Origin of the sequence: Gordonia paraffinivorans NBRC 108238, from assembly GCF_000344155.1 — a bacterium.
Taxonomy (GTDB): Bacteria; Actinomycetota; Actinomycetes; order Mycobacteriales; family Mycobacteriaceae; genus Gordonia; species Gordonia paraffinivorans.
In genome coordinates this window covers 115344-156769 of the sequence record NZ_BAOQ01000008.1, presented here as the reverse complement: position 1 = coordinate 156769, position 41426 = coordinate 115344, and the positions used below count along the sequence as shown (strand labels likewise).

The 41426-nt window shown below is 69.1% G+C and carries 47 protein-coding genes and 1 pseudogene; 11 read left to right on the top strand and 37 right to left on the bottom strand.

Going from position 1 to position 41426, the window contains the following annotated elements; genetic code table 11:
• Positions 1 to 248 precede the first annotated feature (248 nt).
• The 11 genes from rpsQ to rpsJ are packed head-to-tail and all read right to left on the bottom strand — an operon-like array spanning position 249 to position 5562.
• The gene (gene rpsQ / locus GP2_RS04940; protein WP_006899374.1) at positions 249 to 539 is read right to left on the bottom strand and encodes a 30S ribosomal protein S17; all 291 of its coding nucleotides are present in this window, start codon (positions 537 to 539) and stop codon (positions 249 to 251) included.
• Positions 536 to 769, bottom strand: a complete 234-nt coding sequence (rpmC, locus tag GP2_RS04935; RefSeq protein ID WP_006899373.1) for a 50S ribosomal protein L29 — start codon at positions 767 to 769, stop codon at positions 536 to 538. The genes rpsQ and rpmC overlap by 4 nt, the downstream gene beginning before the upstream one ends.
• Positions 769 to 1185, bottom strand: coding sequence for a 50S ribosomal protein L16 (gene rplP, locus GP2_RS04930; RefSeq protein ID WP_004020548.1), 417 nt, complete (start codon positions 1183 to 1185; stop codon positions 769 to 771). Before rplP ends, rpmC begins: the two co-directional genes overlap by 1 nt.
• A 3-nt stretch (positions 1186 to 1188) precedes the next feature.
• Complete coding sequence (rpsC, locus tag GP2_RS04925) at positions 1189 to 1995, bottom strand: 30S ribosomal protein S3 (protein WP_006899372.1); 807 nt, start codon at positions 1993 to 1995, stop codon at positions 1189 to 1191.
• 2 nt (positions 1996 to 1997) lie between these two features.
• Complete coding sequence (gene rplV / locus GP2_RS04920) at positions 1998 to 2408, bottom strand: 50S ribosomal protein L22 (protein WP_006899371.1); 411 nt, start codon at positions 2406 to 2408, stop codon at positions 1998 to 2000.
• A complete protein-coding gene (rpsS, locus tag GP2_RS04915) occupies positions 2408 to 2689 on the bottom strand; it encodes a 30S ribosomal protein S19 (RefSeq protein ID WP_006899370.1) in 282 nt (93 codons plus the stop codon). Before rpsS ends, rplV begins: the two co-directional genes overlap by 1 nt.
• Positions 2690 to 2707: 18 nt before the next feature.
• The gene (rplB, locus tag GP2_RS04910) at positions 2708 to 3544 is read right to left on the bottom strand and encodes a 50S ribosomal protein L2 (RefSeq protein WP_006899369.1); all 837 of its coding nucleotides are present in this window, start codon (positions 3542 to 3544) and stop codon (positions 2708 to 2710) included.
• 28 nt (positions 3545 to 3572) lie between these two features.
• Positions 3573 to 3878 carry a 50S ribosomal protein L23 gene (rplW, locus tag GP2_RS04905; RefSeq protein WP_006899368.1) on the bottom strand — a complete coding sequence of 102 codons (306 nt, stop codon included), beginning with the start codon at positions 3876 to 3878 and terminating at the stop codon, positions 3573 to 3575.
• A gap of 1 nt (position 3879) precedes the next feature.
• Complete coding sequence (gene rplD / locus GP2_RS04900; protein ID WP_040526433.1) at positions 3880 to 4569, bottom strand: 50S ribosomal protein L4; 690 nt, start codon at positions 4567 to 4569, stop codon at positions 3880 to 3882.
• Positions 4570 to 4577: 8 nt separating this feature from the next.
• A complete protein-coding gene (rplC, locus tag GP2_RS04895; protein ID WP_006899366.1) occupies positions 4578 to 5237 on the bottom strand; it encodes a 50S ribosomal protein L3 in 660 nt (219 codons plus the stop codon).
• Positions 5238 to 5256: 19 nt separating this feature from the next.
• On the bottom strand, positions 5257 to 5562 hold the full coding sequence (gene rpsJ / locus GP2_RS04890; RefSeq protein WP_003938093.1) for a 30S ribosomal protein S10: 306 nt from the start codon (positions 5560 to 5562) through the stop codon (positions 5257 to 5259).
• Positions 5563 to 6061: 499 nt separating this feature from the next.
• On the opposite strand from rpsJ, the gene GP2_RS04885 reads away from it, so the two are divergent.
• The gene (locus GP2_RS04885) at positions 6062 to 6538 is read left to right on the top strand and encodes a hotdog fold domain-containing protein (RefSeq protein WP_006899365.1); all 477 of its coding nucleotides are present in this window, start codon (positions 6062 to 6064) and stop codon (positions 6536 to 6538) included.
• A 104-nt stretch (positions 6539 to 6642) separates the two neighbouring features.
• Here GP2_RS04885 and GP2_RS04880 read toward each other — a convergent pair whose 3' ends face one another.
• On the bottom strand, positions 6643 to 7905 hold the full coding sequence (locus tag GP2_RS04880; protein ID WP_006899364.1) for a hypothetical protein: 1263 nt from the start codon (positions 7903 to 7905) through the stop codon (positions 6643 to 6645).
• A 265-nt stretch (positions 7906 to 8170) separates the two neighbouring features.
• On the opposite strand from GP2_RS04880, the gene GP2_RS04875 reads away from it, so the two are divergent.
• From GP2_RS04875 to GP2_RS04855, 5 genes are all read left to right on the top strand, one after another.
• Positions 8171 to 9970 (top strand): N-acetylglutaminylglutamine amidotransferase, encoded by a 1800-nt coding sequence (locus GP2_RS04875; protein ID WP_006899363.1) that lies wholly within the window; start codon positions 8171 to 8173, stop codon positions 9968 to 9970.
• Positions 9971 to 10041: 71 nt separating this feature from the next.
• Positions 10042 to 11955: an alpha/beta hydrolase family protein gene (locus GP2_RS04870; RefSeq protein WP_040526429.1), complete on the top strand. Its 1914-nt coding sequence runs from the start codon at positions 10042 to 10044 to the stop codon at positions 11953 to 11955.
• Between the two features lie 8 nt (positions 11956 to 11963).
• Positions 11964 to 12656, top strand: coding sequence for a GntR family transcriptional regulator (locus tag GP2_RS04865; protein WP_040526411.1), 693 nt, complete (start codon positions 11964 to 11966; stop codon positions 12654 to 12656).
• A 134-nt stretch (positions 12657 to 12790) separates the two neighbouring features.
• On the top strand, positions 12791 to 14419 hold the full coding sequence (locus GP2_RS04860) for an NCS1 family nucleobase:cation symporter-1 (RefSeq protein ID WP_006899360.1): 1629 nt from the start codon (positions 12791 to 12793) through the stop codon (positions 14417 to 14419).
• On the top strand, positions 14419 to 15144 hold the full coding sequence (locus GP2_RS04855; RefSeq protein WP_006899359.1) for an aspartate/glutamate racemase family protein: 726 nt from the start codon (positions 14419 to 14421) through the stop codon (positions 15142 to 15144). Before GP2_RS04860 ends, GP2_RS04855 begins: the two co-directional genes overlap by 1 nt.
• Before the next feature lie 58 nt (positions 15145 to 15202).
• Here the strand turns inward: GP2_RS04855 and GP2_RS04850 are convergent, their stop codons facing one another.
• From GP2_RS04850 to mftE, 7 genes are all read right to left on the bottom strand, one after another.
• Positions 15203 to 16066 carry an LLM class flavin-dependent oxidoreductase gene (locus GP2_RS04850; RefSeq protein WP_006899358.1) on the bottom strand — a complete coding sequence of 288 codons (864 nt, stop codon included), beginning with the start codon at positions 16064 to 16066 and terminating at the stop codon, positions 15203 to 15205.
• Entirely contained in the window at positions 16033 to 16620 is a 588-nt protein-coding gene (locus tag GP2_RS20905) for an SMP-30/gluconolactonase/LRE family protein (protein WP_157211647.1), read from the bottom strand. Before GP2_RS20905 ends, GP2_RS04850 begins: the two co-directional genes overlap by 34 nt.
• A gap of 185 nt (positions 16621 to 16805) precedes the next feature.
• Positions 16806 to 17237 carry a PPOX class F420-dependent oxidoreductase gene (locus GP2_RS04840; RefSeq protein ID WP_040526410.1) on the bottom strand — a complete coding sequence of 144 codons (432 nt, stop codon included), beginning with the start codon at positions 17235 to 17237 and terminating at the stop codon, positions 16806 to 16808.
• 28 nt (positions 17238 to 17265) lie between these two features.
• Positions 17266 to 17922, bottom strand: a complete 657-nt coding sequence (locus GP2_RS04835; protein WP_157211646.1) for an IMPACT family protein — start codon at positions 17920 to 17922, stop codon at positions 17266 to 17268.
• 8 nt (positions 17923 to 17930) lie between these two features.
• Positions 17931 to 19262 (bottom strand): mycofactocin system GMC family oxidoreductase MftG, encoded by a 1332-nt coding sequence (gene mftG, locus GP2_RS04830; RefSeq protein ID WP_006899354.1) that lies wholly within the window; start codon positions 19260 to 19262, stop codon positions 17931 to 17933.
• Positions 19259 to 20833 carry a mycofactocin biosynthesis glycosyltransferase MftF gene (gene mftF / locus GP2_RS04825; protein ID WP_006899353.1) on the bottom strand — a complete coding sequence of 525 codons (1575 nt, stop codon included), beginning with the start codon at positions 20831 to 20833 and terminating at the stop codon, positions 19259 to 19261. The genes mftG and mftF overlap by 4 nt, the downstream gene beginning before the upstream one ends.
• Positions 20830 to 21540, bottom strand: a complete 711-nt coding sequence (gene mftE, locus GP2_RS04820) for a mycofactocin biosynthesis peptidyl-dipeptidase MftE (protein ID WP_006899352.1) — start codon at positions 21538 to 21540, stop codon at positions 20830 to 20832. Before mftE ends, mftF begins: the two co-directional genes overlap by 4 nt.
• Positions 21541 to 21716: 176 nt before the next feature.
• Between mftE and GP2_RS04815 the strand changes: the two genes are divergently transcribed.
• Positions 21717 to 22829: a CaiB/BaiF CoA transferase family protein gene (locus GP2_RS04815; protein ID WP_006899351.1), complete on the top strand. Its 1113-nt coding sequence runs from the start codon at positions 21717 to 21719 to the stop codon at positions 22827 to 22829.
• A gap of 117 nt (positions 22830 to 22946) precedes the next feature.
• Here the strand turns inward: GP2_RS04815 and GP2_RS04810 are convergent, their stop codons facing one another.
• From GP2_RS04810 to mftA, 5 genes are all read right to left on the bottom strand, one after another.
• Positions 22947 to 23759, bottom strand: coding sequence for a mycofactocin-coupled SDR family oxidoreductase (locus tag GP2_RS04810; protein ID WP_006899350.1), 813 nt, complete (start codon positions 23757 to 23759; stop codon positions 22947 to 22949).
• A gap of 136 nt (positions 23760 to 23895) precedes the next feature.
• A complete protein-coding gene (gene mftD, locus GP2_RS04805) occupies positions 23896 to 25095 on the bottom strand; it encodes a pre-mycofactocin synthase MftD (RefSeq protein ID WP_006899349.1) in 1200 nt (399 codons plus the stop codon).
• A gap of 96 nt (positions 25096 to 25191) precedes the next feature.
• Positions 25192 to 26472 (bottom strand): mycofactocin radical SAM maturase, encoded by a 1281-nt coding sequence (mftC, locus tag GP2_RS04800; RefSeq protein ID WP_006899348.1) that lies wholly within the window; start codon positions 26470 to 26472, stop codon positions 25192 to 25194.
• A gap of 139 nt (positions 26473 to 26611) precedes the next feature.
• On the bottom strand, positions 26612 to 26983 hold the full coding sequence (gene mftB / locus GP2_RS04795; protein WP_006899347.1) for a mycofactocin biosynthesis chaperone MftB: 372 nt from the start codon (positions 26981 to 26983) through the stop codon (positions 26612 to 26614).
• The gene (gene mftA / locus GP2_RS21115; RefSeq protein WP_083900191.1) at positions 26983 to 27081 is read right to left on the bottom strand and encodes a mycofactocin precursor MftA; all 99 of its coding nucleotides are present in this window, start codon (positions 27079 to 27081) and stop codon (positions 26983 to 26985) included. Before mftA ends, mftB begins: the two co-directional genes overlap by 1 nt.
• 173 nt (positions 27082 to 27254) lie before the next feature.
• On the opposite strand from mftA, the gene mftR reads away from it, so the two are divergent.
• The 3 genes from mftR (at position 27255) to GP2_RS04780 (ending at position 29537) form a co-directional block, all read left to right on the top strand.
• Complete coding sequence (mftR, locus tag GP2_RS04790; protein WP_040526425.1) at positions 27255 to 27890, top strand: mycofactocin system transcriptional regulator MftR; 636 nt, start codon at positions 27255 to 27257, stop codon at positions 27888 to 27890.
• Between the two features lie 132 nt (positions 27891 to 28022).
• Entirely contained in the window at positions 28023 to 29081 is a 1059-nt protein-coding gene (locus GP2_RS04785) for a ferredoxin--NADP reductase (protein ID WP_006899345.1), read from the top strand.
• Between the two features lie 54 nt (positions 29082 to 29135).
• The gene (locus GP2_RS04780) at positions 29136 to 29537 is read left to right on the top strand and encodes a DoxX family protein (RefSeq protein ID WP_006899344.1); all 402 of its coding nucleotides are present in this window, start codon (positions 29136 to 29138) and stop codon (positions 29535 to 29537) included.
• Positions 29538 to 29555: 18 nt separating this feature from the next.
• Here the strand turns inward: GP2_RS04780 and GP2_RS04775 are convergent, their stop codons facing one another.
• From GP2_RS04775 to GP2_RS04730, 10 genes and pseudogenes are all read right to left on the bottom strand, one after another.
• Positions 29556 to 30299 (bottom strand): DNA alkylation repair protein, encoded by a 744-nt coding sequence (locus tag GP2_RS04775; protein WP_006899343.1) that lies wholly within the window; start codon positions 30297 to 30299, stop codon positions 29556 to 29558.
• A 7-nt stretch (positions 30300 to 30306) separates the two neighbouring features.
• The gene (locus GP2_RS04770) at positions 30307 to 31500 is read right to left on the bottom strand and encodes an NAD(P)/FAD-dependent oxidoreductase (protein WP_040526409.1); all 1194 of its coding nucleotides are present in this window, start codon (positions 31498 to 31500) and stop codon (positions 30307 to 30309) included.
• Between the two features lie 76 nt (positions 31501 to 31576).
• The gene (locus GP2_RS04765) at positions 31577 to 32161 is read right to left on the bottom strand and encodes a hypothetical protein (protein ID WP_006899341.1); all 585 of its coding nucleotides are present in this window, start codon (positions 32159 to 32161) and stop codon (positions 31577 to 31579) included.
• The gene (locus GP2_RS04760) at positions 32158 to 32820 is read right to left on the bottom strand and encodes a hypothetical protein (protein ID WP_006899340.1); all 663 of its coding nucleotides are present in this window, start codon (positions 32818 to 32820) and stop codon (positions 32158 to 32160) included. The genes GP2_RS04765 and GP2_RS04760 overlap by 4 nt, the downstream gene beginning before the upstream one ends.
• 5 nt (positions 32821 to 32825) lie before the next feature.
• Positions 32826 to 33332 carry a hypothetical protein gene (locus GP2_RS04755; RefSeq protein WP_006899339.1) on the bottom strand — a complete coding sequence of 169 codons (507 nt, stop codon included), beginning with the start codon at positions 33330 to 33332 and terminating at the stop codon, positions 32826 to 32828.
• A complete protein-coding gene (locus GP2_RS04750; RefSeq protein ID WP_006899337.1) occupies positions 33329 to 33940 on the bottom strand; it encodes an Rv1363c family protein in 612 nt (203 codons plus the stop codon). The genes GP2_RS04755 and GP2_RS04750 overlap by 4 nt, the downstream gene beginning before the upstream one ends.
• 2 nt (positions 33941 to 33942) lie before the next feature.
• The gene (locus tag GP2_RS04745) at positions 33943 to 34833 is read right to left on the bottom strand and encodes an SDR family oxidoreductase (RefSeq protein ID WP_006899336.1); all 891 of its coding nucleotides are present in this window, start codon (positions 34831 to 34833) and stop codon (positions 33943 to 33945) included.
• Between the two features lie 92 nt (positions 34834 to 34925).
• Positions 34926 to 35564, bottom strand: coding sequence for a TetR/AcrR family transcriptional regulator (locus GP2_RS04740; protein WP_006899335.1), 639 nt, complete (start codon positions 35562 to 35564; stop codon positions 34926 to 34928).
• A gap of 46 nt (positions 35565 to 35610) precedes the next feature.
• Positions 35611 to 36361 (bottom strand): annotated as a pseudogene (locus tag GP2_RS21110) (cytochrome P450).
• Positions 36362 to 36463: 102 nt separating this feature from the next.
• On the bottom strand, positions 36464 to 37492 hold the full coding sequence (locus tag GP2_RS04730; RefSeq protein WP_006899332.1) for an o-succinylbenzoate synthase: 1029 nt from the start codon (positions 37490 to 37492) through the stop codon (positions 36464 to 36466).
• A gap of 95 nt (positions 37493 to 37587) precedes the next feature.
• Here GP2_RS04730 and GP2_RS04725 point away from each other — a divergent pair, with 95 nt between their 5' ends.
• Positions 37588 to 38526 (top strand): oxygenase MpaB family protein, encoded by a 939-nt coding sequence (locus tag GP2_RS04725; RefSeq protein ID WP_006899331.1) that lies wholly within the window; start codon positions 37588 to 37590, stop codon positions 38524 to 38526.
• A gap of 7 nt (positions 38527 to 38533) precedes the next feature.
• On the opposite strand, the gene GP2_RS04720 is transcribed toward GP2_RS04725, so the two are convergent.
• The 3 genes from GP2_RS04720 to tuf all read right to left on the bottom strand — a co-directional run bounded on the left by GP2_RS04720 (position 38534) and on the right by tuf (position 41425).
• A complete protein-coding gene (locus GP2_RS04720) occupies positions 38534 to 39277 on the bottom strand; it encodes an alpha/beta fold hydrolase (protein ID WP_006899330.1) in 744 nt (247 codons plus the stop codon).
• Positions 39278 to 39347: 70 nt separating this feature from the next.
• The gene (locus tag GP2_RS04715; RefSeq protein ID WP_244941143.1) at positions 39348 to 40010 is read right to left on the bottom strand and encodes an SHOCT domain-containing protein; all 663 of its coding nucleotides are present in this window, start codon (positions 40008 to 40010) and stop codon (positions 39348 to 39350) included.
• Between the two features lie 224 nt (positions 40011 to 40234).
• A complete protein-coding gene (gene tuf, locus GP2_RS04710) occupies positions 40235 to 41425 on the bottom strand; it encodes an elongation factor Tu (protein ID WP_006899328.1) in 1191 nt (396 codons plus the stop codon).
• Position 41426 lies beyond the last annotated feature (1 nt).

Sequence of the window (41426 nt, the reverse complement as noted above, 5' to 3'; positions counted from 1 at the left end):
TTAGACTCTGGCGCTTTACGACCGAGGCTCACCTCGCTACCCACACGGGTGCCCAGTTCAACAGCCAGATTCTACTTGCGTGCAGAACCTCAGCTCCGAGGACTCCACCAAGAACAACCTCAACTTCCTACAAGAACGTCACCTTTGTACGGGCTCGTCGGCCGCGGGGCGCTCAAAGTAGCGCACACGCAAAGGCCCGTCCCCTCGAAAGGGAACGGGCCTTTGGAATCCTCGCGTGGAGACGAGGCCTACTTGGCCTTCTCCAGCACCTCGACGAGGCGCCAGTGCTTGGTCGCCGACAGCGGGCGGGTCTCCATGATCCGCACGCGGTCACCGACGCCGGCATCGCCGTTCTCGTCGTGTGCCTTGACCTTGCTGGTGGTCCGGATGATCTTGTTGTACAGCGCGTGGCGCTTGCGATCTTCCAGCTCGACCACGATGGTCTTCTGCATCTTGTCGCTGACCACGTAGCCGATCCGCTCCTTGCGGCGGCCGCGCTCAGCGGTCTGGTTTTCGGTCACCTTCTGGTCCTCACTCATGCGTCATCACCATCCGGTCCGGACGCCAGGCCCAGCTCGCGCTCGCGCATCACGGTGTAGATACGCGCGATCTCGCGACGCACGGTACGCAGGCGACGATTGTTGTCGAGCTGGCCGGTGGCCATCTGGAACCGAAGGTTGAACAGTTCTTCCTTCGACTCTTTCAGGCGGTCGACCAGATCAGCGTCACTGAGCTCGCGGAGCTCGGCCGCAGCAACTCCGAGTGCCATCAGAACTGCTCCTCTCTGGTCACGATCCTGGTCTTGATGGGGAGCTTGTGCTGTGCGCGGCGCAGGGCCTCGCGAGCAATCTCCTCGTTCGGGTAGGTCATCTCGAACAGCACGCGACCCGGCTTGACCGGGGCGACCCACCACTCGGGCGAACCCTTACCCGAACCCATGCGGGTTTCGGCCGGCTTCTTGGTCAGCGGACGGTCCGGGAAGATGTTGATCCAGACCTTGCCGCCACGCTTGATGTGCCGGTTGATCGCGATACGAGCGGACTCGATCTGACGGTTGGTGATGTACGCGCCCTCCAGAGCCTGGATGCCGTAATCGCCGAACGTCACCTTGGTGCCGCCCTTGGCCTGCCCCTTGAGGCTGGGGTGATGCTGCTTGCGGTGCTTGACCCGACGTGGGATCAACATGGCCTAGCCCTCCTGCTTCTCAGCCGCACCAGCGGTGGCCTCGGCGGGAGCGCTCTCGGCCGCGCGAGCGGCGTCGGTGCTCGTCGCAGTGGTGCCCGAGGCACCGCTACGCCGGGGCCGGCTGGGCCGGCGCGGACGGCGATCCTCGGCTGCCGGAGCGGCCGCGGCCAGCTCGCGACGTCCACCGACGATGTCGCCCTTGTAGATCCACACCTTCACACCGATGCGGCCGAAGGTGGTCTTGGCTTCGTAGAGTCCGTAGTCGATGTCGGCGCGCAGCGTGTGCAGCGGCACGCGTCCCTCGCGGTAGAACTCACTGCGGCTCATCTCTGCGCCGCCGAGGCGACCCGAGCACTGGACCCGGATGCCCTTCACGTTCGGCTGCCGCATCGCCGACTGGATCGCCTTGCGCATCGCGCGGCGGAAGGCCACACGGTTGCTCAGCTGCTCGGCGACGCCCTGGGCCACCAGCTGGGCCTCGGACTCGGCGTTCTTGACCTCGAGGATGTTCAGCTGGACCTGCTTACCGGTCAGCTTCTCCAGGTCGCCGCGGATGCGGTCGGCCTCGGCGCCACGGCGACCGATGACGATGCCGGGACGTGCGGTGTGGATGTCGACGCGGACCCGGTCACGGGTGCGCTCGATCTCCACCTTGGCGATGCCGGCGCGCTCGAGTCCGGTGGACAGGAGCTTGCGGATGGCGACATCTTCCTTGACGTACTCCGCGTACTGCTTGTCGGCGTACCACCGCGACTTCCAGTCGGTGGTGATGCCCAGACGGAAGCCGTGCGGGTTGATTTTCTGGCCCACTGTCAGGCTCCCTTCTTCTTCGGCTGACGCGCACGGCCACGGCCGGCACCTGCCTTCTCCGGCCGGCTCTCCACGACCACGGTGATGTGGCTGGTGCGCTTGCGGATACGGAAAGCGCGTCCCTGGGCACGGGGCTGGAAGCGCTTGAGGGTCGGGCCCTCGTCGGCGAACGCGGTGGCGACGACCAGGGTCCGGCGGTCCAGGTCCTGGTTGTTCTCGGCGTTGGCGACAGCGCTGGCCAGCACCTTGTACACGGGCTCGGACGCCGACTGCGGGGCGAACCGCAGGATGTCCAGGGCCTCGTCCACGTTCTTGCCGCGGATGAGGTCCAGCACGCGGCGGGCCTTCATCGGCGTGACGCGAACGAAGCGTGCGGTGGCCTTGGCGGTCGGATTATCGGTCTGCGTAGTCATCAGCGGCGCTTCGCTTTCCGGTCATCCTTGATGTGACCCTTGAAGGTGCGGGTGGGGGCGAACTCGCCCAGCTTGTGCCCGACCATCGACTCCGAGACGAACACCGGCACGTGCTTGCGGCCGTCGTGGACGGCGAAGGTGTGACCGATGAAGTCGGGGATGATGGTCGAACGACGGGACCAGGTCTTGATGACCTGCTTGGTGCCCTTTTCGTTCTGCGCGTCCACCTTCTTCAGGAGGTGGTCGTCGACGAACGGGCCCTTCTTGAGGCTGCGTGGCATTCTTTTACCTCCTCCTGTTTATCGCTTGTTCTTGCCGGTACGACGGCGGCGGACGATCAGCTTGTCGCTGGCCTTGTTCTTGCGGGTGCGGCCCTCGGGCTTGCCCCACGGCGAGACCGGGTGGCGACCACCGGAGGTCTTGCCCTCACCACCACCATGCGGGTGGTCGACCGGGTTCATCACGACACCGCGGACGGTCGGGCGCTTGCCCTTCCAGCGCATGCGGCCGGCCTTGCCCCAGTTGATGTTGCTCTGCTCGGCGTTGCCGACCTCGCCGACGGTGGCGCGGCAGCGCACGTCGACGCGACGGATCTCACCGGACGGCATACGCAGGGTGGCGTAGGAGCCCTCCTTGCCGAGCAGCTGGATCGACGCGCCGGCCGAGCGGGCCATCTTCGCGCCGCCGCCCGGGCGCAGCTCCACGGCGTGGATCTGCGTACCGGTCGGGATGTTGCGCAGCGGCAGGTTGTTGCCGGGCTTGATGTCGGCGGTCGGGCCGCTCTCGACGACGTCGCCCTGCTTCAGGCCCTTCGGCGCGATGATGTAGCGCTTCTCGCCGTCGACGTAGTGCAGCAGCGCGATACGCGCGGTGCGGTTGGGGTCGTACTCGATGTGAGCGACCTTGGCGTTGATGCCGTCCTTGTCGTGACGACGGAAGTCGATCAGACGGTAGGCACGCTTGTGGCCGCCACCCTTGTGGCGGGTGGTGATGCGGCCGTGGGCGTTACGGCCACCGCGCCCGTGCAGCGGACGCACCAGCGACTTCTCCGGATGGTCACGGGTGACCTCGGCGAAATCGGAGCCGCTGGCCCCGCGACGACCCGGGGTCGTCGGCTTGTACTTACGAATAGCCATGAGTCTCAGTCCTTCTCTGAAGCCCCGGTCAGCTGACCGAGCCTCCGAAGATCTCGATGGGCTTGCTGTCGGCGGTCAGCGACACGATGGCGCGCTTGGTGGCCTTGCGACGGCCGTAGCCGGTGCGGGTGCGCTTGCGCTTGCCCTGACGGTTGGCGGTGTTGACGCTGGCAACCTTCACACCGAAGATCTTCTCGACGGCGATCTTGATCTCGGTCTTGTTGGACTCCGGGTGCACCAGGAAGGTGTAGACGTTGTCCTCCATGAGTCCGTAGGACTTCTCGGAGATCACGGGCGCCAGGATGATGTCGCGCGGGTCGGCAACAGTCGTCATGTCAGGCCTCCTCTGCAGTCTTCTCGACGGCAGCCTTGGCATCCGCCGTGTTCTGGGCGATGAAGGCGTTGAGCGTCTCGACGCTGAACACCACGTCGTCCGAGTCGAGGACGTCGTAGGTGTTGAGCTGGTCGGGAGCGATCGGCAGCACGTTCTGCAGGTTCGCGACGCTCTTCCACGCGGTCAGGTCCTCACGGGACAGGACGACGAGGAACTTGCGGCGATCCGAGAGGCTCTCCAGGAACTGGCGAGCGGTCTTGGTCGACGGGACCTGGCCCGGGACCAGCTCGGTGATCACGTGGATGCGCTCGTTGCGAGCGCGATCGCTCAGCGCACCGCGGAGCGCGGCGGCCTTCATCTTCTTGGGGGTGCGCTGGCTGTAGTCACGCGGCTGCGGGCCGTGGACGGTGCCACCGCCGGTGAACTGCGGCGCACGGGTCGAACCCTGGCGAGCGCGGCCGGTGCCCTTCTGGCGGTACGGCTTGGCGCCACCACCGCGGACGTCGCCGCGGGTCTTGGTCGCGTGCGTGCCCTGGCGAGCCGCGGCCTGCTGGGCCACGACGACCTGGTGCATCAGCGCGATGTTGGCCGGAGCGTCGAACAGCTCGGCGGGGAGATCAACGGTGCCGTTGGTCTTGCCCTCCGGGGTCTTGACGTCCAGCGTCAGCTTGGTTGCGGTCTCGGTGCTCACTGCGTTGCTCATTTCTGGGCACCACCCTTCACTGCGTCGCGAACCACGACGATGCCGCCCTTGCGACCAGGGACGGCGCCCTTGATCAGCAGCAGGCCGGCCTCGGCGTCCACCTTGTGGACGGTGAGGTTCTGCGTGGTCACCTTGTCGTTACCCATGCGGCCGGCCATGCGCATGCCCTTGAACACGCGGCCCGGGGTGGCGCAGCCACCGATCGAGCCCGGTGCGCGGTGCACGCGGTGGGCGCCGTGGCTGGCGCCCAGGCCGGCGAAGCCGTGGCGCTTCATGGCACCGGCGAAGCCCTTGCCCTTGGAGGTGCCGGTGACGTCGACCAGCGCACCGTCGGCGAAGATCTCGGCGGTCAGTTCCTGACCGACCTCGAACTCGCTGACGTCGTTGACGCGGATCTCGGCCAGGTGGCGACGCGGGGTGACCCCGGCCTTCGCGAACTGGCCGGCGACCGGCTTGGTCACCTTGCGGGGGTCGATGGCGCCGTAGGCGATCTGAACGGCGGTGTAGCCGTCCTTCTCCTGCGTACGGAGCTGGGTGATCACGTTCGGGCCGGCCTGGATGACAGTGACCGGGACGACGCGATTGTTCTCGTCGAAGACCTGGGTCATGCCGAGCTTGGTGCCCAGGATGCCCTTGGTCGAACTCTGATTGCTCATGTTTATTCTCGCCCCCGTCCTACTGGATGTTGACGTCGACACTTGCCGGCAGATCGATGCGCATCAGCGCGTCGACCGTCTTCGGGGTCGGGTCGAGGATGTCGATGAGTCGCTTGTGGGTACGCATCTCGAAGTGTTCGCGGCTGTCCTTGTACTTGTGCGGCGAACGGATGACGCAGTACACGTTCTTCTCGGTGGGCAACGGCACCGGGCCGACGACGCGTGCACCCGTACGGGTCACGGTCTCCACGATCTTGCGCGCCGAAGCGTCGATCGCCTCGTGGTCGTAGGCCTTGAGCCTGATGCGGATCTTCTGTCCCGCCACGCTGTGTCCTCTTCCGTCAGTTGTTCTCGACAGACAAACACCGCGTGATCAGGGGCAGGCTCTCGCCGGCTGAGCACATGACCGCCGTGTGAGATTCGGCAATCGACGCTGTTCATCTGTCGTTGTACGTTGGTTCGTCGCTGGTACGAACCGGTTTGCTCCGGCACCCGCGGTCGGGCGTGTCGTGTCCGTGAACCTCATCGATTGCACGCGTTACACGCCCATCCCCGTTAACCGGGCCTGGGAGTCATTCACCTGACGGCGTCCGCGGGGTCATCTTCATCCGACAACCTGCGTCTACCGGTCAAGGCAACCCGACAAGTATGCAACACCGACCGGCGCAGACTCAAATCCGACCTCGTCACAGTCGCCGGGCACGTCCACCAGCCCTCCGATCATCGCTCATCGGTTCCGCACCCGCTCACCCGGTCTGCGTGAGCGCGTACGGATCGGATGAGCGCGACGGCAACCCGAACTGACCGCGGAGTAAGATCCGTCCATGACCTCCGCTAGCTCCACCTACGCCCTGCGCAAGAAGCTGCCCGCCAACCTCGTCGGGGACGTGCTGTTCTCGCTCGGCCTCGTCGCCAAGGCCCCCTATTTCGGGACCGTGCTGCCCCTCGTCCGCGCGATGGAGCCGGGATACGCCAAGGTGACCGCACCCAAGTGGATCGGCGTCCACAACCACATCGGCACCTTCCACGCCATCGCCGCGTGCAACCTCGCCGAGACGGCGATGGGTGTGCTGATGGAGGCGACGACGCCGTCGACGCACCGCTGGATCCCGAAGGCGATGGACACCCGCTATCTCGCGAAGGCGACCACGCGGCTGACCGCCGAGGCACGTCTCGCCGAGTCCGTCGACTTCGACGCGATCACCGAGGGCACCGACGTCGTGGTGTCGGTCAGCATCACCGACACCACGGGAACCGAGGTCGTGCACTGCGACATCACCACGTGGGTGACGCGCAGGTAGCGGCGCCGGCCAGTGCGTCTCGGCAGCCCGCCCGCCGGCGCCGGGTCACCGTCCCGACCGCGGAGGCGATGACCCATGCCAGGGGTATCCGGACACTGCAGCCCCTAGGAGTAGCAGGCCTGCCAGCCCGCGCTCCGGAGCGTCTCCACAGCGCAGTACGTCGCGCGCGGGTAGTACTCGCCCATCGTCTTCACCGGGTCGGCCCCGGTCGCCTGCGACGCCTGGACACTATTCGGATAGAACTCCGACGACGGCAGCATGTTGCGCAGGAACACCACCTTGTCGACGCCGGTCGCACCCCACGGGATGACCGTGAGATCGGTGTCTGCGGCCTGGGCTGTGGTCAGATCCGATGGCGCGGCGACCACATAGGTGTAATGGCCCGAGGCGTCGACATTCGTCTGGTCGTCGGAGGCGCAGGCCACGACCGGGTACGGAGTGGCCTTGTCGTTCTGGCACATCGACCAGTACCGCAGCTGCTTGCCGGGTGCGGCCGGCGAGACCCCGGCCCGGGTGTCCGGGTAGGTGGGCGCCTTGCCGCGGATCACCGCGACGCGGCCCGGTTGGTACCGCAGCAGCGAGCCGATGTACTTGTTGTCGCCGTTCGGGAACAGTCCTGACGTGCTGGCCGGGTTCACGAACGTCGCCTCCGGCGAGTTGCCCGGGAAGGCACCCGACGCGGCGCCCTCGATCGCGTCGTCGAAGACCTTTTTCATGGCCTGCGCGATCGGGCCGTTGTAGTCGCCCGGGTTGAACGGCGTCGCGCACGGCTGGGCGGGGATGGTCTGACCCGCGATCGAGAAGGTGACCGACGGCAGCGGGACGCCGCCGTTCGGCGAGTTCGGGTCGTCGGGCACGTACACGCGGATGATGAGGAAGCCGATCGGCGCGTTCTGTCCGCTTGCGGGGAGTCCGCGGATCTCGTTGCGCGAGTGGTCGGCGGCGCCGGGCACGACCGTCGCGTGCCAGCGGCGCTGCGCCGGCGGGACCTGTCCGACCGGAGCCGCGAACGGGTTGACGCTCCCGGCGTCGGGGCGGATCTGGTTGTCGCGCAACGTGTCGACGGTGTCGAAGTCCGTCCCGTAGGTGTTGAGCGAGAAGTACCGGGCCGACGGATAGGTGCCGGACAGTCGGATCGAGTCCCCCGGCCCCAGCGCGTACGGCAGCACCCAGTAGGTGGCGTCGGCATCGGGGAAGGCGACGTTGAGGTCGGTGCTGTTGGACATCAGCTGCCATACGCAACCGGGACCGGGCGCATAACCCTGCGGCGCAGCGGATGCCGCGGCAGGAACCGCGGACGTGGCGATCAGGACCCCGGTGACCGCCGCGGTGATCGCGCCGACGATCTTCTTCAGCTGTGTGAACATGTCTCTCCGTCCGACGCGGAGATCGTAGCCATCCGAGCGGGTCTCCGCCCGCCGATCGGGTGAGGTCTCTCGCCCTGCCGAGCAGGCCGAACCCTCCTAGGCTGTGTGATGACATCCGCCGGCGACACTCCCCGACTCGAGGCGAGCGATTCCGGGCAGGCGAAGCCGGCGGGGTCCACCCCTGGAGTGCGGCAGTATCGATGTAGGACGGGTCGAAGCCACCGAACCGTTCGGCCGGACGCCACCGATCGGGAGGACTGACATCATGTGCGGAATCTGCGGCGAGGTCCGCTTCGACGGTGGGGTGCCGGACGTCGCCGCGGTCGACGCGATGACCTGTGAGATGACCCGCCGCGGGCCCGACGGCTCCGGTGTGTTCGCCAAGGGCGCCGTGGCACTCGGGCACCGTCGGCTGAAGATCATCGACCTCACCGATCGGGGCAGCCAGCCGATGATCGACCCGGAGCTCGGGCTGGCGCTGGTCTTCAACGGCTGCGTCTACAACCACCACGAGTTGCGGGCCGAGCTCGAGGGGAAGGGTTACCGCTTCTTCTCCCATGCCGACAGCGAGGTGATCCTCAAGGCCTTCCACGCCTGGGGACCGGACTGCGTCGACCACTTCATCGGGATGTTCGCCTTCGCGATCGTCGACACCGACACCGGCGTGGTCACGCTCGGCCGCGACCGCCTGGGGGTGAAGCCGCTGTACCTCGCCGACACCCCCGGGCGCCTCCGCTTCGCGTCGTCGGTGCAGGCCCTGCTGCGGGGCGGCGACATCGACACCTCGATCGATCGCGTCGCGCTGCACCACTACTTCAGCTTCCACGCGGTGGTCCCGGCACCGCACACCATCTACAACGGCATCCGCAAGCTCCCGCCGGCGACGGTGATGACCATCCACCCCGACGGCCGGCGCACCGAGCGCAGGTATTGGGAACCCACGTTCGCCCCGCACCCCGACCGCGCCGACTGGGACGAGCAGCGGTGGCACGCCGAACTCCTCGACTCCCTGCGCACGTCGGTGCGGCGGCGCATGGTGGCCGACGTCCCGGTCGGCGTGCTGCTGTCCGGCGGCGTCGACTCGTCGCTCGTCCTGGCGCTCCTCGCCGAACAGGGACAGACAGACCTGGCCACCTTCAGCATCGGGTTCGATTCGGCGGCCGGCGAGTCCGGGGACGAATACGCCTACTCGGATCTGATCGCCGACACCTTCGCCACCGACCACCACAAGATCCACATCGGCACCGACCGCCTGCTGCCCGCCATCCCCGACACCGTGGCCGCGATGGCCGAACCCATGGTCAGCCACGATTGCGTCGCCTTCTATCTGCTGTCGCAGGAGGTCAGCAAGTCCATCAAGGTGGTCCAGTCCGGGCAGGGCGCCGACGAGATCCTCGGCGGCTACAGCTGGTATCCCCCGCTGCGGGGCGTGCCCCGCGACCGCACGACCCGCGCCTACGCGGACGTGTTCTTCGACCGCGACGACGCCGCGATCCGCGAGATCCTCGCCGACGAATACCTCGTCGAGGCAGGCTACGACCCGAGTCTCGCGTTCGCGCAGGCCCACCAGTCGGCGCCCGGCGCGGCGACCTCGGTCGACGCGGCACTGCGCCTCGACACCACCGTCATGCTCGTCGACGACCCGGTCAAACGCGTCGACAACATGACGATGGCCTGGGGACTCGAGGCGCGCGTGCCGTTCCTCGACCACGACTTCGTCGAACTCGCCGCGACCTGTCCGGCCGATCTCAAACTCGCCCACGGCGGCAAGGGCGTGCTCAAGGAGGCCAGCCGCGCGTTGCTGCCGTCGGCGGTGATCGACCGGACGAAGGGGTACTTCCCGGTGCCCGGCATCCGGCACCTCGAGGGCGGCGTCCTCGACCTCGTCGCCGACACCCTGCGGTCGCAGGCCGCGATCGACCGCGGCCTGTACCGGCCCGAGACGCTCGAGAAGCTGTTCGCCGACCCCAACGGCATCCGCACGCGCCTCGACGGCAACGAGCTGTGGCAGGTGGCGCTGCTCGAGATGTGGCTGCAGACGATGGAAGAGAAGACCACGCGGTGACCATCGAGACCACCGAGGACACGACGCCGACACCGTCCGGCGCGGCTGCCGGGGGCGCGGGCGGCGTCACGTTGCCGCTTCGCTTCGACGACCGCGGCTGGAAGACCTACGGGGCGTCGCTGTCGCCGGACGGACGTGCATTCGCCTACATCGTCGACGACGGCACGGGGTACCCGCGGGCCGCGCAGCGGTCCCTCTCGCGCTCCGGTGTCGGCGAACTGCGCTGGGTGAAGCTGCCCTCCACCGGTCCGGTGCGCAAGATCGTCCACTCCAACGACAGCCGTTGGCTGGCCGTGGAGCTCGCTCCCAGCGGCGGCGAGCACCATCAGGTGTGGGTGGTCACCACCGACCCCGACGACGACGCCTCCCACCGCATCGCCGCGACCCGCCCCGACGGACGCTCGTACGGCACGGTGCGCCTCGTCGGCTGGGACACCGACTGGGTCCTGCTGACCGCCATCGACAACGACGGCACGACGCACGCACTGCGCGTCCATCCCGGCACCCAGACCACCCAGACCCTCGACGTGCGCGTGGGCAGCGAGCTGATCGACTCCTGGAAGGGTGCGACGCTCCTGCGCGTCGGCCCGCGCGGCTACCACGACATGATCCTCATCCGGCGCCGGCCCGACGCCCCCGACGACGACGTGACGATGACGCCGCTGCTCCCCCAGGACCCCGGCGCGGTCACCGACCAGGGCTACATCCTCGACCAGGGTTTCGACCACCCCTCGCTCGTCTTCGTGCCCGCGCCGAACGAAGCGCTCCGCGACCTCGACAGCGTCCAGGCCCTGGTACGCAGCGACTTCGACGCGAAGTTCCCGCGCCTGCTCGGCGTCGAGGTCAGCAAGTTCGGCATCCGGTTCCGCGTGTTGGCCCAGCGCGTCGACATCGGCCTCGACGAGTTCGCCGTCAGCCACGACCAGTCCACCGTGGCGCTGCTGTGGAACGTCAACGGCCGCAGCGAGTTGCAGATCCTCACCCTGCCCGACCAGACCCTCCACCCGCCGATCGAGCTGCCCGGCGAGGTGGCCTCGGAGCTGTCCATCAGCGCCGCCGGGTCGGTCGTGAGCGTCACCGTGTCGAGCCCCCAGCACTCGCCGCTGGTCCATCTGGTCGACGTCGCCGGTCGCGAGGTGATCCCGGTCCGCGACGACGTGGTCGCCGGCGAGGGCCCGTCGAGCCAGCTCCACCCGGAACTACTCGAGTTCTTCGCGCGTGACGGCATGCCGCTGTCGGGATGGCTCTATCGCCCCGCGCGACAACGGGTTTCCGGTGCGAAGCCCGGACCGACGCTTCTCTACTTCCACGGCGGCCCCGAGGGACAGACGCGTCCCGACTACCAGTTCCTGTTCGGCCCGCTGGTCGACGCCGGGATCACCGTGTTCGCCCCCAACGTCCGCGGGTCGTCGGGCTACGGGCGGCTGTTCTCGCACGCCGACGACCGCTACGGCCGCTATGCGGGGATCGACGACGCCGCCGACTGCGCGATCTTCCTGTGCCGTCAGGGACTTGCCGACCCGGACCGCGTGTACGTGTCGGGACGCTCCTACGGCGGCTACCTGACACTGGCGTCGCTGACCTTCCATCCCGACCTGTTCGCCGCGGGGATAGCCATCTGCGGCATGAGCGACCTCGAATCGTTCTTCCGCAACACCGAGCCGTGGATCGCGGTCGCCGCCTACACCAAGTACGGACACCCCGAGTCCGATCGCGAACTGCTCGCCGACCTCTCCCCCATCCACCGCATCGACCAGGTCCGGGCGCCGCTGCTGGTGGTGCACGGCGCCCATGACACGAACGTGCCGGTGAGCGAGTCGCAGCAGATCGTCGCCGAGCTCCAGGCGCGCGGCGCGGTCGCCGAGATGCTGATGTTCGACGACGAGGGTCACGAGATCGTCAAGCGCCACAACCAGCATCGCCTCACCGAGGCCGTCGCGGAGTGGATCGCCCGCCACCCGAGCCGTGGGCCGGTGATGCGATGAGCAGACGCATGGCCAATCGTCTGCTCGCACAACTGGCCGAGACCCGCACCCCGAACACACGCGCCAACGTCCTCGAGGAGCTGCGGCGGCTCATCCTCTCCGGCGGCGCGCCGCCCGGCACCCAGATCCCGCCGGCGGAGATCGCCGACGCGTTCGGCGTCAGCCCGATCCCGGTCCGCGAGGCGCTCAAGACGCTCGTCGGCGAGGGACTCGTCGTCCACCGGCGGAATGCGGGGTATCGCGTCAGCCAGCTGTCCACCGAGGAGCTGCGCGAGATCTACTTCGTCCGCGGAACCCTCGAGCAGGCCGCGTTGGCGCAGTCGGTCGAGCGGATCGACGCCGTCACCCTGCGTGCGGCCCGCGAACGCCACCAGGAGCTCCTCGTGGCCGTGAAGTACAACGACGGCAAGGCCTTCCACGACGTCTCCCGCGAGTTCCACCGCGCGCTGGTCGTCCCCTGCGGGATGCCCCGACTGCTCAACATGTTCGAGGCGACCTGGAACCTCACCGAACCGTTCCAGGCGATGCGGTCGGTCGACGGCCGGACGCAGGCCGCGCTCAACGCCGACCACGAGGCGCTGCTCGACGCGTTCGACGCGCGCGACACCGCCGCCGTGCTCGAGGTCGCACGGCGGCACCATCGGCGCCTGGAGACCGCCATCGTCGAGACGGCCGCCCGCCTCGACGTGCTCCACGACTGACCGCGGGCGTTCCGCGCGGAATATATCTCCGGCGTCATCACGGGGTAACACAGCGTTCCTAGCTTTGTCGCAACAGCGTTTCCGCACCTGGGATGCGGAAAGACCACGAGCTGTGCGACAAACCGGGAGACCACATGTCCGATTCACCCACCCCCGACACGGTGTCGTCACACCACGGCGCCGCAGGCGAAAGCGTCATCAAGGCCGGCTACGACGAGCGGCTCACCAATCAGGACCTCGCGCCACTCAAGGAGCAGAAGTGGACGTGGTACAACATCTTCGCCTTCTGGATGTCCGATGTGCACAGCGTCGGCGGCTACGTCTTCGCGGGCAGCCTGTTCGCGCTGGGCATCGCCGCCTGGCAGGTGCTCGTCGCCCTCGTGGTCGGCATCGTCGCCGTCAACATCCTGTGCAACCTCGTCGCGAAGCCCTCGCAGATCGCCGGCGTCCCCTACCCGGTGACGACGCGGATCTCCTTCGGCGTCAAGGGCGCCAACATCCCCGCCATCATCCGCGGCTCCATCGCGGTGGTCTGGTACGGCATCCAGACCTACCTCGCCTCGGTGGCCTTCGGCCTGCTCGCCCTGAAGTTCTGGCCGGGTCTCGCACCGTGGGGTGACGTCGAGGAGCACGGCTTCCTCGGGCTGTCCGCGCTCGGCTGGGCCGGGTTCATCCTGATGTGGGTCCTGCAGGCCTTCGTCTTCTGGAACGGCATGGAGACCATCCGCAAGTTCATCGACTTCTGCGGCCCCGCCGTCTACGTCGTGATGCTCGCGCTCGCGGCGTACCTGGTCGCCAAGGCCGGGTGGGGCAACGTCAGCCTCGACCTCTCCGTGGGAGAGGGGCTGTCGGGCTGGTCGTCGATCACCATGATGATCAGCGCCTTCGCCCTGGTGGTCTCGTACTTCTCCGGCCCGATGCTCAACTTCGGCGACTTCTCCCGCTACGGCAAGACCTTCGGGGAGGTGAAGAAGGGCAACTTCTGGGGCCTGCCGGTCAACTTCCTGTTCTTCTCGCTGCTCGTCGTGTGCACGGTGTCGGCGGCCGTCACCGTGATCGGCACCGACGACGACGGCAACATCATCACCGACCCGGTGCACATCGTCGACAAGATCGACAACACCACCGCCGCGGTCCTCGGCGTGCTGACCTTCGCCATCGCGACCATCGGCATCAACATCGTCGCCAACTTCGTCTCGCCCGCCTTCGACTTCTCGAATGTCGCGCCCACCAAGATCAGCTGGCGCACCGGCGGGATGATCGCGGCGGTCGGCTCGGTGCTGATCACGCCGTGGAACCTCTTCAACAACCCGACGGCCATCCACTACACGATGGACACCCTCGGCGCGGTCATCGGCCCGCTGTTCGGCATCCTCATCGCCGATTTCTACCTCGTCAAGAAGCAGAAGATCGTCGTCGACGATCTGTTCACCATGAGGCCCGAGGGCGCCTACTGGTACCGCAACGGCTGGAACCCGGTCGCCGTGGGCGCCACCGTCGTCGCCTCCATCGCGCCGATCTGCGTGGTCATCTTCGGCACCGCCTATCAGGCCAGCTTCACCTGGTTCATCGGCGCGGCACTCGGCGCGGCGGTGTACTGGATCGGGATGAAAGTCGTTCCGACGCAACTGATCCACGACGCCTCCGTCGAGGCGCGGATCACCACCGACATCGAGGTCGACGCCGCCGGCGAGATCGTCGTCGACGTGCCGGATGCCGAGCCCGCCGTCACCTCCACCGGCGAGGAGACGGCGAGCAGCTGATGCGACTCTGCGTCATCAACCCCAACACCTCGGGGGAGATGACCGCGGTGATCTCCCGGGCCGCGCGATCCGTCGCGCGGCCCGACACCGAGATCACCGCGGTCACCTCGCCCACCGGACCCGCCTCCATCGAGAGTCATTACGACGAGGCCCTCGCGGTACCCGGTGTGCTCCAGGCCATCTCGGACGACCCCGGCGCGCACGGGTATCTCCTGGCCTGTTTCGGCGACCCGGGTCTCGACGCGGCGCGCGAGGTGGCCGGCGCCCCGGTCCTCGGCATCGCGGAGGCCGCCTTCCATCTAGCCGCTCCGCTGGGCCGAGGCTTCTCCATCGTCACGACCCTCGGACGCACCGTCGGCCGTGCCGAGGATCTGGTGCGCCACTACGGTTTCACCCGCCAGTGCCTGGGCATACACGCGTGCGAGATCCCGGTCCTGGAGCTCGAGTCCAACCCGCACACCGCAGAGATCCTCACCAAGGCCTGCCGCGAGGCGCTGCTCGCCGACGGATCGGACGTCATCGTGCTCGGCTGTGCGGGGATGGCCGACCTCGCCCGCACCATCGGCGATCGGATAGGCGCTCCGGTGATCGACGGTGTCGCCGCCGGGGTCGGCATGTTGTCGGCGCTGGCCGCGATGGGCGCCCGGACCTCCACCGCGTCGGGCGAGTTCGCCGCGCCGCGACCGAAGCCCTACATCGGGCTCCTACGAGGATTCGGCACCTGACGCGGCACCGGGTCCGACGCACGGCCGCACCGGCGCACCCGGCCGGCGGTTCGGGACCTCAGGCCCCCGATGACAGCCCCCGCTCGGCGATCGCCTCGAGGACGTCCGTCGAGGCCCGGTACGGCTCGTCGTCGCGGGGCCAGCACGCGATCACATCGGTGAACCCGAGTTCGGCTGCCCGCCCCACCATCTCGTCGAACAGATCCACGCTCTCCAGCGAGTTGCGCGGCGCGGCGTCGAGATGCAGGTAGCGGTCGATCCGCCGCCCCGGGTGCCGCGCGAGTTCCTCGTCGAGGATCTCGACGCAACGCCCGATCGTGGTGAACCACTCGTCGATGGTCTTCGCGGGCGAGCCGGTGGTCGCCCATGCCTCGCCGGTGCGCGCGGCGAAGCGGATCGAGCGCGGACCGTTGCCCGCGAGGATGAACGGGACCCGCTGCCGTACCGAACCCCGCCCGAGGCGCATGTCCCGTGCCCGGTAGTACTCGCCGTCGGCGTCGACGTGGTCGGACTCCAGCGTCCGGTCGAGGAGTCCGACGAACTCCCGGAACCGGTCGACCTTCTGCCCCGGGGTGAGCGGGTCCTGCCCCAGCACGAGGTCGTCCGGGGTCCCGCCCGCGCCGAGTCCCAGCAGGAACCGGCCGTCGGAGATGTCGACAAGGGTCTCGACCTCTCGCGAGAAGGCCACCGGGTGACGGAAGTTCGGGGAGACCACGAAGGCGCCGAGCCCGATGCGGTCGGTCACCACCGCCGCGGCGGTCAGCAGTGGCACGCACGCCGACCACCGGGAGTCCGGCATCCGGCCCCACACCAGGTGGTCATAGGTCCAGGCGTGGTCGAAGCCCATCTCCTCGGCGAGCACCCAGCGGGGTCGCGACTCGGACCAGGTCAGGTCGGGCAGGATGCAGATGCCGTGGCGCACGCCCCGAACTCTACTGCGCCGGGAACTCGGTGAGACGGCCCGACGCGGTCGATCGCGGGCGCGACCGCGCTCGAGGCGTAGACCGTGCCGTCGGACGAGCGGACCACGCCGTTGGCCATCGACAAGCCGTGCGCGTACCCCCTGCTCGCTCCGGTCCGCGGGTCGACGGTCGCCAGTGATGCGGCGTCCGGGGCGAGGAGCGCGGTCGGGCCGCTTCCCGACCCGACCAGCACCCGGCCGTCGGGCAGCGGTGCGATACCTCCGGGCGCCCGGACCGTCGCGACCTTGCGCGGCGCGGCGCCCGGACGGTCGACCGCGACCAGCCGGTTGCCGAGGACGTCGCTGACCAGCATGCGGCCGGACGTGTCGAAGGCGACCGCCTCGAACGCCGCCGGCTCGGCGAGGACGGTGCGCGGCTTGCCGGCACCCGCGCACATCGGGGTGTCGTCGGGTGTGCGCGGCAGCGCGGCGGCGTGGCCGGTGCCGAGGACCGACACGGCTGCCGCGGCGGCCACCGCGGCAGCGGCCAGACGTGCTCGAATCGTTGCGCTCACCGGGCTCCCCTCCGGCCGCTCCGGCACGGGCGGTTCCGAGCGGCCATCCGCGTCGCCGCGGGTGTGGGCAACACTATCGCGGAGGCGAGGAGGACGCACAGTGCTCCGATGAAGGTTCCGGCGGTCGCCGGGGTTGCCCGAACCGTCGTCGCGCAGGCGGGGCCGCGGCTATCCGGGGCCGGCCCTCATTGCGTCACGTCGAGCTCGGCGATCACCTTCGTCGGTTCGATCCACACCGCGAGCTCCCCGGGCACGCCGTTGCGGGAGCCGAACTCCTCTGCGCGGTCGGCGCCCATGTACCGCGCGCCGCACAGCGTGGCGATGCGACGCACCTCGGTGAGTTCGTCGGTCACCACCGCGCGGCCCTGCACCTGCACGAACGCGTAGGGCGGTTCCGGCAGGTCCACGGACAGCACGACCCGCGGATCACGCAGCAGGGCACGCCCCTTGGCGGTGGTTGCGCCGGTGTTGAAGGCGAGCCGGTCCCCGTCGACGACGAACCAGACCGGTGCCACGAGGGGCCGTCCGTCCGATGCGAGGTATCCCAGGTGACCGGTCCTCGTCCCGGCGGCGAGGAACTCGCGCACCGCGGGATCAGCCGACGATATGCCTGTCATGCACCCAGCCTAGGTCGCTGCCCCACCCTCACGCGACGACCCGGTCGACATCGACGATCGATGCCGCACCCGACGTGAGGGACATGACGCGGTCACACAGTGTCTCCTCGTCCGAGGCGTCGACCTCCACCAGGAACGAGACCGCGTACGCCCGGTAGTCGGATGCGCGCACGGAACCCATCGCGTGGACGACCTGCTCGATTCGGCCGGCGTCGGCGATCGGCACCGAGAACCGCACGCGGCTGGTCGATTTCGCCGCGCGTAACGGTGCCCCGTCGAGAGCGGCACGGGCGACCGAGCCGTAGGCCCGGACCAGTCCCCCGGTCCCGAGCTGGATCCCGCCGTAATAGCGGACCACCACGATCGCCGCGTTCGTGACGTGCCTGGCCTGCAGGGCCGCGAGGATCGGCGGTCCGGCGGTCCCGGTGGGCTCGCCGTCGTCGGAGGACCGCGTGACCTGCCGGGCCCCGGCGCCCAGGGAGAACGCCCAGCACGCGTGGTGCACACCGTGATGCTCGCCGCGGACCGCATCGAGAAAGCCGCGGAAGTCGGACTCGGAACCGATCGACGTCACGGTGGCGACGAAGCGAGATCTCTTGACGGTCAACGACTCCACGTACGTCGTGCCGACGGCGGCGAGCACGGACACGGCCGATTCCGTCGTCGATCCGTCCTGATCGCGCATGTGCGAACTCACCGCAGGCCCGCCAGTTCGTCGCCGATCGCGACCGCCGTCATCATGATCGTCGCGTGCGGCCCGCTGCATCCGCCGCTCGGCAGGATCGACCCGTCGACGATGCGCAACCCCCGCACCCCGAGGACGCCGCCGAGTCGGTCGGTGCGCTCCCCCATCGGCATGGTGCCCCAGCAGTGCTGCGAGAAGCCCGGCACATCGGCGACCGACACGCTGCCCGGCACGACGATGTCGGCGAAGTCGGGTGAGTTCAGCATGTCCGCCGCCGCGCCGGCGTGGGCGCGCATCGACTCGGCGACCTCCGGACCCATCTCGCCGAACTCGAGCCGGACCCGGGCATCCGCGTCGACGAGACGCACCGGCGACGGCCGCATCGAGGTCACCTCGACCATTGCCCCGACCGCGGGCAACCCGGCGATGTAGGCAGCGAGATCATCTCGGTAGCAACGGATCTCGAAGGCATCGGCGGTGTGCAGGACGGTCGGCAACACCATGTCCGACGCGGCGGGCCGACGCCGGCGGTAGAAGACCGCGAGCCCGCGGTGTTCGAACGCCCCCAGATGGTCGTGGCCGCCGGTCACGTCGAGTCCGGAACCGAGGAGCAGATGCGCGGTTCCCAGCGTTCCGGCGCAGAGGATCACCTCCCCCGCCGACACCGACAGGCGGGCGGCCCGCACCCCGGTCACGGCGTTTCCGGCGGTGTCGAGGCCGAGGACCTCACACCCGGCGACGACCCGCAGATTCGGCCTGTCGAGCGCCCGCGAGAGATACGCCTCCGCCGCGGTGCGGCGCAGCGATCCAGCGCGATTGCTGTGTACCCGGTTGACGCCGGTCACCGGCCATCGCTCCTCGGGCGGCCGCGCATCGGCGCGCGCCGCCCAGTACCGCTCGAAGGACTCGCCCGCGTCGCCGAGTTCGTCGTCGGCCACCGGCGAGACCCCCATGGTCCCGCCGGGCCCGTCGAGTTCGTCGTAGGCGGATTCGATCCGGTCGAGATCCCATCCACGCGGCCAGGAGGCGAAGTCGTCGCGGTGCCACCGCAGGAAGTAGGCGCCGTTGACGGCGGACGAGCCCCCGATCGCCGAACCGCGCGCCGCGGCGAGTCCGGGGAGATCGGTGTCGTGCCGGACCGCATGCCGGGAGTCGTCGCCGATCGGCAGTCGCCCGAGGTCGAGCTCCTCGGGTCCGGGCCATCGGTCCGGACCGCGTTCGAGGAGGACGACCTCACGTCCGGGGTCGCGAGAGAGTCGTTCGGCCAGCACGCATCCCGCGCTGCCCGCGCCCACGATGACGACGTCGGCGACGAGGTCCCCGGTGTCCTGTCCCGTCATCGGGATATGACGGGGCGCAGCGCCTCCGGGTCCTTCGCGGCGATGACACCCTGCCACAGGCCGGCGCCGTAGGCGAGGTCGTCGAGGCGGTGCATCAGCAGGTAGCGGACCGGTCCGAGAGCGGGCGGGGTCGTCGGGTCCGCGATCAGGTCCCGGACCCAGGACACCACCCCCTCGACGATCGCCACCTGGACGGCCAGCCTCCGGAACCTCCGGGAGATCAGCGCCAGCAGCAACGCCACCGGCCAGTAGTGCCGGCAGATCGCGTCGGCCGCCTGCAGCAACCCATACCCGGCGGCCCGCGATGTCAGCTGCGCCGACACGAGCGGGGCCGACGGCAGGTCGCCCAGGCGACGCCGCAGCCGGACGGCCATCTGGGTGAAGATGAGCATCGCGATGGCCGCGCCGAGTCGTGTCCGGGTCAGCAGTGCGACGACGGCGGCCGCCATCGGGAGAGACATCACCAGCGGGGCGGCGCGATCGCCGTGCCGGGACGCGAGGTGCGCCGCGCCGGTCCCGTAGAAGCATCGTCGGGACAGGACCTCGCGCAGGTTCGTGCGGTGATCGTGCGCCACCCGGGCGACCGGGTCGTAGCGGATGCGCCAGCCTGCGGCATGCATCCGCCAGCACAGGTCCACGTCCTCGGCGACCCGCAGCGACTCGTCGAACCCGCAGAACGCCGAACGACGCACGACCATCGCCGCACTCGGCACGTACGGGACGCGGGTGGACGGTAGGACCGCGGACTCCTCCGGCCCCATGTCCAGCGACGACCAGCCGTTCTCGTACCGTTCCGCGACGGATGCCGACCCGCCGGCCGCCCGGAGTCCGACGATGCGTGGCGCGACGGCACCGACCGAGGGGTCGGAGAAGTGCGTGAGCAGCACCGTCAGCCAGTCCGGCTCGGGCACGACGTCCGAATCCAGGAAGGCGACGAAATCCGTTGCCGCAGCCTCCACTCCGGCGTTGCGCGCTGCCGAGGGGCCGCGATTGGAATCGAATCGGATCACCGTGACGTCCGGACGCCGGCCGGTGATCGGGACGTCGGACCCGTCGTCGACGACGATCACCTTCAGTCCGTCGAGTGCATCGACGAGCCGATCGACGCCCGCCTGGTTGTCCTTGACCGGGATGACCACGGTGACGTCGTCGGCACGGGGCCCGAACATCGGGCGCGGGTTGGCCACCCCGGCGTCGAGGAGTGCGCGCGCGAGGCGGCGGGTCACGGTGTCGCACACCTCGATCCGCCCGTCGTCCGAGGTCATGCCGAGTGCGGTGTCGGACATCCGCATCAGCCTGGTGGGCGATCCGCCGACGAGGTGGCGCAGGTCGCCGCCGCGGGCCGCCCGCAGGTCGATCTGCACCTGGAACCCGTCCGGGAGATCCCGGGAGGCCGGTGGAGTCCGGTCGACGGCGCCGTCCGGCGTCGGATTCTCCGCCTCGGTGTCCGGACCCTGTTGCGCCGCAACGGTGTCGTCGAGCGAGCCGTCGGCGTCGGCGCACTCCCCCGACGGGGTGTCGCCCCCGATGACGCCCGCCCGGCGGGGGCCCTTGTCGCCCAGTGCGGTCATGTCAGCCGCCCCCGTCCGTCGACCTCCCAGGACGACAGCGCGGAGCGCAACTGCCCGGTGACATCGTCGAGGAGTCGCCGGCCCTCGTCGGCGGTCGCGCCGGCGGGGTCACCGAGCACGCCGTTGGGACTCACGGCCGCCACGCCCGACTCCCGCATCGCCCCCAGGAGCGCGCCCACCGGTTCGCGGTTGCCCGCGACTGCACGCTCCAGCGCCACCGACTCGGGCGAGACATGCAGCAACACAGAGGTTTCGGTGAACCCCGCGTGGGCGTCGGCATCCGGGAACGCGCACGGGAACCACGCGGCGTCCCGTCCCTCATAACGGAGCAGAGACACCGCTTCGATCAGGGTGCGGGTGTTGCCCCCGTGCCCGTTGACGAAGAGGATGCGGCGGGCCCAGCGACACGCGCTGCGGCCGTACTCGACGAGCATCGCCTTCAGCGCGTCGTGGCCGATCGAGATGGTGCCGGGGAAGCCCTCGTGTTCACCCGAGGCGCCGTAGTTGAGGTCGGGCGCGCGCAGGACGTCCTCGCCGGACGTTCCGTCACAGACGCCGTCGGCGACGGCGGCGGCGATCCGGGTGTCGGCGTCGAGCGGCAGGTGCGGACCGTGCTGTTCGACCGAACCGAGCGGGACGACGAGGGTGATCGTCTTGCCATCGAGATCTGGCCAGCTGCGCTGCCCGAGCGTCGACGGTCCTGTCATTTGACCAATGCTAGCGATCCCGCTGCCCCACTTCTGCCCCTCAGCCGAAAAACCGGGCCGCAATCGGCGGATGACGTGGCTCAGACCACTCTGACGAACGTTCGATCGGGTATGCGATGCTTTTGCGTACGCGTGACGCCTGACACAGGGGCAGTACAACGACCGGAGGACGACACATGAGCAGTACGACAGCACACACCAGCGGAAAGTCCGGCCCGCTGAGCTCGATCCGCGTCATCGAGTTCGCGGGTATCGGACCGGGTCCGCACGCCGCGATGTTGCTGGCCGACCTCGGCGCCGACGTGGTCCGCGTCCAGCGGCCCGGCGGTCTCCCCCAGCCCGGCCGCAAGGCCGATGCCCTGCTGCGCGGACGCAAGGTGGTCGAGGCCAACCTGAAGGACGAGACCGATCGCGCCACGATCCTCGACCTCGTCGCCAAGGCCGACGTCGTCATCGAGGGCTTCCGTCCGGGCGTCATGGAGCGCCTCGGATTCGGCCCCGAGGACCTCGAGAAGGTCAACCCGGGACTCGTCTACGGCCGCATGACCGGCTGGGGCCAGGACGGCCCGCGCGCGAACCTCGCCGGCCATGACATCAACTACATCTCGCTGACCGGCATGCTGCACGCGATCGGCCGCGCCGACGATCGTCCGGTGCCGCCGCTCAACCTGGTCGGCGACTTCGGCGGCGGGTCGATGTTCCTCGTCGTCGGCATCCTCGCCGCCCTCCTCGAGCGCGGGGTGTCCGGCAAGGGACAGGTCGTCGACGCCGCGATGGTCGACGGGGCTTCCGTTCTGGGACAGATGATGTGGGCGTTCCGCGGCACCGGCCTGTGGCAGGACCGGCGCGGCGTGAACATGCTCGACACCGGCGCCCCCTACTACGAGGTCTACGAGACCTCCGACGGCAAGTACATGGCCGTCGGCGCCATCGAGCCGCAGTTCTACGCGGAGTTCATCAAGGGACTGGGCCTGTCCGACGCCGACATCCCCGAGCAGAACGACTTCGCCAACTGGGGCAAGCTCAAGGAGATCTTCACCGAGACCTTCAAGACCCGCACCCGCGACGAGTGGGCGGAGATCTTCGACGGCACCGACGCGTGCGTCTCCCCGGTCCTGACGTTCGCCGAGGCGCCGCAGGATCCGCACATGGCCGCCCGCGAGAATCTCGTCGACATCGACGGGGTCACCCAGGCGCAGGTCGCCCCGCGCTTCTCGCGCACCAAGCCGGAGACGCCGGAGCCCCCGGCTACCGAGGCCGTCGACCCGAAGACCCTCTGGGCCGACTGACCCGAGCCCGCGCGCGAACGCCGCTGCCGGCGTGAGATCCCTGGTGGACTCTCACGCCGGCAGCGGCGTTCTCGCTTGTCCGGAACCGACGTCGGGCGTCGGCGTCCGCGCGCGGGCTCAGACCTTCGAGTGCCCCATGTCGATCTGGAACTCCGCGCCGGTGATGCCCTTGGCGGAGTCGGACGCGAGGTAGAGCACCGCGTCGGAGATCTCGTCGAGCGAGGCGACCGGGTGGTAGTCCAGCATCGATGCGAAATGGGGTCCGACCCAGGGGATTCCGAAGAGCCGATGGGCTTCGGTGTCGGCCACGCCCATCGGGGTGTTGACCGCGTACGGGTGCACGCTGTTGACGCGGATACGGTGCTGGCCGAGCTCCTTGGCCGCGGACTGCGCCAGCCCGATGAGGCCCGCCTTCGACGCCGAGTACGACGCCTGAAACGGCATCGGCTTGAGACCTGCGACCGAGCTGATGATCGTGATCGATCCGCCGTTGCCGGCCTCCAGCATCGCCGGCACCGTGGCCTTCAGGGTCTTCCAGGAGCCCACCAGGTTGATGTCGACGACGTCGCCGAACTGCTCCTCGCTCAGCTCCCAGACACTCCCCCACGTCAGCACGCCGGCGTTGGCGATGACGTGGTCGAGGCGGCCGAACTGCTCCACGGCGTCGGCGACGAGCTGCTGTTGGAAGGCGAGATCGCGCGTATCACCCTGCCGCGCAATGATCTTTCCGCCCGCCTCCTCGACGAGGCGGATGGTCTCGTCGAGATCCTCGCGCGTGGCCGGGGGGTAGGTCGCGTGGTCGATGATCGGACCCGCGATGTCCAGGCCCACGATCGAAGCCCCCTCACGGGCGAAGCGGACCGCGTGATTGCGGCCCTGACCACGGGCGATGCCGGTGATGTAGACGACCTTGCCGTCGAACTGTCCCATGGCAGAACTGTAACACGTTCTAGTTGGGTGCCCGGGGTGTTGAACGCACTCCGCCCGCCGGCCGGATCTGCGGGGATCCGGGCGGCGGGCGGGATGCGATGCGGCCACGGCAAGCGGCGCGTGCCGGCCGCGCGGCTCAGTCCGTGCCGAAGGCGCGGGTGAAGCCGTCGGGGATGAGCAGGTCCTCGGGGGACAGGTCGTGGATGCTCTTCTGCCCGAGGCCCATCAGAACCCCGTCGAGACCCATGCGCATCAGGTCGAGCACGTTCTCCACGCCCGCCTGACCGTTGGCCGCGAGACCCCAGAGGTAGGCGCGACCGATCATGACCGCCTTGGCGCCGAGCGCGAGCGCCTTGGCGACGTCGCTGCCGCGGCGGATGCCGCCGTCGAGCAGGACCTCGAGGTCGTTGCCGACCGCCTTGGCGATGTCGGGCAACAGGCGGATGGTCGCGGGCGTGCCGTCGAGGTTGTTGCCGCCGTGGTTGGAGACCGAGATGGCCGTGGCGCCGATGTCGACGGCCCGCTTGGCGTCGTCGAGCCGGGTGATGCCCTTGACCATGAACGGGCCGTCCCACTGCTCACGCAGCCACTTCAGGTCCTCCCAGGTGGGCGGCGGGGTGTTCATCCACTCGCCGTAGGCGCCGAAGAACGTCGGTCCCGGAACGCCCTGCGGCGTCAGGTTGGGCGCGGTGAGGTCGGGGATGGTGACCTTGCCTCCCTTGACCCAATCGAGTGCGTAGCGCGGCTTGACCGCGATCTCCGGACCGAGTCGCACGAGGGCCTTGAGGTTCACCTTCTCGGGGATCTCCGGGCTGCCCCAGTCACGGCCGACGTTGAACACCCAGTCGGTGGTCACGATGAGGCCCTTGGCGCCGGCCGCCTTGGCACGCTCGGCGCGCATGAGGATGTCGTCGCGGCTGCCGAGCCAGTAGATCTGGAAGAAGATCTTGTCGTTGACCGCCGTGACCTCCTCGACGGGGTGCGAGGCGAAACTCGACAGGCCCATCGCGGTGCCACGGGCGGCGGCGGCGCGGGCGACGGCGACCTCGCCGTCGGGGTCGACGGCCTGCACGCCGGTCGGCGAGATCATGACCGGGAACGAGATGTCCTGGCCCATCACCGAGGTCGCCATCTCGCGCTCGGCCTGAGCGCCCACGACATGCGGCGCCCAGGTGAGTTCGGAGAACGCCTTGACGTTGTCGTCGAGGGTCACACCGGCCTGGGTGCCGGCGACCAGCGACGAGTACACCGACTTCGGCAGGCGCTTCTTCGCACGGCGCTGCGCCTCGGTGACCGTTTCGAACCACGGGTTCTTCGCCCAGGGGTTGAGAGCCATTTGTCACTCACTCTTCTTCTCGGACACGGGCCGTCGCCAGGGATGCTCGGTCGCTTCCCCGGTGGACGGTCCGGTTCACGGTCGGCCGCCGGTGGATTACCGGGCGGCAGGATCGAACCCGGCCAGCGGGTTCTCGTCACAGGACTTGGTGGGCCGGCCGACCGGCGCGAGGTCGCCGTCGGGCCGCCGGGTCATCAGGGTGAGCGGGGTGCCGCGCGAATGATCCTTGTTCGCGGTCGGTTTCACGCGCTCACCGGCGAGCAGCTCCTCGCCGTACCCCTGGACGCACTCGGGGTCGGGGCCGGCCAGCGGCAGCCCGGTGAAGAACTTGGCCGCCATGCAGCCGCCCCGGCATGCGTCGAAGTGCGCGCACTTGGTGCAGGCGCCGGCGTTCTGCGGCTCGCGGAGTTCGGTGAACAGATCCGAGCGCTGCCAGATCTCCTGGAATCCGCCGTCGGTGAGGATGTTGCCCGCGAGGAAGTTCTCGTGGATCGCGAAGGGGCACGCGTAGACGTCGCCGACTGGGTCGATGAGGCAGACGACGCGACCCGCGCCGCACAGGTTGAGGCCGGGCAGGCCGCCGCCGGAATCGGAGCCGAAGGCCGACAGATGGAAGAACGAGTCGCCGGTCAGCACGCGGTCACCGTGTGCGACAAGCCAATCGTAGAGTTCGCGCTGCTGCTCCGGCAGCGGGTGCAGGTCGTCCCAGACGTCGGCGCCGCGCCCCGACGGACGCAGCCTGGTGATGCGCAGGGTGGCGTCGTACCGATCCGCCAGCGCCTTGAACTCGTCGAGCTGGGCGACGTTCTGCCGCGTCATGACGACGCTGATCTTCGCGTCCTTGAACCCGGCCTCGGCCAAGTTCTCCAGTGCGCGCACGGCCATGTCGAACGAGCCCGGACCGCGCACGGCGTCGTTGACCTCGGCGGTCGCGCCGTCGAGCGAGATCTGCACGTCGACGTAGTCCGACGCCGCCAGACGCGCGGCGACCTTCTTGTCGATGCGCAATCCGTTGGTGGAGAACTTGACTCCCACCTGATGGCTGGTGGCGTAGTCGACGAGTTCCCAGAAGTCCGGGCGCACGGTCGGCTCACCGCCGCCGATGTTGACGTAGAAGACCTGCATGCGCTGCAGCTCGTCGATGATCGCCTTGCACTGCTCGGTCGACAGCTCGCGCGGGTCGCGCTTGCCCGACGACGACAGACAGTGCACGCAGGCGAGATTGCACGCGTACGTCAGCTCCCAGGTGAGGCAGATCGGCGCGTCGAGGCCGCGCTCGAACTGGTCGACGAGCCGGCCGACCTTGGGGGGCTGGTCGGCCACGGGCGGCGGGGTCAGGAGTCCTGTTGCGGTGGGCGGCATCTCGATGGTGGTCATCGTGGCGGTCCTAAGGTCTGGGCTGGACTGGGGTCTGCGGGACTACGGAAGCGGCCGGTGCGGCCGGATCGCGATCCGGCCGGCGTCGCCGGCTCGTCGGGGCTGTCGACGTGGTGCGGCGACGGGGTTCACGAGGGGCTCAGGCGGCGCGGCGGGTGATCATCCCGCTGTCGGCGAGCGTGGTGAGCGCCTGCACGTACAACGGCCGCTGCGCGGGGGTGATCCCGGCGGAGGCCAGCGCGGCCTCGGCGGAATCGTGATCGGCGAGGGACTGCACGATGCCCACCACCGTCAGGTTCTTCAGGAACGAGAGCTTGCGGGTGCCGAAGTGGTAGAGCAGGGCTCCGAACGGTTCGGGCCGCAGGGCCACCTTCGGGTTGAGCTCCCATGCGGCGAGGGCGTCGAAGCCCTGATCGCCGGGAGATGTCGCGCCGGTCTCGGGGGTGTCGAACCGGACCCCGGCGGCCGGAGCGCGGCCGCCGGAGGTCGGATTCGATGTCGGGGCCGACATCAGTAGACCCCGCACATCCCGTCGATCGACACCTCTTCGACGAGGGACTCGGCGATGAGCTCCTCGTTCTGGCTGTTCACCGGGGACTGATCTGCCATGATCCATTCCTCTCTTGACGGTTGATCGTGACTGCGATCACGTGAGACTGTAGTGGCACCCGGTGCAGAAAACCAGAGGCGCGGCCGAAACTGTCCCAACGGACAGGTCGAAGGCCCCGTATTCCGCCAACGCTCTCGTCAGCCGCGAGCAGGTCTCATAGGGTGTGCTGTCGATGACCACCAAGCAGTCGGACGCGCGTCCGCATCGCCCAACACCCGGGCGGCGTCCCATCTCGTCCCGGGCGCGGATCAGCGCTGTCGCGATCCGACTCTTCTCCACCCGGGGATTCGACGAGACCAGCGTCGACGACATCGCCGAGGCCGCCGGCATCGCCCGCCGCACCCTGTTCCGGTACTACTCGTCGAAGAACGAGATCCCCTGGGGCGAGTTCGACGCCCACCTCGACGAACTGCGCGAACTCCTCGCACGCATCCCCGACGACATCCCGATGGCCGACGCCCTCGTCGAGGCATTGGTCTCGTTCAACCGCGTCCCGCCCGAGGAGATCGACAATCACCGCCGCCGGATGTCGCTGCTGCTGGGCGTCCCGGCCCTGCAAGCGCATTCGATGATCATGTACGCCGACTGGCGCCAGGTCATCGCGGGATTCTGTGCCGCACGTCTGCACATGAGGCCCGACGACCACCTCCCCCAGACCGTCGGCTGGCTGTCCCTGGGCGCCGCGCTCGCCGCCTACGAGCAGTGGCTCGCCCACCCCGGCAGCGATCTCGAGGAACTGATCGAGACGGGCGCGCGCGCCATGGCCGACGGTGTCGCCGCACTCACCGCCGCCGACGCCCCTCGTTGACGGCGCGCCCGGCTGGCTAGGCTGGCGGGGTGCACGCCCTCGTGGTGCTCCCACCCGGTGGGTTATCCTGAACTAGAACGTGTTCTAATTCGGCCCGGGTCCGCCCGGTCCTCGACGTCGGAGAGCTGCCACATGTCTGACCTGACCCCTCATGGTTCACGGAGCGTGATCCTCACCGTGGCCGAGGTGATCGACGAGACGTCGGATGCGAAGTCCTTCGAGTTCGAGGTGCCCGAGGCGTCGTCGGCCGCTTTCACCGACTACAAGCCCGGCCAGTTCCTCACCCTCCGCATCCCCAGCGACCTGACCGGATCGGTGGCCCGCTGCTACTCGCTGGCCTCGTCGCCGTTCACCGACGCCCGCCCCAAGGTGACCGTGAAGCGCACCGTCGACGGGTACGGCTCCAACTGGGTGTGCGACAACCTGACCCCCGGCTCGCAGATCGAGGTGCTCCCGCCATCCGGCGTGTTCACCCCCAAGTCCTACGACGACCCGCTCCTTCTGATCGCCGCCGGCAGCGGCGTGACGCCGGTGATGTCGATCCTCAAGGCCGCGCTCCAGAAGAGCAGCGCGCCACTGGTGTTCTTCTATGCCAACCGCACCGAGAACGACGTCATCTTCGCCGCGGAGCTCCGGGATCTGTTGCACGCCCATGCCGATCGGCTCACCGTCATCCACTGGCTGGAGTCGCTTCAGGGCCTGCCCACCGCCGACGCCCTGGCGTCCGTCTTCGCCCCGTACTCGAGCACCCACGTCGCCTACCTCTGCGGGCCGGGGCCGTTCATGGACGCCGTGCACAAGGCGCTCACGCAGGCGAACTTCCCCCACCACAACGTCCACACCGAGGTGTACAACTCGCTGTCCGGCGACCCGTTCGCCGACGTCGAACTCGACGAGGTCACCGAGGAGGAGGCGGCCGACGCGGCGACGGTCGAGGTGGAGCTCGACGGGGAGACCCACAAGCTCAGCTGGCCGCGCAAGCGGACGCTCGTCGACGTCATGCTCGCCGCCGGACTCGACGCCCCGTACTCCTGCCAGGAGGGCGAATGCGGCTCGTGCGCATGCACTCTCACCGAGGGCACCGTCGAGATGGAGAACACCGGCGCCCTCGACCCCGAGGACATCGAGGACGGCTACATCCTCGGCTGCCAGGCCCGGCCCACCTCGGATTCGCTGAAGATCGAGTTCTGAGCACCGCCGGCGTGGCAGCGTGAGACGACACCGACACCGAAGGAGCCCGATCGCATGACCACCGTCGTCGGAAGACTCTCACGCCTTCGATCGGATCCCGCCGCGCTCGCCCGTGCGCTGGCAGCGATGCTGCTCGGCATCGGCGCGCTCCACTTCGCGGCTCCCGAGCCGTTCGACGAGATCGTCCCCGAGGAGATCCCGGGTGATCCGCGCACCCTCACCTACCTGTCCGGCGTCGCCGAGATCGGATTGGGCACAGCCCTTCTCGCGCCCCGGACCCGCCGGGCGGCAGGGTATCTCTCGGCACTGCTGTTCATCGCGGTGTATCCGGCGAACCTCAACATGGTGCGGCTGTGGTGGGACAGGCCGCTGCCCTACAAGATCGTCGCCCTGGCGCGTCTCCCGTTCCAGTTCCCGATGATCTGGGCCGCGCTGCGGGTGGCACGCGGCAGCTAGCCGAGCGCCGGCAGACGGTCACAACGACCGGTAGTACGCCCGCTCCTGCGGGCTCCGATGTTCGAGGGCGTAGGTCAGGGCGGTACGTCCCATCTGCGATGCGTTGGCCTCGAGATAGTCGAGGAGGAGCTGCTCGTCGACGCGCTTGCCCATCTCGCGCAGCATCCACCCGAACGCCTTCTGGACGAGGTCCCGACGGTCGTCGCGCACCAGTGGCGCCACGGCGAGCAGCGCCGTGGCGTCGCCGTGCTTGAGGTGGGCGAAGGTGGCGATGATCCCGACGCGCCGGAGCCAGAGGTCCTGGTGCGCAGCATGTTCGAGGATGGGATCGAGTTGGCCGAGATGGTGGCACCACTCCCCCAGCACCGGGTCGGCGGACGAGTCCACCAGATCCCAGTTGTTCACGCGACCGCGACGCACGGCATCGAGGTACACCTCGACCCAGCGCCTCGCGGCATCCCGGTCCGGCCCGGATCGCCTGTTCAGGGCCCTCTCGAACTCGCCGCGCAGCAGGAACAACCCGATCAACCGGTGTTCGTGGACCGGGGAATCGAGCAGGCGGACGACCTCGTCCGGCGCGATCCCGCGGAACCGCCTGGCGATCGCACGCTGCTGCGGCACCTTCAATCCGATGAACTCGTCACCCTCGCCGTAGCCGCCCGGGCGGGCCTGGAAGAACCTGGCCAGGTCGGCCGCGCGCTCGGGATCGGCGAGCTCCGCGGCCGCCGCGACGACCGCTTCCGCCGTGAGGTCGGCACCCACCGGCGCCCTAGCGGAGATCGGCGACGGGGGTCGGCGTCTGCAGCTTCGGCCGGGTCCTCATGACCGCGCCGACCTTGCCCGCCCCGACGACGGCGGTGAGGATGCCGTCGCGACTGTAGTAGGCCAGGAACTTCTTGCCGTCGTCGTCGACGACGTGGACCTCGTCGTCGGGCCGTGGTGCGCCGAGCACCTGGATCTTGAGGTCGAACTGATCGCTCCAGAAGTACGGGACCGCCGACACGACGGCGTCGTCGCCACCAATGATCTGGTGGGCCACCACCGATGCCTGGTCGACTGTGTGGTTCCAGTGCTCGACGCGGCGGGGCGTGTCGTCCTCGAGCCAGTTGGCGACGTCGCCGACCGCGTAGACGTCCGCAGCACTGGTGCGTCCGGTTGCGTCGCAGGCGATCCCACCGCCGTGGGCGCGGTCGGCGAGTTCGATTCCGGAGCCCTCGAGGAAGCCGGTCACCGGGATCGAGCCGATGCCGACGACCACGATGTCGGCGGGCAGCTCGGTGCCGTCGTCGAGCGTGACCGCGCGCACCGCGCCGTCGGGGGCGACGATCTCGGCGACCCCCACCCCGGTCCGGAGATCGACGCCGTTGTCGGTGTGCAGACGCGCGACGAGCGCGCCGATCTCCTCGCCCAGTGCGAGAGCCAGTGGCGTGGGGGCCGGTTCGACCAGGGCGACCTTCAGACCACGTGCGGTGAGACTGGCCGCGACCTCACAACCGATAAAGCCGGCCCCGATGACGACGGCGTCGGTCGCCGAGTCGATCTGCTCCCGCAGCGCGACGGCGTCGTCGTAGGTACGGATCATGTGGACGCCCTCGACGCGGTCCGCCAGGCCGGGGAACGGACGCGGTTCCAGGCCGGTGGCGAGCACCAGGTGGTCATAGGCGATGCTCTCGCCCGAGGCCAGGGTGATCGTCTTGTCCGACGGCGACACGGCCGTCACCTCAGAGCCGAGGCGCAGGGTGATGCCGGCCTCGTCGTAGAACTCCGCGGGTTTGAGGTCCACCCGGTCGTCCTTGCCGAGCAGCACCGACTTCGACAGCGGCGGACGGTCATACGGTGGATGCGTCTCGGCACCGACCAGGGTTATCGGGTCGGTGTAGCCGTTGTTGCGGAGGTTCTCCGCGACACGGATCCCGCCCAGTCCGGCGCCCACGATGACCACTCCGGCGGTCGATCCACTCATCTCGTCCCCTCTCCCCGCTTCACGCACTCACCCGGCCGGTGCGGCCGCCGGGTCCGGCGGCGCTGCGGCAGGTGGCTCAGCGGGTCACGTCTCCGACCGGCTGCAGATCGGACAACAGCCAATTCCCGTTGACCTTACGCATAAGAGCCCACCTCGCGGAAGAGGTCTTCTCACCTCCTGCGGCGGCCGATTCCCTGGAGTCCATGGGTTTTTCGCCACCGCCGGTGGGCCTTCCCGCTTCGCCGACGGTCGCGATCTGGTCGACGAACACCAGCACCCGCGCCCGGTCGCCGGCGAGATCCGACAGGCCCGCGCCCACGACCGTCGTGGTCATCGTGATCGACGACGCCTGCGCGCCCGGGAGGACGACGTCCGCGCCGCGCCCCCGGTACTCCAGGCGCAGCGGATCGGCCAGTTGCGCGTCGGTCTCCCGACGCCGCTTCGCGGGGTCCTCGGGGGCGAACGTCATCAGCGACTCGACCGAGGTACGGGCGGCATCGAGTATCGACGCCCGCTCGGCCTCATCGGGCCCCGACGGCGTACGTAGGAGCCCGATCCCCGCGATCAGCGCGACGAGCAAGGCCACGACCGTGACGACGCGGACGGCGACGAGGCGCCGGCGCAGGCGGCGTCCCATCCGCGGGGGCAACGGCTCTGTCATGACAGCCTCGCCTCGGCGATCTTCCAGCCGTCGCCGGTGCGCTCCATGGTCAGGGTCGCGGTGAGACGTTCGGCGGTGGTGTCGACGGCGTCCGCGCCGGGGTTCTCCCCGCCGTCGTCGGGCCGCCCGCCGAGAAGCACCGGGTTCGTCGCGTCGGCGACCACCAGGACACCTGCCCGGGCACCCTCGTCGTCGGATTCCGGATCGGTGACCAGCCCGGCCGAGACCACCTGCCCCACACTGGGACCGGGCTGGCCGGCCACCTCGGCCGTGAGCACGTCGCGGGCCTTCTCGATGCGCTCGCGCTGGGGTCCGGTGCTGACCGCGAGCACCTCGTCGACGTAGGCCCCGGCACGGTCGGGATCGGCGGTGAGCATGCTCGTGATCGCCTCCCGCGCCGACGCCAGGACATTCCGTTGCAACTCGGCCTCGCGATCGTGGCCTCGAACCTGCCATGCCGCGACCGCGGTCGCGACGAGCAGGACGACCACCAGTGCCGCCACCGCGTACAGGCCGATCCGCAGGTACCGCGTGCGCCGTAGCGCCCTGGCGCGCAACTGCGGGGTCGCGGCGATCACGGCGAGGCGGGCGGCCCGCGTGGCCTCCTCTACGCGGGTCCGGGCGAGTTGCACCCGGGCGGAGTCCTGCTCGGTTCCCATCGTCGTCATCCGATCACGTCCGCCGCGGCCAGTCGCCACGAGTCGTCGACCTTCACGAAGCGGGCCAGCACCGACCGCCGCGTGGTGGCGGGTTCGGCCGCTGCCGCGGACCGCACGGTCACCGCGGCCCGGATGAGTGCCTGCCCCTCCTCGGCGCCGGCGTCCACGACGGCCACCGCCTCGGGACGCCAGACGATCGACACGGCGCCGTCCGCCGGCGGACGCTCGAGCTGCCCGCCGTAGTTCTCGAGGAACTCGCCGGTGACGTGCTCCCGAGCCCGTGCCCGGTCCTGCCGCCACCGCGCGGCGTCGACGGAGAAGACCTCGGCCACGACGGTTCCCGCCGCGTCGTGCAGAGACGCGCGGCTCTGCTCGACCTGCGCTGCGGAACGGTCGGCGCGCCAGGCGAATCCGGCCGCCGTCAGTGCCCCGGCGAGGATGACGATCGCCACCGCGATCCGCACGGCGGCAGCGGTCACCGAGATCGGTGCGTCGGTACGGGCTCGTGTCATGGGAGGTATTGCACCGCCCCGAGTTTCAGCGCGCCGCCGGCGGGTTCCACCAGCACCCGCAGGCGAAACCGACGCGCCTCTCCCTCTGCCGTTTCCCCCTCTGCCGCAGGGCCCTCTGATACGGCGTCACCGCCGAAGACCACGGTCGCTGCGACGAGAACCGTTGCGGCGTCGCCCTTGCGGGCCGACACCCCGGTGCCGTCCACCCACGACCGCGACACCGCGCCCTTGTCCTTGACGAACGTCGTGTAGGCGTCGGCGGACTGGGCGAACTCGTCGTGGAAGGCGCCCGTCGCACCGGCCAGGATCTTCTGTGCGCGGCGCGGATCCCGGTGATCCGGCGCGATCAGCACCGAGACCCGCTCGGCGGCCGCCCGCTCGTAGTCGGCGTCGGTGTAGGCATCACGCGCCTGCACCCACGCGACCACGGCCACCACCGCGAGGAGCAGTGCCACGGCCGCTGCCGCGATCGGCAGGAGCACGCGGCGGCGCGGCACCGGACGGCGCAGGCCCGCCTCGACCTCGAGGTCGTGCAGGTCGTCGAGCGCCTCGGTGAGCTCGTGTCGTGCCGCCCGCGCGGCGGCGATCGTCGAGGGAGTCCTGGCCACGACTACAGGCGGTTCTCCTTGGTGTCGATCTTCTCCCCGCGGATGCGGCTGGAGTAGGCGGCTCGCGCCTGCTGGTCCGGGTTCAGGAAGATCGAGTCGAGCTTGGTCAGCTTGCGGCTGAACCGCTTCATGAACTGCGGGAACAGCGGAGACGACTCGGCCCACCCCATCGAACGCGGGGCGTAGACGCGCACGACCGGCCGGGCGATGGTCTCCACGACGATCCGCGCGACGTCCCCGGGCTCGACGGTCTGGATGAACTTGTTGGTCTGCAGACCCGAGATCAGCGCGGTGCGGGTGAAGGTCGGCAGGACCGCGCTGACCTTGACGCCCTCCGGCCCGAGTTCGGCATCGAGCGCCTCGGAGAACTCGATGACCGCGGCCTTGGCGCCGTTGTAGATGGTCAGGCCCGGCGTGGGGATCCGGCCGGCCGTCGAGGCGATGTTGACGATGTGACCGGTCCGCCGCGCGACCATGCGGCGGGCGGCCTCCTGCGAGCCGATGATCACGCCGAGCACGTCGATGTCGTAGGTGCGCCGGATGATCGTGTCGTCGTAGGACAGGAACGGTCCCACGGGCATGATCCCGGCATTGTTGACGAGCACGTCGATCGGACCGAGCCGCGACTCGACCTCGGTGAGGAACGCGTCGAAGGACTCACGCCTGGTGACGTCGACCTCGATGCCCTCGATACCGAGGTCCGCGGCGGCCTTGCCGACCGCCTCGCCGTCGACGTCGCCGATCGCGACCTTCGCGCCCGCGTCGAAGAGCTGGGTCGCGGTCTCGAAGCCGATGCCGCGTGCGCCGCCGGTCACCACGACGACCTTGTCCTTCAGTGCGGCCCGGATCTCCTCGTGGCTCGGCGTCCGGGACAGTTTGTCGCGCAGGCTCATCGGCTCCCCCCCTGGGGTGTTCGTTTCGGATTGTCTTCTGTTGTACAGGTGATCGCGACCGGCCTACCGGCCGGCGGTGGTGGGCGGCACGGTCACCAGATCATCGGCGCGAGGAACTTCGCCGCGAATTCGCGGACCCGGTGGGGTTCGTTGCGTTCCGGGTCCGACGGCGGGGTCTCCAGCAGCGAGATGACCAGGCGCACATGGATCTCGACGGCCTCGAGCAGATCCTCCACGGGCATCTGCGCGCCCTCCTCGCGAAGGGTGGCGGCGACCCGGTCGGTGACCATGTCGATGAACAGCGACGTCATCTTCGAGGTGATGCTCTTGACCTCGGCATCGGTGAGGACCATGCGGCTCAGCAGCGGATCGTTCTTGACGAGCTCGGCGCCGACCGCGAAGGCCTCGACGAGCGCCTCCCTCGGGCCGAGGCCGCGGACCGCCTCCTCGAGCTTCTTCATCCCGCGCTCGTAGGCGTCGTTGGCGACCGCGTAGAGCAGGGCCTCCTTGTTCGGGAAGCGACGGTAGAGGGTGCTGCGGCTGACGCCCGCCCGTGCGGCGACCTCGTCGACGTTGGCCCGTCGCACGCCGACCGAGGCGAACTCCGCCCCGGCGGCCGCGAGGATGGCGGCTTCCTGGTCTGCGGGGCTGGCGGTGTTGCGCACCTTGCGGGTGCCCTTGGCCTTCGCGCGGGTGTTCGCGGCGGGGGTGTCCGAGGTCGGGGTCTTCACGGTCGAGGGGTTCACTGCGTCCTTCACGAGATCGTCTGCCACGCGATCACCGGCGTCGCAGGGTGACGGGGAGTTTGTCTGCGGGCACGGGCAACGCGCTGTAGTCCATCGGGATCCGGTAGTCGGCGGGGACCGACCACTCGAACCCGCGGAGCAGGTGGTGCAAGATCGTCTTGATCTCCATCTGGCCAAAATACAGGCCGATGCACTTGTGGACGCCGCCGCCGAAGGGCATCCACGCGAAGCGGTGCGACTTGTCCTCGGCGCGCTCCGGCGAGAAGCGTTCCGGATCGAACATGTCCGGGTTGGTGAAGAACTCCGGGTCACGGTGGCTCGCCAGCCGCCTTGAACTGCTCGAACAGCTTCACCGTCCCGACCGGCAGCCCGGCGACGCGGTCGGCGATCATCGGCTGCATCTCCTGCAGGTAGCCTTTGAGCGCGGTGGTGCCGAAGGCCTGCTGCAGGATGTGCCGGTGGTGGCGGTGCTCGTCGAAGTCCAGGAGCATGATGCCGCGGTTGAAGAACGGGCCGATGAAGTGGCTCCAGGCCGGACCGTTGGCGAACGCACGCTCCTTGTTCATCAGGAGTTCCTGCGCGGCACGCGGATTCCCGCTGATCACCATCTGCACGCCGAAGGCGTCGAGTCCCGACACCGGCCCGAACTCGGCGAGCCGGCGGTCGGAGAAGGCGAACGGGTCGCGTCGCATCGACATGATCTCGAGCACGCTGTTGCGGTGCGAGCACGGCACGGGCCTCAGGTCGGAGCCCGCGGGCGGGGTCGCCAGCACCGATGTCATGGCCATCTCCCTCCACTCGACCGCGTCACCGGACCAGACGGCCCGACGATTGTGACCCAGGTCGCATCGTAGTCAAGTTGAGACAAAACGGCAAGATTGTTCCTAACGGACCGCGGTCCCCTCCAGAATCCGATGGCACCGGCGCAGCCGGTCCAGCCACCACGCCCACCGATCCTCGCCGGCGGCATGGGTCCGGAGATCGAGGTGCGCGTCGGGACCGAACCAGCGCGGCTCGACGACCCCGTCGCGCATCAGGAACGACGGGCCCACGTCTGCGGTGAACAGCGACCCGGTCCCGAGGCCGCAGGCGAGGTCGAGATCCGCCAGCGCCGCCGCCGCGGCCACCCCGGCCGCCATGCCGACGGCGCTGTCGAGCGCACTGGACACCACGACCCGCAGCCCCAGGGTCTCGGCGAGGCAGAGGGTCGCGCGCATGCCGCCGAGAGGCGCCACCTTGACGACCGCGACGTCGGCGGCGTCGGCCGCGACCACGCGGAACGGGTCGTCGGCCTTTCTGATCGACTCGTCCGCGGCGATCGGCACGTCCACCGCGCGACGGACCGCCGCGAGTTCCTCGACGGTCTTGCAGGGCTGCTCGGCGTACTCGACCTCGCCGATCGCCCGCAGCGCGGTGATCGCCTCCTCCACCGTCCAACCGCCGTTGGCGTCGACGCGGACGCGGCCGATGATCTCCCGCGCGGCCTCGACCCGTGCGACGTCGTCGGCAAGTGTCTGGCCGGGTTCGGCGACCTTCACCTTGGCCGTGCCCGCGCCGGGATAGCGCTTCAGCAGCTCGGACACCTGGTCGGCCGGAATCGCGGGCACCGTCGCATTGACCGGCACCGTCTCGTGAACCGCGGGCGGGGGGCCGAGCCAGGCGGCCTCGATCCCGGCGCGCAGCCAGTTGGCCGCCTCGGCGTCGTCGTACTCGACGAACGGGCCGAACTCACCCCAGCCGGCGGGCCCGGCGAAGACCATCGTCTCGCGGGCGGTCAGTCCCCGGAACCGGGTGCGCATCGGGAGGCGGACGACCGCCGCCGACGCCAGCAACTCCTCGACCTCCGGGAGCACCCACCCGTCGCCGGCCACACCGCCGTCTCGAGCACTGCCGCCTGGAGCACCTCCGGCCATGGATCCCTCCTCGTCGCACGCCTCTCTGAACGAGGGTTGTACGAATCAATGAAACAACCTTCACAGTTTGTTCCAATTCCGCTACCCTCGGCCTCATGTCAGTCAACCAGGGATTCGACACCGCCATCCGCGAGGCGGAACCGGTCATCGTCGACGACACCCCCGACGCCGCGGCGGAGATCGTCCGGCCCCGCCTCGGCGCCGACTCACTGGTGTGGAAGTTCTACGGCGACGTCCGGGGCATCCTCGGCTTCCAGCGTCTCGCCGGCACCGAGAACTGCATCGAGCAGCTGGGCCAGGCCGTCCTGGACCACTCGGTCATCTTCGACGACTTCCTCGGCCGCGCGAAGCGGACCGGACCGCCGGTGATGAAGACCGTCTACAGCACCGAACCGGAGAAGTGGGGCCGCACCGTCCGCGACTTCCATCGCGACATCAAGGGCACCATCAGCGACGGTTCGCGCTACCACGCGCTGAACCCGGAGCTGTTCTACTGGGCCCACGCGACCTTCGTCGACCAGGTCCTCTACATCACCGACACGTTCATCCGCCGGCTCAGCTATGCCGAGAAGGTGCAGATCTTCGAGGAGAGCAAGGTCTGGTATCAGCTCTACGGCGTCAGCGACCGCGGGCAGCCGGAGACCTACGAGGAGTTCCTCGAGTACTGGGACGACATGCTCAACCGGTTCATCCCGCACAAGACCGTCGTCTATGCGACCGGCTACATCCGGCAGGGTCTGCCTCGACCGAAGAAGATCCCCGCACCCGTGTGGAAGGTCGCCTCGGCGCCGCTGAACGCCTTCATCCGCACCGTCATCGTCGGCACCCTCCCCCAGCAGATGCGCGACGTCTGCGGCTTGGAGTGGGACGAGAAGAAGGAGAAGAACTTCCAGCGCTTCGCGGCGTTCATGCGGGCGATGAACCCGCTGTTCAACCGCTTGCCGCTGAAGTACCTCTACGTCCCGTGGGCCTACGAGGGCTGGCAGAAGGTGGGCGTCGACCCGCGCAGGCTGCACAACAAGCCGGCGGCGTGAGCCGGGCTCAGGCCAAGAATCCCCGCACCTGCCGGACGAAGTCGTCGCGACGATCGCGGTGCACGCTGTGACCCGCGTCGATCGTCACGAAACGTGACTCCGACAGCGCGTCGGCGACGGTCCGCAGGTGCCGGGGCGGCAGAAAGCTGCGCTCACCACCGGAGATGACCATCGTCGACGCGGTCACGCGCGGCAGCTGCGACCACCAGTCGGGTGCGCACACGTCGAACTCGGCGACGATCTCCTCGCCCATGCGCTTGTCGAACCGCAAGTACGGCATGGGATCACGCGCGAGCGCGAGCAGCCCGCGTACCCGTTCACCGAGGGTCGAACTCATCGTGACGCCCTCGGACAGGTCGTCCTCGTCGCGCGGCATCGGCGGGATCTCCTCGAGCACCAGCCGCCGGACGCGCGAAGGTTCGTACATCGCCAGCCGCAGCGAGGTGTGGGCGCCGAGCGAGTGCCCGACGACGTCGGCGATGTGGATGCCCAGGTTGTCGAGCACGTAGACCAGGTCGTCGCGGAAGTCGTCGAGGCGATAGGGTCCGTCGGGACGGCCGCTGCGCCCGTGCCCGCGGAGGTCGACGCTGACGACCGGCCGCCCCTCGCGGCGCAGCGCCGCGGCGAGATGACGCCAGGTGGAGTGGTCCGACGCCATCCCGTGGACCAGGACCACCGGCACATCCCGGTCCGGCTCACCCGCCACCCGGACCGCGAGGTCCGGTTCGGACCGACGACTCAGCACAAGCATTAGACGAGACTACGATCTGTCCGGTTCGGATCCGTATCACACCTGACCGTGATGCCTCGGCGCCACGTCGCTACAGTTCGTCGACGATCCGCTGCCTGGCGCGACGGTACTCGTCGTCGGTGAGCACACCGCTCGCCCGCAGCTCGTCCGGCGAGGCGAGCCGGTCGGCGGCCGAGCGTCCGCCGCTGTTCGTCGGGCCGACGACCACCCCGCCGGCCCCGTCCCCCATCACGAGCTTTTCGGTCGCGTCCCAGTCGATCTCGAACTCCTGCGTCTCGGCGTCGACGAGCACGGCGAGGCGGCGACGGTACAGCAAGGGCTGCCGGTAGTGCGGGATCACCTTGCGGGTACCGACCTCGAACGGCACGACGTCCGATCCGCCGATCCGCAGCCGGAGGGACATGAGCGGCTCGTCGTTGATCTGGACCCCGGTCTGGCCGACCGAGAGCACCTCGGCGACGCCTCGGACGCCCGTGGCACGCAATCGTTCCGCGCGTGCCCTTCCCTGGTAGGCCAGCGATGCCACGCCGAGTCCGACGAGGACGTCGAGGGCGGTGATCCCGAGGCCCGTCCAGAGCATCCACCCGGTCTCGGGGAGATCGAACACGAAGTAGCAGACCAGGAAGATCGGCCCGACGATGCCGCACAGCATCACGAACGCGAAGGAGCCGACGGCCCGTAGGAGCGGACCCGAGAATCGAGGCCCGGTCCCTGCTTCCCCGAACATCGTCATGCGCGCACTGTAGTCGCCGGCGGCGCGGTGAGCAGCGCTTTCGATCCGCACGCCCCCGGAATCCGCCCGTCCGGGCGTGGCCGATGACGTGGCATCCATCCGCTATCCGCTATCCGCTATCGGGTCGTGCTCGGGGTCGCCGTTCCGCATGAAGAAAGGCGCCCCAGCCGCTTTCGCGACTGGGGCGCCTTCTCGACTCAGGGAGTCAATGCGTCAGGACAAGATCACTTGATGATCTTGGTGACTCGACCCGCACCGACGGTGCGGCCACCCTCGCGGATGGCGAAGCGCAGGCCCTCGTCCATGGCGACCGGCTGGATGAGCTTGACGCTCATCTCGGTGTTGTCGCCCGGCATGACCATCTCGGTGCCCTCGGGGAGGGTCACGACGCCGGTCACGTCCGTGGTACGGAAGTAGAACTGCGGACGGTAGTTGTTGAAGAACGGGGTGTGGCGGCCACCCTCGTCCTTCGAAAGGATGTAGGCCTGGCCCTCGAACTCGGTGTGCGGAGTCGTGGTGCCCGGCTTGACGATGACCTGGCCGCGCTCGACGTCCTCACGCTTGAGGCCGCGGAGCAGCAGACCCGCGTTGTCGCCGGCCCGCGCCGAATCGAGAAGCTTGTGGAACATCTCGATGCCGGTGACGGTGGTCTTCTGCGACTTCTCGCGGATGCCGACGATCTCGACTTCCTCGTTCACGTTGATCTCGCCGCGCTCCACACGACCGGTGACCACGGTGCCGCGGCCGGTGATGGTGAAGACGTCCTCGACGGGCATGAGGAACGGCTTGTCGGTCTCGCGAACCGGATCCGGGATCGACTCGTCGACGGCAGCCATGAGCTCCTCGATCGACTTGACCCACTCGGGGTCACCCTCGAGGGCCTTGAGAGCCGAGACCTTGACGACCGGGGCCTCCTCGTCGAAGTCCTGCGCGGCCAGCAGCTCGCGGACCTCCATCTCGACGAGCTCGATGATCTCGTCGTCGTCGACCATGTCGGCCTTGTTCAGGGCGACGAGGATGTAGGGAACGCCGACCTGGCGGGCCAGCAGCACGTGCTCGCGGGTCTGCGGCATCGGGCCGTCGGTGGCGGCGACCACGAGGATGGCGCCGTCCATCTGAGCCGCACCGGTGATCATGTTCTTGATGTAGTCGGCGTGGCCCGGGGCGTCGACGTGCGCGTAGTGACGCTTCTCGGTCTCGTACTCAACATGCGAGATGTTGATGGTGATACCGCGAGCCTTCTCCTCCGGAGCCTTGTCGATCTGGTCGAACGCGAAGCTCTTGTTGAGTTCCGGGTACTTGTCGTGCAGCACCTTGGTGATGGCCGCCGTCAGGGTGGTCTTGCCGTGGTCGACGTGACCGATGGTGCCGATGTTCACGTGCGGCTTGGTCCGCTCGAACTTCGCCTTCGCCACT

Excerpts from the sequence above, each read along its gene's own strand:
- rpsQ (WP_006899374.1), bottom strand. The coding sequence starts at position 539 with ATGAGTGAGGACCAGAAGGTGACCGAAAACCAGACCGCTGAGCGCGGC.
- rpmC (WP_006899373.1), bottom strand. The coding sequence starts at position 769 with ATGGCACTCGGAGTTGCTGCGGCCGAGCTCCGCGAGCTCAGTGACGCT.
- rplP (WP_004020548.1), bottom strand. The coding sequence starts at position 1,185 with ATGTTGATCCCACGTCGGGTCAAGCACCGCAAGCAGCATCACCCCAGC.
- rplV (WP_006899371.1), bottom strand. The coding sequence starts at position 2,408 with ATGACTACGCAGACCGATAATCCGACCGCCAAGGCCACCGCACGCTTC.
- rpsS (WP_006899370.1), bottom strand. The coding sequence starts at position 2,689 with ATGCCACGCAGCCTCAAGAAGGGCCCGTTCGTCGACGACCACCTCCTG.
- rplB (WP_006899369.1), bottom strand. The coding sequence starts at position 3,544 with ATGGCTATTCGTAAGTACAAGCCGACGACCCCGGGTCGTCGCGGGGCC.
- rplW (WP_006899368.1), bottom strand. The coding sequence starts at position 3,878 with ATGACGACTGTTGCCGACCCGCGCGACATCATCCTGGCGCCCGTGATC.
- rplC (WP_006899366.1), bottom strand. The coding sequence starts at position 5,237 with ATGAGCAATCAGAGTTCGACCAAGGGCATCCTGGGCACCAAGCTCGGC.
- GP2_RS04885 (WP_006899365.1), top strand. The coding sequence starts at position 6,062 with ATGACCTCCGCTAGCTCCACCTACGCCCTGCGCAAGAAGCTGCCCGCC.
- GP2_RS04880 (WP_006899364.1), bottom strand. The coding sequence starts at position 7,905 with ATGTTCACACAGCTGAAGAAGATCGTCGGCGCGATCACCGCGGCGGTC.
- GP2_RS04875 (WP_006899363.1), top strand. The coding sequence starts at position 8,171 with ATGTGCGGAATCTGCGGCGAGGTCCGCTTCGACGGTGGGGTGCCGGAC.
- GP2_RS04865 (WP_040526411.1), top strand. The coding sequence starts at position 11,964 with ATGGCCAATCGTCTGCTCGCACAACTGGCCGAGACCCGCACCCCGAAC.
- GP2_RS04860 (WP_006899360.1), top strand. The coding sequence starts at position 12,791 with ATGTCCGATTCACCCACCCCCGACACGGTGTCGTCACACCACGGCGCC.
- GP2_RS04855 (WP_006899359.1), top strand. The coding sequence starts at position 14,419 with ATGCGACTCTGCGTCATCAACCCCAACACCTCGGGGGAGATGACCGCG.
- GP2_RS04840 (WP_040526410.1), bottom strand. The coding sequence starts at position 17,237 with ATGACAGGCATATCGTCGGCTGATCCCGCGGTGCGCGAGTTCCTCGCC.
- GP2_RS04835 (WP_157211646.1), bottom strand. The coding sequence starts at position 17,922 with ATGCGCGATCAGGACGGATCGACGACGGAATCGGCCGTGTCCGTGCTC.
- mftG (WP_006899354.1), bottom strand. The coding sequence starts at position 19,262 with ATGACGGGACAGGACACCGGGGACCTCGTCGCCGACGTCGTCATCGTG.
- mftF (WP_006899353.1), bottom strand. The coding sequence starts at position 20,833 with ATGACCGCACTGGGCGACAAGGGCCCCCGCCGGGCGGGCGTCATCGGG.
- mftE (WP_006899352.1), bottom strand. The coding sequence starts at position 21,540 with ATGACAGGACCGTCGACGCTCGGGCAGCGCAGCTGGCCAGATCTCGAT.
- GP2_RS04815 (WP_006899351.1), top strand. The coding sequence starts at position 21,717 with ATGAGCAGTACGACAGCACACACCAGCGGAAAGTCCGGCCCGCTGAGC.
- GP2_RS04810 (WP_006899350.1), bottom strand. The coding sequence starts at position 23,759 with ATGGGACAGTTCGACGGCAAGGTCGTCTACATCACCGGCATCGCCCGT.
- mftD (WP_006899349.1), bottom strand. The coding sequence starts at position 25,095 with ATGGCTCTCAACCCCTGGGCGAAGAACCCGTGGTTCGAAACGGTCACC.
- mftC (WP_006899348.1), bottom strand. The coding sequence starts at position 26,472 with ATGACCACCATCGAGATGCCGCCCACCGCAACAGGACTCCTGACCCCG.
- mftB (WP_006899347.1), bottom strand. The coding sequence starts at position 26,983 with ATGTCGGCCCCGACATCGAATCCGACCTCCGGCGGCCGCGCTCCGGCC.
- mftA (WP_083900191.1), bottom strand. The coding sequence starts at position 27,081 with ATGGCAGATCAGTCCCCGGTGAACAGCCAGAACGAGGAGCTCATCGCC.
- mftR (WP_040526425.1), top strand. The coding sequence starts at position 27,255 with ATGACCACCAAGCAGTCGGACGCGCGTCCGCATCGCCCAACACCCGGG.
- GP2_RS04785 (WP_006899345.1), top strand. The coding sequence starts at position 28,023 with ATGTCTGACCTGACCCCTCATGGTTCACGGAGCGTGATCCTCACCGTG.
- GP2_RS04780 (WP_006899344.1), top strand. The coding sequence starts at position 29,136 with ATGACCACCGTCGTCGGAAGACTCTCACGCCTTCGATCGGATCCCGCC.
- GP2_RS04770 (WP_040526409.1), bottom strand. The coding sequence starts at position 31,500 with ATGAGTGGATCGACCGCCGGAGTGGTCATCGTGGGCGCCGGACTGGGC.
- GP2_RS04765 (WP_006899341.1), bottom strand. The coding sequence starts at position 32,161 with ATGACAGAGCCGTTGCCCCCGCGGATGGGACGCCGCCTGCGCCGGCGC.
- GP2_RS04760 (WP_006899340.1), bottom strand. The coding sequence starts at position 32,820 with ATGGGAACCGAGCAGGACTCCGCCCGGGTGCAACTCGCCCGGACCCGC.
- GP2_RS04755 (WP_006899339.1), bottom strand. The coding sequence starts at position 33,332 with ATGACACGAGCCCGTACCGACGCACCGATCTCGGTGACCGCTGCCGCC.
- GP2_RS04745 (WP_006899336.1), bottom strand. The coding sequence starts at position 34,833 with ATGAGCCTGCGCGACAAACTGTCCCGGACGCCGAGCCACGAGGAGATC.
- GP2_RS04730 (WP_006899332.1), bottom strand. The coding sequence starts at position 37,492 with ATGGCCGGAGGTGCTCCAGGCGGCAGTGCTCGAGACGGCGGTGTGGCC.
- GP2_RS04725 (WP_006899331.1), top strand. The coding sequence starts at position 37,588 with ATGTCAGTCAACCAGGGATTCGACACCGCCATCCGCGAGGCGGAACCG.
- GP2_RS04720 (WP_006899330.1), bottom strand. The coding sequence starts at position 39,277 with ATGCTTGTGCTGAGTCGTCGGTCCGAACCGGACCTCGCGGTCCGGGTG.
- GP2_RS04715 (WP_244941143.1), bottom strand. The coding sequence starts at position 40,010 with ATGACGATGTTCGGGGAAGCAGGGACCGGGCCTCGATTCTCGGGTCCG.